The sequence below is a fragment of the Mariniflexile ostreae genome (assembly GCF_042427585.1).
In the GTDB taxonomy this organism is placed as follows: Bacteria; Bacteroidota; Bacteroidia; order Flavobacteriales; family Flavobacteriaceae; genus Pseudalgibacter; species Pseudalgibacter ostreae.
Genome location: NZ_JBHMFC010000020.1, coordinates 1 through 57,671 on the forward strand (window position 1 = coordinate 1; position 57,671 = coordinate 57,671).

52 protein-coding genes and 2 pseudogenes (1 of these 54 running past the window's edge) are annotated in these 57,671 nt (G+C 36.6%); 33 read left to right on the forward strand and 21 right to left on the reverse strand.

Features of this window, described 5'->3' with window-relative positions; all coding sequences use genetic code 11:
- Positions 1-283 precede the first annotated feature (283 nt).
- The 5 genes from ACFFU9_RS06310 to ACFFU9_RS06330 all read left to right on the forward strand — a co-directional run bounded on the left by ACFFU9_RS06310 (position 284) and on the right by ACFFU9_RS06330 (position 2,300).
- The gene (locus tag ACFFU9_RS06310; protein WP_115813108.1) at positions 284-502 is read left to right on the forward strand and encodes a hypothetical protein; all 219 of its coding nucleotides are present in this window, start codon (positions 284-286) and stop codon (positions 500-502) included.
- The gene (locus ACFFU9_RS06315) at positions 502-807 is read left to right on the forward strand and encodes a type II toxin-antitoxin system RelE/ParE family toxin (RefSeq protein WP_379860552.1); all 306 of its coding nucleotides are present in this window, start codon (positions 502-504) and stop codon (positions 805-807) included. The genes ACFFU9_RS06310 and ACFFU9_RS06315 overlap by 1 nt, the downstream gene beginning before the upstream one ends.
- A 73-nt stretch (positions 808-880) precedes the next feature.
- Entirely contained in the window at positions 881-1,594 is a 714-nt protein-coding gene (locus tag ACFFU9_RS06320) for a reverse transcriptase domain-containing protein (protein ID WP_379860553.1), read from the forward strand.
- 188 nt (positions 1,595-1,782) lie between these two features.
- Positions 1,783-2,019, forward strand: coding sequence for a hypothetical protein (locus ACFFU9_RS06325; RefSeq protein WP_379860554.1), 237 nt, complete (start codon positions 1,783-1,785; stop codon positions 2,017-2,019).
- The gene (locus ACFFU9_RS06330; protein WP_379860555.1) at positions 2,001-2,300 is read left to right on the forward strand and encodes a type II toxin-antitoxin system RelE/ParE family toxin; all 300 of its coding nucleotides are present in this window, start codon (positions 2,001-2,003) and stop codon (positions 2,298-2,300) included. The genes ACFFU9_RS06325 and ACFFU9_RS06330 overlap by 19 nt, the downstream gene beginning before the upstream one ends.
- Before the next feature lie 286 nt (positions 2,301-2,586).
- On the opposite strand, the pseudogene ACFFU9_RS16225 reads toward ACFFU9_RS06330, so the two are convergent.
- The 4 genes and pseudogenes from ACFFU9_RS16225 to ACFFU9_RS06345 form a co-directional block, all read right to left on the reverse strand.
- Positions 2,587-2,754: pseudogene (locus ACFFU9_RS16225) on the reverse strand (IS91 family transposase); the annotation flags it as partial.
- Positions 2,755-3,721: 967 nt separating this feature from the next.
- A complete protein-coding gene (gene purL, locus ACFFU9_RS06335) occupies positions 3,722-7,414 on the reverse strand; it encodes a phosphoribosylformylglycinamidine synthase (RefSeq protein ID WP_379860556.1) in 3,693 nt (1,230 codons plus the stop codon).
- Positions 7,415-7,525: 111 nt separating this feature from the next.
- On the reverse strand, positions 7,526-8,386 hold the full coding sequence (locus tag ACFFU9_RS06340) for a fructosamine kinase family protein (RefSeq protein WP_379860557.1): 861 nt from the start codon (positions 8,384-8,386) through the stop codon (positions 7,526-7,528).
- A 106-nt stretch (positions 8,387-8,492) separates the two neighbouring features.
- Entirely contained in the window at positions 8,493-9,707 is a 1,215-nt protein-coding gene (locus tag ACFFU9_RS06345; RefSeq protein WP_379860558.1) for an RsmB/NOP family class I SAM-dependent RNA methyltransferase, read from the reverse strand.
- Between the two features lie 547 nt (positions 9,708-10,254).
- Here ACFFU9_RS06345 and ACFFU9_RS06350 point away from each other — a divergent pair.
- The 3 genes from ACFFU9_RS06350 (at position 10,255) to ACFFU9_RS06360 (ending at position 12,843) form a co-directional block, all read left to right on the forward strand.
- Positions 10,255-10,839: a YceI family protein gene (locus ACFFU9_RS06350; RefSeq protein WP_379860559.1), complete on the forward strand. Its 585-nt coding sequence runs from the start codon at positions 10,255-10,257 to the stop codon at positions 10,837-10,839.
- Positions 10,840-10,868: 29 nt separating this feature from the next.
- Positions 10,869-12,140, forward strand: coding sequence for a hypothetical protein (locus ACFFU9_RS06355; RefSeq protein WP_379860560.1), 1,272 nt, complete (start codon positions 10,869-10,871; stop codon positions 12,138-12,140).
- 118 nt (positions 12,141-12,258) lie between these two features.
- Positions 12,259-12,843, forward strand: a complete 585-nt coding sequence (locus tag ACFFU9_RS06360; RefSeq protein WP_379860561.1) for a YceI family protein — start codon at positions 12,259-12,261, stop codon at positions 12,841-12,843.
- A 38-nt stretch (positions 12,844-12,881) separates the two neighbouring features.
- On the opposite strand, the gene ACFFU9_RS06365 is transcribed toward ACFFU9_RS06360, so the two are convergent.
- The 4 genes from ACFFU9_RS06365 to ACFFU9_RS06380 form a co-directional block, all read right to left on the reverse strand.
- Entirely contained in the window at positions 12,882-13,718 is an 837-nt protein-coding gene (locus ACFFU9_RS06365) for a GIN domain-containing protein (protein ID WP_379860562.1), read from the reverse strand.
- Between the two features lie 204 nt (positions 13,719-13,922).
- The gene (locus ACFFU9_RS06370; protein ID WP_379860563.1) at positions 13,923-15,683 is read right to left on the reverse strand and encodes a PspC domain-containing protein; all 1,761 of its coding nucleotides are present in this window, start codon (positions 15,681-15,683) and stop codon (positions 13,923-13,925) included.
- Positions 15,676-16,020, reverse strand: a complete 345-nt coding sequence (locus ACFFU9_RS06375; protein WP_379860564.1) for a PadR family transcriptional regulator — start codon at positions 16,018-16,020, stop codon at positions 15,676-15,678. Before ACFFU9_RS06375 ends, ACFFU9_RS06370 begins: the two co-directional genes overlap by 8 nt.
- Positions 16,021-16,084: 64 nt before the next feature.
- Positions 16,085-16,522 (reverse strand): DUF4870 domain-containing protein, encoded by a 438-nt coding sequence (locus ACFFU9_RS06380; protein ID WP_379860565.1) that lies wholly within the window; start codon positions 16,520-16,522, stop codon positions 16,085-16,087.
- A gap of 277 nt (positions 16,523-16,799) precedes the next feature.
- Between ACFFU9_RS06380 and ACFFU9_RS06385 the strand changes: the two genes are divergently transcribed.
- Both ACFFU9_RS06385 and ACFFU9_RS06390 read left to right on the forward strand, forming a co-directional pair.
- Positions 16,800-17,252 (forward strand): DUF4442 domain-containing protein, encoded by a 453-nt coding sequence (locus tag ACFFU9_RS06385; RefSeq protein ID WP_379860566.1) that lies wholly within the window; start codon positions 16,800-16,802, stop codon positions 17,250-17,252.
- A gap of 59 nt (positions 17,253-17,311) precedes the next feature.
- Positions 17,312-18,112, forward strand: coding sequence for a TIGR00266 family protein (locus tag ACFFU9_RS06390; protein WP_379860567.1), 801 nt, complete (start codon positions 17,312-17,314; stop codon positions 18,110-18,112).
- A 135-nt stretch (positions 18,113-18,247) separates the two neighbouring features.
- Here the strand turns inward: ACFFU9_RS06390 and ACFFU9_RS06395 are convergent, their stop codons facing one another.
- Positions 18,248-21,331: a RemA C-terminal-like gliding motility protein gene (locus ACFFU9_RS06395; RefSeq protein WP_379860568.1), complete on the reverse strand. Its 3,084-nt coding sequence runs from the start codon at positions 21,329-21,331 to the stop codon at positions 18,248-18,250.
- A gap of 281 nt (positions 21,332-21,612) precedes the next feature.
- Positions 21,613-22,935 (reverse strand): Kelch repeat-containing protein, encoded by a 1,323-nt coding sequence (locus tag ACFFU9_RS06400; protein WP_379860569.1) that lies wholly within the window; start codon positions 22,933-22,935, stop codon positions 21,613-21,615.
- A 251-nt stretch (positions 22,936-23,186) separates the two neighbouring features.
- Between ACFFU9_RS06400 and ACFFU9_RS06405 the strand changes: the two are divergent.
- Positions 23,187-23,378 (forward strand): annotated as a pseudogene (locus ACFFU9_RS06405) (hypothetical protein); the annotation flags it as partial.
- A 149-nt stretch (positions 23,379-23,527) separates the two neighbouring features.
- Here the strand turns inward: ACFFU9_RS06405 and ACFFU9_RS06410 are convergent.
- Complete coding sequence (locus tag ACFFU9_RS06410; RefSeq protein ID WP_379860570.1) at positions 23,528-24,466, reverse strand: hydrogen peroxide-inducible genes activator; 939 nt, start codon at positions 24,464-24,466, stop codon at positions 23,528-23,530.
- 107 nt (positions 24,467-24,573) lie between these two features.
- Between ACFFU9_RS06410 and ACFFU9_RS06415 the strand changes: the two genes are divergently transcribed.
- The gene (locus ACFFU9_RS06415; protein ID WP_379860571.1) at positions 24,574-25,053 is read left to right on the forward strand and encodes a Dps family protein; all 480 of its coding nucleotides are present in this window, start codon (positions 24,574-24,576) and stop codon (positions 25,051-25,053) included.
- 282 nt (positions 25,054-25,335) lie between these two features.
- On the opposite strand, the gene ACFFU9_RS06420 is transcribed toward ACFFU9_RS06415, so the two are convergent.
- The 5 genes from ACFFU9_RS06420 to ACFFU9_RS06440 all read right to left on the reverse strand — a co-directional run bounded on the left by ACFFU9_RS06420 (position 25,336) and on the right by ACFFU9_RS06440 (position 30,766).
- A complete protein-coding gene (locus ACFFU9_RS06420; RefSeq protein WP_379860572.1) occupies positions 25,336-26,664 on the reverse strand; it encodes a DUF58 domain-containing protein in 1,329 nt (442 codons plus the stop codon).
- A 113-nt stretch (positions 26,665-26,777) separates the two neighbouring features.
- Positions 26,778-27,848, reverse strand: a complete 1,071-nt coding sequence (locus ACFFU9_RS06425) for an AAA family ATPase (protein WP_379860573.1) — start codon at positions 27,846-27,848, stop codon at positions 26,778-26,780.
- Position 27,849: 1 nt separating this feature from the next.
- Complete coding sequence (locus ACFFU9_RS06430) at positions 27,850-29,058, reverse strand: DUF4350 domain-containing protein (protein ID WP_379860574.1); 1,209 nt, start codon at positions 29,056-29,058, stop codon at positions 27,850-27,852.
- A complete protein-coding gene (locus ACFFU9_RS06435; RefSeq protein ID WP_379860575.1) occupies positions 29,058-29,783 on the reverse strand; it encodes a hypothetical protein in 726 nt (241 codons plus the stop codon). The genes ACFFU9_RS06430 and ACFFU9_RS06435 overlap by 1 nt, the downstream gene beginning before the upstream one ends.
- Positions 29,783-30,766 (reverse strand): stage II sporulation protein M, encoded by a 984-nt coding sequence (locus ACFFU9_RS06440; protein WP_379860576.1) that lies wholly within the window; start codon positions 30,764-30,766, stop codon positions 29,783-29,785. The genes ACFFU9_RS06435 and ACFFU9_RS06440 overlap by 1 nt, the downstream gene beginning before the upstream one ends.
- A 103-nt stretch (positions 30,767-30,869) precedes the next feature.
- Between ACFFU9_RS06440 and ACFFU9_RS06445 the strand changes: the two genes are divergently transcribed.
- Together ACFFU9_RS06445 and ACFFU9_RS06450 are read left to right on the forward strand one after the other, a co-directional pair.
- Complete coding sequence (locus ACFFU9_RS06445) at positions 30,870-31,589, forward strand: RDD family protein (RefSeq protein ID WP_379860577.1); 720 nt, start codon at positions 30,870-30,872, stop codon at positions 31,587-31,589.
- A gap of 208 nt (positions 31,590-31,797) precedes the next feature.
- On the forward strand, positions 31,798-32,409 hold the full coding sequence (locus ACFFU9_RS06450; protein ID WP_379860578.1) for a trimeric intracellular cation channel family protein: 612 nt from the start codon (positions 31,798-31,800) through the stop codon (positions 32,407-32,409).
- 44 nt (positions 32,410-32,453) lie between these two features.
- Here ACFFU9_RS06450 and ACFFU9_RS06455 read toward each other — a convergent pair whose 3' ends face one another.
- Positions 32,454-33,185, reverse strand: coding sequence for a peptidylprolyl isomerase (locus tag ACFFU9_RS06455; protein ID WP_379860579.1), 732 nt, complete (start codon positions 33,183-33,185; stop codon positions 32,454-32,456).
- A gap of 3 nt (positions 33,186-33,188) precedes the next feature.
- Here ACFFU9_RS06455 and ACFFU9_RS06460 point away from each other — a divergent pair, with 3 nt between their 5' ends.
- The 6 genes from ACFFU9_RS06460 (at position 33,189) to ACFFU9_RS06485 (ending at position 39,748) form a co-directional block, all read left to right on the forward strand.
- A complete protein-coding gene (locus ACFFU9_RS06460) occupies positions 33,189-33,830 on the forward strand; it encodes an NUDIX hydrolase (RefSeq protein ID WP_379860580.1) in 642 nt (213 codons plus the stop codon).
- Between the two features lie 59 nt (positions 33,831-33,889).
- A complete protein-coding gene (locus ACFFU9_RS06465; RefSeq protein ID WP_379860581.1) occupies positions 33,890-34,687 on the forward strand; it encodes a lysophospholipid acyltransferase family protein in 798 nt (265 codons plus the stop codon).
- A gap of 392 nt (positions 34,688-35,079) precedes the next feature.
- On the forward strand, positions 35,080-35,946 hold the full coding sequence (locus ACFFU9_RS06470) for a beta-keto acid cleavage family enzyme (RefSeq protein ID WP_379860582.1): 867 nt from the start codon (positions 35,080-35,082) through the stop codon (positions 35,944-35,946).
- A 125-nt stretch (positions 35,947-36,071) separates the two neighbouring features.
- Positions 36,072-38,384, forward strand: a complete 2,313-nt coding sequence (locus ACFFU9_RS06475) for a type IA DNA topoisomerase (protein WP_379860583.1) — start codon at positions 36,072-36,074, stop codon at positions 38,382-38,384.
- A gap of 126 nt (positions 38,385-38,510) precedes the next feature.
- A complete protein-coding gene (locus tag ACFFU9_RS06480) occupies positions 38,511-39,155 on the forward strand; it encodes a hypothetical protein (RefSeq protein ID WP_379860584.1) in 645 nt (214 codons plus the stop codon).
- Positions 39,152-39,748 carry a pseudouridine synthase gene (locus ACFFU9_RS06485; RefSeq protein WP_379860585.1) on the forward strand — a complete coding sequence of 199 codons (597 nt, stop codon included), beginning with the start codon at positions 39,152-39,154 and terminating at the stop codon, positions 39,746-39,748. Before ACFFU9_RS06480 ends, ACFFU9_RS06485 begins: the two co-directional genes overlap by 4 nt.
- Before the next feature lie 5 nt (positions 39,749-39,753).
- Here the strand turns inward: ACFFU9_RS06485 and ACFFU9_RS06490 are convergent, their stop codons facing one another.
- The 4 genes from ACFFU9_RS06490 to ACFFU9_RS06505 all read right to left on the reverse strand — a co-directional run bounded on the left by ACFFU9_RS06490 (position 39,754) and on the right by ACFFU9_RS06505 (position 43,809).
- Entirely contained in the window at positions 39,754-40,560 is an 807-nt protein-coding gene (locus ACFFU9_RS06490; RefSeq protein ID WP_379860586.1) for a 3-keto-disaccharide hydrolase, read from the reverse strand.
- 159 nt (positions 40,561-40,719) lie between these two features.
- Positions 40,720-41,469: a ThuA domain-containing protein gene (locus tag ACFFU9_RS06495; RefSeq protein ID WP_379860587.1), complete on the reverse strand. Its 750-nt coding sequence runs from the start codon at positions 41,467-41,469 to the stop codon at positions 40,720-40,722.
- Positions 41,457-42,086, reverse strand: coding sequence for a gluconate 2-dehydrogenase subunit 3 family protein (locus ACFFU9_RS06500; RefSeq protein ID WP_379860588.1), 630 nt, complete (start codon positions 42,084-42,086; stop codon positions 41,457-41,459). The genes ACFFU9_RS06495 and ACFFU9_RS06500 overlap by 13 nt, the downstream gene beginning before the upstream one ends.
- Positions 42,087-42,090: 4 nt before the next feature.
- Entirely contained in the window at positions 42,091-43,809 is a 1,719-nt protein-coding gene (locus tag ACFFU9_RS06505; protein WP_379860589.1) for a GMC oxidoreductase, read from the reverse strand.
- An 89-nt stretch (positions 43,810-43,898) separates the two neighbouring features.
- Between ACFFU9_RS06505 and ACFFU9_RS06510 the strand changes: the two genes are divergently transcribed.
- The 13 genes from ACFFU9_RS06510 to ACFFU9_RS06570 form a co-directional block, all read left to right on the forward strand.
- Positions 43,899-45,023, forward strand: coding sequence for an AraC family transcriptional regulator (locus tag ACFFU9_RS06510; protein WP_379860590.1), 1,125 nt, complete (start codon positions 43,899-43,901; stop codon positions 45,021-45,023).
- Between the two features lie 107 nt (positions 45,024-45,130).
- Positions 45,131-46,087, forward strand: coding sequence for a sugar phosphate isomerase/epimerase family protein (locus ACFFU9_RS06515; protein WP_379860591.1), 957 nt, complete (start codon positions 45,131-45,133; stop codon positions 46,085-46,087).
- 28 nt (positions 46,088-46,115) lie between these two features.
- The gene (locus tag ACFFU9_RS06520) at positions 46,116-47,294 is read left to right on the forward strand and encodes an MFS transporter (RefSeq protein ID WP_379860592.1); all 1,179 of its coding nucleotides are present in this window, start codon (positions 46,116-46,118) and stop codon (positions 47,292-47,294) included.
- An 8-nt stretch (positions 47,295-47,302) separates the two neighbouring features.
- Positions 47,303-48,448 carry a Gfo/Idh/MocA family protein gene (locus ACFFU9_RS06525; protein WP_379860593.1) on the forward strand — a complete coding sequence of 382 codons (1,146 nt, stop codon included), beginning with the start codon at positions 47,303-47,305 and terminating at the stop codon, positions 48,446-48,448.
- A gap of 12 nt (positions 48,449-48,460) precedes the next feature.
- Positions 48,461-49,513 carry a sugar phosphate isomerase/epimerase family protein gene (locus tag ACFFU9_RS06530; protein WP_379860594.1) on the forward strand — a complete coding sequence of 351 codons (1,053 nt, stop codon included), beginning with the start codon at positions 48,461-48,463 and terminating at the stop codon, positions 49,511-49,513.
- A gap of 12 nt (positions 49,514-49,525) precedes the next feature.
- Positions 49,526-50,275 carry a 3-keto-disaccharide hydrolase gene (locus ACFFU9_RS06535; protein WP_379860595.1) on the forward strand — a complete coding sequence of 250 codons (750 nt, stop codon included), beginning with the start codon at positions 49,526-49,528 and terminating at the stop codon, positions 50,273-50,275.
- Between the two features lie 419 nt (positions 50,276-50,694).
- Complete coding sequence (locus tag ACFFU9_RS06540) at positions 50,695-51,261, forward strand: hypothetical protein (protein ID WP_379860596.1); 567 nt, start codon at positions 50,695-50,697, stop codon at positions 51,259-51,261.
- A 28-nt stretch (positions 51,262-51,289) separates the two neighbouring features.
- Positions 51,290-52,465, forward strand: coding sequence for an argininosuccinate synthase (locus ACFFU9_RS06545; protein WP_379860597.1), 1,176 nt, complete (start codon positions 51,290-51,292; stop codon positions 52,463-52,465).
- A gap of 70 nt (positions 52,466-52,535) precedes the next feature.
- Entirely contained in the window at positions 52,536-53,519 is a 984-nt protein-coding gene (argC, locus tag ACFFU9_RS06550) for an N-acetyl-gamma-glutamyl-phosphate reductase (RefSeq protein ID WP_379860598.1), read from the forward strand.
- A gap of 66 nt (positions 53,520-53,585) precedes the next feature.
- The gene (locus tag ACFFU9_RS06555) at positions 53,586-54,725 is read left to right on the forward strand and encodes an aspartate aminotransferase family protein (RefSeq protein ID WP_379860599.1); all 1,140 of its coding nucleotides are present in this window, start codon (positions 53,586-53,588) and stop codon (positions 54,723-54,725) included.
- Positions 54,726-54,797: 72 nt separating this feature from the next.
- The gene (locus ACFFU9_RS06560) at positions 54,798-55,994 is read left to right on the forward strand and encodes a glutamate-5-semialdehyde dehydrogenase (RefSeq protein ID WP_379860600.1); all 1,197 of its coding nucleotides are present in this window, start codon (positions 54,798-54,800) and stop codon (positions 55,992-55,994) included.
- Positions 55,994-56,761: a glutamate 5-kinase gene (gene proB, locus ACFFU9_RS06565; protein ID WP_379860601.1), complete on the forward strand. Its 768-nt coding sequence runs from the start codon at positions 55,994-55,996 to the stop codon at positions 56,759-56,761. The genes ACFFU9_RS06560 and proB overlap by 1 nt, the downstream gene beginning before the upstream one ends.
- A gap of 9 nt (positions 56,762-56,770) precedes the next feature.
- Positions 56,771-57,671 carry the 5' portion of an N-acetylornithine carbamoyltransferase gene (locus ACFFU9_RS06570; RefSeq protein ID WP_379860602.1) on the forward strand. Its footprint extends 47 nt past the window's final position, so 901 of the gene's 948 nt are visible here — the first part of the coding sequence; its start codon is at positions 56,771-56,773; its stop codon lies off the right edge, out of view.

Genomic DNA, 57,671 nt, shown 5'->3' on the forward strand with positions numbered 1-57,671 from the left:
TCGAAGTCTAGGCTTCACCGTATATATTAACCTTAATTCTCTCTTTTATTCTTTCTGATTATATATCAAATTTAATAAAAGACAAACTTAAGCCGTATATAATTTATTGCTGGCTTTTTGCTTACTTACGAAAGTCCTCGCGGACTTTATTTGTCCGTAATTATTTACTAAATTAGTTGCTTGAAACACGCAACAAACCATACACATAAACATTGGGCTTCATACTGACAAAAAATCGAACTGAATCATATTTTTTGTACATTTGATTAAAAGAAACTTTAAAATGGACATCCGAACAACAAAACTTGAACTACTAAAAACGATTTTGGAGACTGAAAACACTGATTTTATCCAAAGAGTAGCTGACTTTGTCAAAAAAGAAAAAGTCGATTTTTGGGATGAATTGACTTTATTTGAACAAACTGAAATAAAACAGGGTATTGAGGAATTGGATAAAGGTAAAAGGGTTTCTTACGAGTCATTCCTCAAGAAAATTTCTTAATGAAAGTCTTTTTATCCGAACTTGCCGAATCAAAACTTCTAAAACTATCTGAATATTTAATCGAAGAGTGGAATTTAAAAACTCGTGACAAGTTTATCTCAAAGCTGAACGATAAAATCAAACAAATATCAAGTCAACTTGATAGTTGTCCGAAATCCTCGGAATTTAAAAATCTTTATAAATGTGTTGTAACAAAGCAAACGACATTTTTCTACAGAATAATAGCTGAGCAAAAAGAAATAGAAATAATTACAATTTTTGACACACGACAAAATCCTGATAAATTACAAAAGGACATCGATTAAAAAGTACGAAAGCCCAACACCTTATGTAATTTATTGTTACTTCTAGCTGGGCGGCAGGCGTCATTTAGGAGGCATGACCATTATTTGGGCTTATTTACGGAACTCGGGAACCCGTGCCAGGATGCAAAGTGAAATGCACAAATTAGCCAATCTGCTTTTGCATTACACCTTGGATGTTTGGCTTGGAAGATTGGACCCTTCTATTGAATTTGTATGTTATGCAGATGATATTATCATTCATTGTTCGACACAAGGTCAGGCAGAGCAAAACCTACAGAAGATTAAAGAAAGGGTGGGGTATTGTGGATTGACATTACATCCAGACAAAACGAAGATCGTATATTGTAAGGATTTTAGAAGGCAACAAAAGTATAAAAAGGTAAAATTTGACTTTTTAGGGTATACTTTTCAGCCACGCACCTCAAAATCAAAGAAAACAGGGAAACTGTTTTTGGGATTTGATTGTGCAATCAGTATTCAATCAAAATCACGAATACTTGAACAGATCAGGAAAATGGAAACCCCAAGAATGCGATGTAACAGTATTACTGGCATTGCAGATCACTTGAACCCAAAACTTCGAGGGTGGATACGTTACTTTGGAAAATACCGAGGGTACAGTCTGTCAAAAGTGTTTTATATATTGCGTATAAAGCTGGTAAGATGGGCAAGGTATCACTATAAACGGTATAGGAATAATCTAACGAAAGCCTATAAATGGTTAGATAGAGTTCGGGAACAATACCCAAGTTTATTTTATCATTGGTACATTGGTTACTCGAATTAAAGGTGTTAATTGAATAAGAAGAGCCGTATGATGGGAGACTATCTCGTACGGTTCTGTGAGAGGCTCGGGGCGAAACTCCCCTTGTCTACTCGACACAAGACCGTTGGCAAACATAAAAACTCATACACGATAATTAGAGGTTTCAAGAAAAATCACTATTTTTGATAAATGGCAAAAATTGGATTAAAATGGATATAGCAGCTCAAATAAAAAATAACTTGATTTCGAGAATTAAGGATTCTAAAGATTTAAATTTTTTGAAAGCTCTTCAAACAATATTTGATTCATCCGAACAGGAATTATACCAATTATCTTCTGAACAGAAAGATGCTATTTCAATTGGTAGAAAACAAATAAAAAAAGGTCAGTTTTCAAGTAACGAATCTGTAATTTCTGAAATGAAAGAATGGCTAACAAAAAAATAATTTGGTCAGATATAGCCAAATCGGAGTTTCGGGGCATTCTTGAATTGTATATTGAAAGAAATAAAACCGCTACATATAGTTTAAAACTTCTTGATGAAACAGAAGATTTATTAAAAACTTTCTCAAAAAACGAATTTATTGGACGATTAACATCAAATAAAAAAACACGGGTAATACCAATGAAAGTCTATTTAATTTTTTATGAAATAAAAGAAGATACCATTGAAATAGTTTCATTCTGGGATAATAGACAAGACAATAAAAAAATTAACATCAAATAAATTAAGTTTGCCAAAATAACTAAGTATTCGGCTCGCCGATAGGCTAGAGCTGAATATGGTGTTGACGCATCCGGTTGATTTGCCACTCTATGGGTAAAACGATGGCTGGGGAGAAGGGTAATAGGAGGTTCTATTGTTTTTTACCTGCTAAACAGGTATCGAACTTACTCCATTTTAAATTTTATTTTGGTTTTTAGGTGTTTCTTTTTCTAAAAGTGTTGGTTTTTAGCGTTTCATTTTGAGGTTTAGGCATAGCAGGGCCTGTCCGCAGGTGCAGATTGTTTTTTTAGCTGCTTAAATTCAATTTTCTATCTTTTAATAAAATGCGCCAATTCTCGGGAGATCCACGATCATTGAACAGCAGAATCGTATGCAATCTTCCTTTTTTACAGATAGGACATCGGCGGTGCAAAAGGGGCTCTTTTGTTAGGGCAACCTCTATTTTTACCGTAGCTTAGCCCCTTAATAGTTCCGAACTAAATAACAAACATCGAAAAACCAAGCAGAACTTAAAAAGCACTATACACAACAACAACAACATATTGGGTATTATGAAAATAATAAAAAAGTAATTGGAATTAACTTTGTTAAAATTAATAAAGATTGTTTTAATAAATCTGAATGGGTACTTAATTAATGGTTTATACAGACTTCCGATTATGAAGGTCAATGAAAAACTTATTTATTTGACAGAATAGTTATTGATAAATAACGGTTTAGAACAATATATAAAAATAATAGCGGTTTAATCGCTAAACAGAAAGCAAGTAAATATAAAAAAGGTCTGTATTAAACCGAAAAATTAGTGCATAAATCCGCTACTTTCCATACGTGTGCCGAGAGTAACGACCGGCTGAAAGTCGTTACGTAACTGTTTATGAGATGGTGGAACCGACCCACCGATGTTGTCCTACAGGGGAGCGCATCAAACCCCCCATAAGGTGCTTTGGTAAAGAGCCCAGGTATTGAGCGTGGTCAGGTATAAATAATGGAGATGAATGCAAATGAACCTCTGATGAAGTGTCGAGAAAGTGCAACCTTCTGTCAAAAGTGTTTGAAGTATGACAAACATTATAAGTCCAGCCGTCACCTGTTTATTGGCTGGGCGGCAACCGTAGTATACGAGGCATGACATCTATCTAGGCTTATAGATGGAACACAGGAAGCCTTACATTAATGCCAAAGGGAAAAATCAAGTAGAATAATTGCAAAATGATTAGCAATGTAGTGTAAGGTGGCGGGCTACCCCGCAGTAGTATTCAATGCACCAATACAATAAGCCATAGCTGAACATTGTGCGCTCTATTTCGCCAAATCTAGAATTACAAAATAATATTAAGCGACCAATTAGTTTAAGAAAACTAACAGACTTAAACAACAAAGTTAATCTCACATATTTTAAAAACTGGATAGAAAAACAATTAATGCTTTTCTATCCAATTTTTTGCATTTACAAACGCTTCTAACCAAGGCGACACCTCATCTTGTCTGCCCTCTGGGTAATGTGCCCAGTTCCATTGGAAGATAGATCGTTCAATATGTGGCATAGTTACTAAATGCCGTCCTGTTTTATCACACATCATGGCTGTATTAAAATCAGATCCATTTGGATTTGCAGGATAGCCTTCGTAACCATATTTGGCTACAATATGATATCGGTCTTCAGTATATGGTAATGTAAATTTGCCTTCACCATGGGAAATCCAAACCCCTAAGGTGCTTCCGGCCAAGCTCGATAACATGATGGAGTTGTTTTCCTGTATTTTTACAGATGTAAAACCACTTTCGTGCTTTTTCGAATCGTTATAACTTAGTTTTCCATGACTCTCATGTTCAGGATTTACTAAATCCAATTCCATCCATAGTTGTGCTCCGTTACAGATACCTACAGAAAGCGTGTCTTCTCTTTTAAAGAAATCTTGAATCACTTTATTGGCTTTTTCATTGTATTTAATAGCGCCAGCCCAGCCTTTTGCAGAGCCCAGCACATCGGAGTTGCTAAAGCCTCCCACAGCGCCTAAAAACTGGATGTCTTCTAAGGTTTCACGTCCCGATATTAAATCGGTCATGTGTACATCTTTTACATCAAATCCCGCTAAATACATGGCGTTTGCCATTTCACGTTCAGAATTACTGCCTTTTTCTCTAAGAATAGCTGCTTTGGGCCTTGTTTTTCCTGCCGTTGGTAATTTTCCTGTAAAATGTTCAGGGAATGTATAGGCTAAAGCTTGGTTCTTATAATTATCAAACCGGTCCTTAGCTAAACCATTGGCGGTTTGCTTTTGGTCTAAAAGAAAAGAGGTTTTATACCAAACATCTCTAGTTTCGGCAACATTAAAGCTGAAGGCATCATCATGGTTCTTAATGGTTACGGTTCCCGAAGGATTTACTGAGCCTATGTTGAAAAAAGGAATGTTGTTTTCAGATAAAATAGGCTCTATAGACGCATCTGCTTGAAAAACAATTCCTGAATTCTCAGAAAATAAAAGCTTTATAGAATCGTCTTCTTTCAATCCTGATAGATCAAAATCTGCACCTAAATTAATATCTGCAAAACAGAGCTCTAAAAGCGTTGTAATTAATCCACCAGACGCTACATCGTGTCCTGCTTTAACTTTATCGGTTTTAATTAGATTTTGGATGGTATTAAAAACCGTTTTTACAAACGCTGGATCTTTTACATTAGGGGTATCACTTCCAATGGCATTTAAAACTTGATTGAAAGAACTTCCACCCAATTTAAAATTATCTTGCGAGATGTTAATGTAGTAAATGGCACCAGAATTTTGTTTTAAAACGGGTTCTACAACTTTTGTAATATCATTACAGTTGGCCCCCGCTGAAATAATTACGGTTCCAGGAGAGATGACATCGCCATCGGGGTATTTTTGTTTCATGGAAAGCGAATCTTTCCCTGTAGGCACATTAATGCCTAAATCTATAGCAAATTCTGAAACTGCTTGAACAGCCTCGTACAACCGCGCATCTTCACCTTCATTTTTACAGGGCCACATCCAGTTTGCCGATAAAGAAACAGATTGTAAGCCATCTTTTAAAGGGGCCCAGACCATGTTTGTTAAAGATTCTGTAATAGCATTTCTACTACCAGCTGCAGGGTTGATTAATCCCGAAATAGGGGCATGGCCGATAGAGGTGGCAACACCTTCTTTACCTTTATAGTCTAGCGCCATAACACCTACATTATTTAGAGGTAACTGTAGAGCGCCAACACATTGTTGCTTTGCTACTTTACCACCAACACAGCGGTCTACTTTATTTGTTAACCAATCTTTACAACCTACAGCTTCTAACTGTAAAACTTGATTTAAGTAGATGTATAAGTTTTTGGTTTTATAGCGTGGGTTTTTATAGTTTCTAACAACTGTTTTGTCTGTTAAAATTGTTTTTGGAGAACTTCCAAACATATCTTCTAAAGCAAGGTCCATAGGTTTGTCTCCGTGGGTCTTAGATTCGAAAGTAAAGCGATTGTCGCCAGTAACATCACCAACGGTGTACATGGGCGAACGCTCGCGATCTGCAATTTTATGTAGGGTGTCTATATGTTTTTCACTAATCACCAATCCCATACGTTCTTGAGATTCGTTGCCAATTATTTCTTTGGAAGAAAGAGTTGGGTCGCCAACAGGCAATTTATCTAAATTGATATGTCCACCTGTATCTTCAACCAATTCCGATAAACAATTTAAATGTCCGCCAGCACCATGATCATGAATAGAAACAATAAAATTTTCATCGCTTTCTACCATGCCACGAATGGCATTGGCAGCACGTTTTTGCATTTCTGGATTAGAACGTTGCACGGCATTTAACTCAATTCCTGAAGCAAATTCTCCAGTATCTGCAGAGGAAACTGCTGCACCGCCCATTCCAATTCTATAGTTTTCGCCACCCAGAATTACAATTTTATCCCCTTCTTTAGGCGTGTCTTTTAAAGCTTGTTCCGCTTTGCCGTAGCCTATGCCTCCTGCTTGCATGATTACCTTATCGAATCCTAGTTTCCTAGCTTTTGAAGTGCTAGAAGAGTCATTCTCCTCATGCTCGAAAGTTAAAACAGAGCCCGTAATTAAAGGTTGTCCAAATTTATTTCCAAAATCTGAAGCACCATTGGACGCTTTTATTAAAATATCCATGGGGGTTTGGTAAAGCCATTTTCTAGCTTCAAACTTTTGCTCCCAAGGCCTGCCTTTAGAGGAGTTGGTTGGGGCTTCTAAACGAGAATAAGAGGTCATGTAAACCGCTGTTCCTGCTAAAGGTAAGGACCCTTTTCCGCCAGCAAGCCTATCTCTAATTTCTCCCCCAGCACCCGTTGCAGCACCATTAAAAGGCTCTACGGTTGTTGGAAAGTTATGAGTTTCTGCCTTAAGCGAAATAACCGATTCAAAATCTTTAGTAGTGTAGTACTCTGGAATATCAGCACGTTTAGGTGCAAATTGTTCCACTTTTGGCCCTTTTATAAAGGCTACATTATCTTTATAGGCCGAAACAATATCGTTAGGATGTTGCTTCGAAGTTTCTTTAATTAACTTGAAAAGTGACACGGGTTTTTCCTCACCATCGATTACAAACGTGCCGTTAAAAATTTTATGGCGACAGTGTTCGCTGTTCACTTGTGAAAATCCAAAAACCTCGGAATCTGTAAGGGGGCGGCCAATTTTTTTGGAAACCTCTTCCAGATAGACAATCTCTTCTTCATTCAACGATAGGCCTTCTTGCTCATTATAAGCTGAGATATCTTGAATGTTAAGAATGGTTTCTGGTTGGATATCGACGGTAAAGGTGTTTTGGCCTAAACTGTTAAATTTTTCAGAAATCATAGGGTCGAACGCTATGAAATCTTTAGAAACCGCTTTAAATTCTTCAATTCTTAGAATATCGTAAATCCCCATATTTTGAGTAATCTCAACGGCATTCGTACTCCATGGTGTTATCATGGCAGCACGTGGCCCTATAAAAAAAGCATCTAAAGTAGTTTGCTCAATTTTAGGTTGATTACCAAATAACCATACTAATTTGGAGATGGTTTCGGTCGATAATTCTTTTGTTGTTTGAACAGCAAATACTTTACTGGTTACGTTTCCAAAGAAATGAATCATTGTGTCTTGATTTGTGAGTTTAAATAATTTGCAAATTTACAATTTTTTACTGATTATATTTTTGCTTTTTTATGAAAGGCCTAGCTTTTATATCGTTTTTTAAAAGGCTTATTAAAAATATTTTTTTAAAATAGACATAACATTGCTATAATACAGTTTTCCAAAGAGATTTAAATGGACTAAAAGATAATAGAGTTGATAGATTTCTAGCCTAATTGTAGTGTTTTCATCATTTGGAATCATGCTGCTGTAAGCCGTATAGAAATTGTTGCTAAAACCACCAAATAATTTGGTCATGGCTATATCCACTTCGTGGTGTCCAAAATAGACTGCTGGGTCGATAAGGTAAGGGGTGCCACATTTAGAAATAAGATAATTGCCTTGCCATAGATCGCCATGCACTAAAGTGGGACGTATGTTTTTAAACAAAGGCTCTACTACACTTGTGATGTTCTGTTCTGTTGGACATTCATGATTGGAAAGTAAGTGTTTTTGCTTTGCCAACTCCAGCTGTGGCCCTAAACGCTCTTGGGCAAAAAAGGCGCTCCAATTAGTGTGCAGAGTGTTGCTTTGCGGTAAACTCCCAATAAAATTATCGTGGTTTAATCCAAAATCTTTAGAACTGGATTGATGTAATTGGGCTAATTGCCGCCCTAGGGTCTCAAAATCTTTTGAGGAAGCAGGTTTGGACTCTATAAATTCCATTACTAGAAAAGCAGAACCTTTAACTTTTCCACATGCCACAACTTTGGGAGTTTTTATTGTGTTGCTATTGTCAATGCACTGCAATCCAAAGGCTTCTGTTTGAAACATTTTTAGAGCATCTCCAGTTGGGTTCAATTTTAAAAAGTAAGAGCTGTTGGGAGTATCCATGCGATAAGCTTTTGAAATATCGCCACCAAGAACAGGAGACACCTTTATAATGCTTTCGCTTAGTAAATCTGATAGATGGTATTTTAAACCTTGATCCATGACTTTTTAATCATTTTCATCAAAAGATTTTAGAATTTTAGCATCTCATAAAACAAACATCCATTATATGGTTTTGAGATACCATTCAAAGTGGCAAGCACATTCCTTAGGCTTTTCTTTCCAACAGCGCCATGTAAAAACCATCGAAACCAGATTTATGCGCCAATACTTTTTTGTCTTTTATCAAAGAAAAATTACCACCAGCTTCTGACTTTAAAAAGCTAGCCACTTGATTTTGGTTTTCCGAGGGCAATACAGAACAGGTCGCGTACACCATTTGCCCGCCCACTTTAACCATTCTGGAATATTGTTGAAGGATGTCTTGTTGGGTTACTTTTATCTTTTCAATAAACTCTGGCTGTAATTTCCATTTGGCATCGGGGTTTCTACGCAGTACACCTATGCCAGAGCAGGGGGCGTCAATCAATACCCGGTCTGCTTTATCGTAAAGTTTTTTAATTACTTTAGTAGATTCGATGGCTCGTGTTTCGATATTATGTGCACCATTACGTTTGGCCCTACGCTTGAGTTCGTTTAATTTATTGCCATAAATATCCAAGGCAATTATTTGTCCTTTATTTTCCATTAAAGACGCGATATGCAATGTTTTTCCACCAGCGCCTGCGCAGGCATCTACCACGCGCATGCCCGGTTGAACATTTAAATACTCAGCGACCAATTGAGAGGAGGCGTCTTGCACTTCAAAATGGCCATTTTGAAAGGCTTCTGTAGTAAATACATTGGCACGTTCTTTTAATTTTAGAGCGTTAGGATACTCTTTTAATATTTCGGTTTCAATATCTAAGTCAAATAAAGTTTCTTGTAACTTTTCTTTAGTGGTATTAAGGGTGTTAACTCTTAAAATAACATCGGCTTGTTCATTTAAAGCGGTTATTTCTTTAGTCCAAACCGCTTCTCCTAACTCTTTCTCTCCCATTATGTCCATCCAATCGGGAATGGATTCCTTGAACTTCCGAATTTTAGAAAGTTCATCAAAGCGTCCTTTTATTTTACGGGTTGGCGTTTGTTCAAAATAAGACCAATCGGGTAATTTTATACCTTTTAAAGTTGCCCAAACAGCAAACATGCGCCATAAGTTTTCACGATCAAAAGGTTCTTTAACTTCAGCAATTTCTGCATACAAACGTTTCCAACGTACAATATCATAAGTGGTTTCTGCAACAAAAGCCCTGTCGCGTGCCCCCCAACGTTTATCACGTTTTAAAAGTTGTTGTATAACCTTATCGGCATAGTTTCCTTCGTTAAAAATCAAAGTTAACCCGTCAATAACGGCAAAGCATAAATTTCTATGTAATCGCATGGTGTGTAAATAAGGTTGCAAAGTTACGTTTAAAATATGTACTTGTTTAATCGTTTATGAGTTTATTGAAAAACACTTTTGTTTTTTTTAATATTAAAATGTTTCAAAAGGCATAGCTGTAATGCCGCTGATAAGAATTTTACATGACGAGATATAAAAGTGAACCCTTTTTAAGGGTTTCCCATAACTAGTGTGGCTTTTATAAACTTTAATGTGACATGTTAGACCATTGTGTGAAATGGCAACATTCATAATTGAAATTTGTTAAAAAAAACATGATTTTAAAAAGATATATATTGAAATTAGCTTAAGAAAGCTTTGAAAGTCGATTAAATAAGGGTTTTTTTGCACTTTTATTTATAAAAATTAAAATCCACACGATTTATGCCTAATCTGTTTGGTTTGTGCTTTTTAGGGTGTATATTTAAAGTGGATATTTAAGTCCTATTTAAGGATTGTTATTTATAATGATTCTTAATATGACAAAAATCATAAAATAGAACTGAGGCTTTATAGAGCTTTGTACCATAATATAAAAAAGATTGTTATGCTTAAATTAAAAAAAATGAATAGAATTATGTTGAAAGTTTTTGCTTTGTTCCTCTTGACCTCAAGTATTGGCCAAGCCCAGGAATTCAATTTAAATAACCAAGAATCTTCATTGAAGGTATTGGGGACATCAAATGTGCATGATTGGGAATTGGAAGCCGAAAACTTAAGAGGAAAAATAAGTTTTAAAAATTTAAATGAATGTATTATTGAGGCATGTAACATTGAAGTTACGGTAGAGGGATTAAAAAGTGGTAAATCCTCTATGGATAAAAACACGTTTAAAGCTTTAAAATCAGAAAAACATAAAACAATATCTTTTAAACTGGTAGAAGTAAAGACAGTGGAAAATAAAGATGCTGGTAAATTTTCTGTACAATCTGTAGGTGATTTAACTATAGCAGGCGTTAAAAAGCGTGTAGATTTAAATTTCATTTTAAACCATACTGAAGGAAAAGTAAATTTAACAGGAGAAAAGAAAATTAAAATGACCGATTTTAATGTAGACCCTCCCAAGGCTATGTTTGGTGCTATTACTACAGGAGACGAAGTACTCATTAAATTCTCAACGCAATTAAAGTAAAATTAAAGCAAATTTTAAATTAAGAAACTATGAAAGCAATATTAAAAAAAGCAATATTATCAACAGTCATATTAACGGGGTTTACTTTTTATGCCCAAAACAGAACGCTTGATAATTATAGACAACCAGATAAAAACGGTATAAATGTATTTGAAAGTGAAAAAAGTACTAGCTCATCTTTTGATGGGGTAAAAGTTAGAATTGGTGGATCGTCTACATTGCAATTTCAATCTATTGAAAACGAAAATTCTGGTGCGATTCCTTTAGCAGAAATAGGAAGTAATTTTAACTTGGCTACTGCTAATTTAGATTTAGACGTGGCTTTGTACGATGGGGTTAGAATGCACTTGCGTACCTATCTATCTTCTCGTCACCACAACGAACCGTATGTGAAAGGTGGGTATTTTCAGATAGATAAGTTGGATTTTGTTAGTGAAGGTTTTTTGGAAAACTTTATGAAGCATGCGACTATTAAAGTTGGACACATGGAAAATAACTATGGTGATGCACACTTTAGAAGAAGTGACAATGCACAAACCATTTTTAATCCATTTGTGGGTAACTTGATTATGGATTCGTTTACTACAGAGGTAGGTGCGGAGCTGTACTATAAAGCAGATAACGGATTTTTAGGAATGGTTGGTTTTTCTAATGGTAAATTAAACCAAAATGTTAAAAAATCTTCAGAAGGTACTACAGGTGGCGCAGCATTTTTGGCAAAACTAGGATATGATAAACAAATTACGGATGATATTCGGTTTAGATTAACAGGGTCTTTATATAATACAGGATACGCACAAAATGTGTATTTGTATAGTGCAGATAGAGCAGGTTCTAGATATTATAGCATTATGCAAGATGCAACGGCTACAAGTGATAACTTTAGATCAGGTCGATTTGATCCTGGTTTTAAAAACAAAATTACTGCTGTTATGATAAATCCATTTATAAAATATGGTGGGTTAGAATTTTTTGGAACGGTGGAGTTAACTTCAGGAAAAAGCTCAAGTGAAGTAGATAGAAGAAATACGGAACAATATGCAGCAGAAGCACTTTACCGATTTGGTCAAGAAGAAAAATTCTATTTAGGTACACGTTATAATACGGTTAGTTCTGAACTGATAACAGGTGATGATATAACTATGGATAGATTCCAGTTAGGTGCAGGTTGGTTTATGACTAAAAATATCTTAATGAAGGCAGAATATGTTGTTCAAAACTATAACGACTATCCTGTTGGAAATCTTCTTGAAGACGGTAAGTTTAACGGATTTACTCTAGAAGCGGCCATAAGTTTCTAAGTAAAAAAGAATATAAGTTATTTAACAAGCCTCAAAGAATACTATTTAATTATTTGTAAAATATTAAATGGGTATGTACCTTGAGGCTTGTTTGTTTAAAAATATGAGATAAAATATTATGAAAACGCTAACACTCTTTATTTTTAGTTTAATCTCGTTTGCATTTGCAAAAGGCGATACAGCAGCTGCAGAAGCTTTGGTCCTGGTTACACCAAGCAGTAGTTTGTCTGTTAAAGGCACTACTAATGTTAATGATTTTGAATGTGCTTATAATATGGATGAATTAAAACATCCAATTTCAGTTTTTTTTAAAAAACAAGGGGATAAGCTTGTTTTTAGAAGAACAGCTCTAGTTTTAGATAATAGTTGCTTTGATTGTGGAAGTAAAGGAATTAATAGTGACTTTCAAAAAATTTTAAAAACAGAGAAGCAACCAAAAATTTACTTGTATTTAAAAGAATTAAAAGCAAAAAACGCGAGTCCTAAAATAAATTTAGCTTCTGTAGATATAAAAATTGCTGGCATTACAAATGCTTATGAAATACCTGTAACCATTATAGATAAGGATAACATGTCTGTAAACGGGCGTGTAAGTATTCGTTTAAGTGATTTTAATATGGAGGGGCCTAAAAAGCTTTTTGGTCTTATAGAGGTTGATGATACGGTGAAAATAGATTTTCAATTGGAACTTAAGGAACTGTAATGTTAAAACATATCTCGACATCCATTCAATAACGTCTGTTATTTTAGCTTCTTTTGAAGTTTAGCAGTATCTGTTAAGCTGTTTATGGTGATTTTTGGGTTGTTATATAGATAAACACTGCTACTGCCAGAGGCTTCAATAGAAATGTTGTTTGTGGCATCAATTGTAGCTTCGCTAGTGTTTTCGCAATTAACATCACCAGTTTCTATGCTATAGTTTTTGCCCATAAACTGTGCAGAATTATTGGTGCGTAGCCATAAACTATGCCCTGTGCCATTAATCTCGGCATAGGCACGTTGATAGAGCATCGCTTTTAATGCTGTTGATGTTATTAAGCCATTCAATCTACTCGAATCATTTAAGATAAATTCAGAATGATGGCTTCTTAAATCCAATTTGGTTTTAGAACGATCATGTCCTTCAAATTTGAAGGAATCGGTTTTTATGGTTAAATCCATCTTTGATGAACCGCTTGCTTTTACATTGGCACAAGGTAATTCTAGTGTGTTTAAAGATTTTATCTCGGCTTTGTCACGTGTTCTAATCGTGTTAAGGTTTGTGTCGTAGGTTACTTTAATCTTTAATCTTTTTTTAGAAGTGATTTTATGTGTTTTGGTAAAAGAGAGCAGGCTGTCCCGAACATCAAATTGAATAACGGCATGGAGATTTTCGTCGGTTTCGATTTCCACAGAGGCTTGAGCACCATACTTAAGTTCAATCTCGAGATCTTGATTCACATCCAGGGTGTGAAATGAGTTTATAAGGGTTTCTTGAATAACGATAGTTCTATTCCCTTTTATTTTCTCGAGTTTTTGGGCATGAAGTGATAAACATAAAAATGAAATAAAAAATAAAACCCCTACGCTTTTGCCCATATTGTAACCTGTTATAATAATCTGGCAAAGATAAACAAAAACCTACTCTAAGTTTGGTAAATTGGCGATTAATGCTGGTTTGTTGCGGGGTGATCTGGGAACAGAGTCAGTGCTCGAATACAGTATTGCTCCATTTTTTTTTCGTCATTTTAAAATAAGTACAACATCCTTAGAAACTTCCAGAGCTGGTGTGTTTTAGTGTTTTTACGATTTTACCTTTATGCCTTTTTTGCTAATATTTATGTTAACGTCATCAGATTTTGCATCAAGGCCTTCTTGATTAATTTTTATATGGCTGGTATTGGATTTTAGTTCAATGCCATTTTTGTCAATTTTCACTTTTGGCATGTCCATTTCAATACTAAAATCATTATCATTTTTATTTGTGGAACAGTCTAAGCATTGGACATGTGGTTCAAAAACCTGTACAAAATGGTTAACATGTTCCTGGGTAATAACGCTATGGTTATTAGAACCACTATAATAAAAGCTTTCGGTACTTTTGTTGGAGTATATCACGCTGCCCTCAGGTAAATAGAGGGTAATCTTTACTTCTTGATCATTGTACCTATGTTTAGGGTCGGTGGTCCAGTAAGCATCCAATAGTAATTCATTATTTTTAAATTGATATTTGTACTGGATGTTTTTGGCTCGGTTTATTGCTTTATCATAATGACTTCCATCGGCGCTTTTAGCGATAACCATAGTGGCCAAACTATCTCTTGTAGGTTTTACAGCAATACGGATATCCGAGGCATAAATAAGCGGGCGCTGGTTTGCGTCTCTAATCATTTTAAAAGTATTTTCACGTCTTTTAAAATTGCCATTAAAAAGCTCATGTTCGCTCATGCTAATTTTTACAGTGTCTTGCGCTGTAATGGGCAGTTCGTATCTTTCCATATAGCGTTCTTCAAAAGCGTGTTCGCTGGCCTGTCTAATACCAATAACGATCAATCCAATTATCGAGATAAGCCATAAGCCTAACCATGTGAACTTGGCAATGCTACCAATAGATTTTAAGTTGTTCACCAAAATCTTCAACCCTAAATAGAATATAAAAAAGAAAGGGATGCCTATGGCAAAAAAACTGAAAATATATATAAGCCACAATGGTACGTTTGTAGCATTTAATAATGCCATTACGCCTAAGCCTCTAATTTGCACAATATCGATAACGCTTAACGAAAACAACGCAACAATTAAGGCTATAAGAACCGATGCAGCAAAAGCAATTAAAAAAACTCCGAAAATTTTAGCAAATATTTGGAGCGTAAACATCACCGCTTCGCTTAAACCATCGAAAAAAGATTTGGAAGTAGATTTTATACGTTGTCCTTGCTTTGGTAAGTCTACATTTTTAACGGTTTCAGAAACCGTTTTCGACACCGTGTCAAAACCGTCTTTAATTTTTTTTTCAATATTTGTGATGTTCACAGGCTCGCCATGCATCATTATTTTCTCGGCGGTAGTTTTCGCTTCCGGAACTAATATCCAAAAAAGGATGTAAATTAGAATAAAGGTACCTCCCGATCCAAAAACCAGAAGCAGCCAAATAAGGCGCATCCAAACGGCATTAATACCTAAATAATGGCCTAAACCTGATGCTACACCTCCTATGTACGAATTATCGGTGTCTCTAAATAGCTTTTTAGGCGTTTTTGTTTTTAAATGTGTTTTTGATTCGTCGTCAAAAATTTCATCATCTACTAAATAATCTTCCGGTTGGCCCATAATGGCAATAATAGCTTCCACTTCGTTAATACCGATTACTTGTTTGTCGTGTTTTACGCGCTCCATAAAAAGCTCAGCAATACGCGCTTCAATATCTGCGAGAATTTCAGAACGTCCATTAGAATCGGTAAACGAACGTTTTATGGCATCTAAATACCGTTGTAGTTTCAGGTAAGCGTCTTCATCTATATGAAAGAAGATACCAGCTAAATTTATATTGACCGTTTTATTCATCGTGTTTTGTTTTTTGGCTTGTTACTAGGTTTACGGCATTTTGTAAAGCATTCCATGTGCTATTCAGTTCATTTAAAAATAAGGTTCCTTTGTCGGTAAGACCATAATATTTTCTAGGAGGACCTGAGGTAGATTCTTCCCATCTATAATGAAGCAGTCCTGCATTTTTTAAACGCGTAAGCAAAGGGTATATCGTGCCTTCTACAACAAGTAGCTTGGCATCTTTTAAAGTACTCAGGATTTCTGCTACATAAGCGTCTTCGTCTTTTAAAACAGACAATATGCAGTACTCCAAAATGCCTTTGCGCATTTGCGCTTTTGTGTTTTCTATCTTCATAATCTAATGCCTTTTAAAAAATCGGTTTTTTATAATTTTAATAGCTTTTAATACGTGTAAGGTTTTACTTTATAAAGTGTATCGTTAACGGATATTGGTATAATACTCCATTTTTTGCTTTTAAGCTGGCCTTTATAATAAATGCTATTTCTAATAGGAAACCGATTATTATCAAAACACCTAAACTACCCAGAACGATAAGTAATGGGGTTAGTTGGTCTAGTGTTATATTATAATCATTAAAATGGATTGTATTAAAGCCTTTAAAAATATTGAAAAAAGTTAATGGTATAGCGAGCATTCCCAGTATGATAGTGTAAATAAAAATGCTAATCTGAAAATTTATAGCATATTTGCCATGGGCATCGATAAATGTCGATTTTTCTTTATTGCACCACCATAAAATCAATGGGCCTATAAAACTTCCAAACGGTATGATAAACCTGCTCAAGGTGGATAGGTGAATAAAAGTAGCAATGTTTTTATGATGTTTGCTTAGCATGATATTGGGTGTGTTAGTTGCTTTTTTTTTAATTTCATTTTGAATCCATTATTTCTTTTTGGAATAGGGCTCTTTTTTAAACCATTTTAAGTCATAACAAAATTTAAAAGGATTGAAAAAGCTCGCTCTCTAAATGTTTTTTTAAAACAATCTTGGAGTCTTATTCAAATATATATCTAAAGGAAGGTACTTTGTTAGGCATAGTACTGTAAATTAACAAAAAATTAACACATAAGAAGTCGTTTTTTTCAATACTTTAGAGAAAAATTCATTTTTTATGATGACGCCTTTAAAAATAAATGCCTTTAATATGCTTAAATTACCCTCGGCGTATTTTTGTGGGGTAAGGGTAACCTCTATAAATCAAAAGATGTGCGTTGTGCAAGTGAAGCACCGATGGATTAATCAAAACCCGTTTAAATCCATGTTTTGGGCTGTACAAGGCATGGCAGCAGAATTAGCCACAGGGGCGTTGGTAATGTCTAAAATTCAAGAGAGTGGCGCCAGAATTTCCATGTTGGTAACCAGCAATAAATCTACATTCACAAAAAAAGCTACAGGAAAAATCACTTTTATTTGCGATGAAGGCATGCAGATTGATGCCGCTCTTAAAACGGCTATAGCAACTGGAGAGGGGGAGCGCTTTTGGTTAAAATCTGTAGGGACTAACGAGGATGGTGTTGAGGTGTCTACTTTTTATTTTGAGTGGAGCTTAAAAGTTAAGTCGTAAATAGTAAACCTTAGTGAGCATTTTTTAAATATAAACCGTTAAAATTAAAATAGAACATTATGATAGCACACGAAATAGATTATAAGATTTATGGTGAAGAAATGCAATATGTAGAAATAGAATTAGACCCTCAAGAAGGTGTTGTTGCCGAAGCTGGTAGTTTTATGATGATGGATGATGGCATTAAAATGGAAACTATTTTTGGAGATGGTTCGCAAAACGATTCTGGATTTCTAGGAAAGATTTTGGGAGCAGGGAAGCGGATACTTACCGGTGAAAGTTTGTTTATGACAGCCTTTTACAACAACCTTACCGGTAAACGCCATGTGAGTTTCGCGTCTCCTTACCCAGGAAAAATAATCCCTATAGACTTAACCGCATTTCAGGGAAAATTTATTTGTCAGAAAGATGCTTTTTTATGTGCTGCAAAAGGAGTGAGTATTGGTATTGAATTTTCTAAAAAGTTAGGCCGTGGCCTTTTTGGTGGTGAAGGTTTTATCATGCAGAAGTTAGAAGGTAACGGTATGGCATTTGTTCACGCTGGAGGTACCATGGCGAAAAAGGTTTTGCAAGCGGGAGAAACGTTAAAGGTGGATACGGGGTGTATTGTTGGTTTTACACAAGACGTCGATTATGATATAGAATTTGTTGGGGGTATAAAAAACACTGTTTTTGGTGGTGAAGGTTTGTTTTTTGCTAAACTTCAGGGCCCTGGAATCGTGTATATACAGTCCCTGCCTTTTAGTAGACTTGCGGGCCGTGTGTTGGCTTCTGCTCCAAAAGGCGGAGGGAAGAACAAAGGCGAAGGCAGTATTCTTGGGGGGATTGGCGACTTATTGGATGGGGATAATAGGTTTTAGAGTTTTTAGTCCTGTCATTTCCAATGAGGCCTGACTGAGGAATCTTACATTGAGGAAGGACCTTAACTAATGAGATTTCTTGTCGTTCACGTTTTTACCTGTTGGACGTACAAAGGGATTCCAAAAACATTCCCATCAATATTTTACAAACTTAATGCCGTTTGGGTTTTTAACGTTTTTGGAATTCAATTTTAATATGTAAACACCATTAGACAGTTGAGAGACGTCAACATTATTTAGGTTAGGCGATTTAATATAAATGACCTCTTGCCCTAAGCTATTGTATATAGCCAAAACATCTATTGCTGTTGTTGTTTCTTTTGAGCTAGAGTGTATCTGTAAAATATTTGATTTAGGATTGTAAGTGGTGAATAGGGTTTTTTCTTCAAAAATATCGGTGCCTAAAACGCCTTCTTCCTTAAATACGATGGAAAACTGTTTTTGTTGCAGGCCTGTATTTAGATATAAATTGGCTTCGCCATCCCTTAAATTATAATACATATTTTTAGTGTTGTCCTTTAAATAGATGGGTAAATCCGCAGGGATGTTTTCCATTTTGCCGATCTCGAATTTATAGACTCCAGCGTGTGTGGCTTTTATTTCTAAGGGCAAATTATCTTCAAGGTTTATACTTGGTAAGGCTTGAATAGACAGTTTTTTACTGTTTTCTGGTAATAACCAGTAAATATCGTCCTGTAAATAATCGTAAGATTCGGCATCATAAGCATTATCATAGCCATAAGTGGTGTTCAGATCATAACCTAAACCAATGGTTTTTATATAGTCTTTGGTAGTAAAGGAAAACCAAAGTTTTGGTCGGCTATCCCCATTCGTTGTTTGCTTGTTTTTAGTAGCATTCGTTCTGTAAAAAACGGATGCACCATTATCTACTTTTGCAAATACGCGTTGTGAGTTATTAAAAATAATGTCGTCTACTGGTGCGCTATTTACGGTTACAAAAAAACCTTGTCCTACAGGGATAAAACCTGTGGGTGCACCTTTTGAGGGAGCACCGTTCGTACTTGTTGAGCCTGCATTCCCAGCTACTGCTGCTGCTGTAAAAGGGATAGGTGATGGCACGCTCATAGTCAAATTATAACTGGCATAACCGCCTTTATAATCTGCCAGATAATGACTGTTATTGTCTGGAAAGTGTTCCCAAAAGTATAAAGTACCATCAATAACGTCTATGTTGTCTGTAATAAATTGATACGCATCAAGTGCAGAGGGGTATGGGTTTCCTACTAAAATATTGAAACCAGCGGTTACAGGAATGGTGTAATCTCCATCATTAGGTGTGCCTTCAAAAATATATTCTTGTAAATTGCCTCCACCTAGGCCGGAGCCTTTCATAGTATAACCTAAACCAGGTGCTAATAAATCGCTAGTGGATAGACGAACCCAATTGTTGTAATGGTTAGTACCGTCAAACTTATGCAGCCATCTGGTGCTTAAAGTGGGGGGTGTACCTGGGGTGCCGGTATGTGCCGCGCTAAACTTTACTGGGTGGCCTTCGGGGTCTTCCAAAAACCCAATCTGCCAGTTTCCTTCTCTATTAACAGGCGAGCTCCAATAGTTATGATTAAAGGCATTACCACTACCTTTTTGCCTGATTTTTAAAGTGCCGATTCCAGTATTGGAAGTTTCACCTTCATGGTTTTGTATCAATTGTGCTTCATTTTTTAAATCAATGGTGCCGTTGTCTCCAATTTCAACTCCTTTTTCAACACTTAAAAGCGTGCCGTTAACAATGAGCTCGCTGCCCGAGTTTATGTTAACTTCTCTAACCAGCGCATCTTCTGTTAAAGTTGCTGTTCCTGCTAAAACGGTTAGTTTTAAACACGAATCGTTCTCGTTGTGCGGGGCAGAATTAATGCCTGAACCATTAAAGTAATTAGCACCATCCCAGACGATCTGGTCTACATAACGTAATTTGAAATATTGGTTGTCTTTAAAAGTTACACCTGTTGCTTTAATACTATGGGGGGGTGTTTCTGTGATGCTTAAATCGTGAACGGTTAAATCAGAGAAATCAGGGGAATCAGAGATTATTAGTTGTAGAGGCGAGCAATTTAAGGTTTCAAGAGACAAAACCGAATTGTTTATCATATGACTTATATCAAAATAAACATCCACCTTTCCAAGTTCATTTCTATTACTAACACGCCATTGGGTGTCTAAATATTCGATATAATCGGTGTTGTTTGTATAAAAATTATAATTTAAATCTCTTTTGTCTTGACCCCAAAACAAAAATTGATCATTTTTTAAAGTGGATGCAAGTTCTATCCTTACAATACCGGAACCTTGAGAATTGATTTGTTGCGACCCATCGTCTGCTTTGCCTATGCCCGCTACATGATAATCATATTCCCCATTTGACATATTATCTTGTTGGTAATAATCAATATCTGTATGTATGGGTATGTTATATTTAGCAGCTAAATAATTGTTTACAATGATACGCTGGGCTTTGTTTATAGCGTAATTGAAATGTATTATTTCAGATATCTCTCCAGCATAGTAGGAGTTGTTGTTGCTTGGTAACATACCAATAGTCAACGGGGTGCTATTATTTGTTATTTTATTAGAAACTTGTGGTTTTGTTGCTATAAGATTTCCTCTATCGTATATTTTAGTACGTTGATTAGAACCTAAACTACCATCAAAATCCATTTGGAGAATGTAAGGTGTGGAGTTCGTGAATGCTGGGTTTCCCGTATTAACCCGATATTTTGTGGTGTTGATATCAACATACAGAAAGTCCTTTGTATAAAAAAACAATGAATATGCATAATTATCACTGTTGCCTGAAGAATATCTTTTAGATAGAATCCCTCTGGGGGTTTTTTCGTCCAGACTTTCCGGCTTTATAACGGAAAACAAAGATATGCTTGAGCTGCCATCCAATATATCCTTGTCGTCTACTGTCATTAAAGTGCTTTTTCCATCTAAATTAATTGCTGGCATTGTATTTAAAGCACTGGATTTATTGAATTCTGGTTGTTCGTTAGGGTTAGTGGAGAGGGCGTCGTTGTTGTTTCCTGAAGCATCAGGCCAAAACGTAACGGGTTCCTTATTCTCAAGAATAATATCATCGGCTTTAAGCCATAATCCGTTAGATGTATGATCGCCAACGCCACCTGGCCCTGTTTGTGAATAATTGAAATTAAAGAAGAATAATAAACTAAGTACTGAAATCGTTTTAATTGCATTCATTATTTTAATAGTAACTTGCTTTTAAACACCCCTAACAAATACTAGCTTTAATAACCATTAAGGGTAAAACAATTAATTTGGCGTACCAAATTTAGACATTTTAATGATGTCGTTACATGATATTTATCAAGAATGTTTTTTTGTGGTTGTAGCGTGTTGATACTGTTTTAGTTATGCTCTAATTCAGCTTTCGTTGTCTTTATATCTTACTTAATTAAAAGTGACATATAAGCTTGCTGTTTCTTTAGTTTATTTAATAATTTCTTGTACGTTTTATGGTCTTATTTTACTGTTAATGCAATCGTTTTTTTAATATCGCCATTATATACAATTTCGAGCAGCGCTTTATCATAAGGCCCCTCACCAATATGCTCGATTAGAATTTCGGTATTCCCTTCTGCATGAATTAAGAAATGGGCCGATTTCGATTTAATCCTATAAGCATCTTTGGCTTTGCCTACTAAGCTTATAGAAGTAATAAAACTGCCCGTATTGCTATTTGTGTTTTTAATTTTAATTTTTTTAGTGCTTCCCAAGGGAATGTTTACATGTTCTGGAATAATTAATTCGGAGGCGACTAGTTTTTCGCCTTCTGGCTGGTCTTTATGGTAAACTTCCATATGGTGTTGCCTTCCGCCGCCTCTTTTGGGCGACCCTGCCGTTACATAAATGCCTTCACCCGACAGAATAGCCTGTGTGCCATGCCTGGGGTAATGCATGGGGGCTTTTACGCTCCATGTTTGGGTTTTAGGATTGTAGGCTTCCACAATGGTATAGGCAGGCCCAGGTTTTTCGCTCTCGCCACCCATTACAAATAATTCATCTTTAAAAGCAATGGTGCTTGGAGCGGCTCTGGGCGTGGGTAAATCGTTTTTTAATGTAGACCATGTCTGGGTTTTAAAATCATAGGTATCAACAGTGGCGATAAGGGGCGCAAATACTCCGCCTTCTCCACCAGATTGCCTTCCTCCAACAGCGTATAGGGTGTTGTTGATAACTGCAGCATGAAAATGATCTCTTTTTTGGGATGCATTTTCTAGAACACTCCACGTGTTCTCTTTAGGGTTATAGGCGTCGAACCAGTTAACATAGCCTCCGTCATGCCCAATGGTATTGCCTCCAATAATATAAAACACATCTTCGTATACAACCAGGCCAGCACCGCCGCGTCTGCGATTTTCAGGAATTTGCGGGCCCTCTATCCAGCGATCGCTAGGCGGATGATATAACCAAACCGCTTCTTCAGGAATTTCTTTGGGAAAATTATTGGTTTTAAATGCGCCTATAACCCAAACAAATCCTTGATAATAAGTTGCCTGAAAATGATTGAATTCTTTCGGGGCTTTGTTAGGTGCTTCTTGCCATGAATTGGTTTTAAAATCATAAACATCTAAGGTTTGTGCAGACTCTCTTCCCCCAAACAAGATAAAAGTATCACCTGCTTGTACAAAAGAACATTCATGGCGTGCCGTATAATGTTCATCTTCATCTTTATCAATCCATAAATCGGTTTTTTTGTTAGTCGTCTGACTGTTAAGAAGGCATGCTGCAGAACAGCACAGAAACACGCTTAAAAAATAGGATGTGGAATAATGGTTTTTCATAACATAAATCTTTAATCTTCGAATTTAGTGAAACACAATAAAATTAGGAAGTATTGCGTTTTATTATTTTATACCAAGATTTTTTTTTAAAGAAGGAGAGGAGGTGTTTTAGGGATAAAGCCATTAAGAAATTGTTAAAGTTAGGCTTTATATATTTTTCTTATTTAATTTTAGGTACTTTTAAACACATGAAATAGTGTTTAATAATAAATATTATTTTAATTTTTTATAAACCAAATCCTACATTAATCATGGCAAGAGCAATGCTTGAGTATACCATTACGATACTCCACAAAGTAAGTTTTGATACAACACTGTTCTGTAAAGAAGTACAAAAAGCTTTAGAGCGATTATTACCTTATGAGGTTGAAGAATTAAAAATATTTATTCGTTCCCTTATTTTACAGAACCCAGAATTAGACCAGTGTTTAGTTTATTTTAAACAACAGCCTTTTGAAGAAGCTATGAGAAAAGAGGCTATGAGAAAAGAAGTGGTGTAAGTATAGCGCATAACATACCTACTCGTTAGTGCATTTTAAATGGTATAATACGTCTTTAAAATGCACTTAATCTTTAAATTTTATATCCTTTTTTATTTGGGTAGTGGGCTGATAATCTTAACATTTTGAAACGCAATAGCACCTCTAATAACTCCAGATATCACATCCTGCAATGCGCCAACGATATGCATTTTTAGTTCGCTTTTATGATAAATGAGACTGACCTCCCTAGCTGGAACTGGTTCATTAAAATGATGAAGGTTTTCTTTTTTGGCTTCATGAACATCTAATGTATGCAGATAGGGGAGTAGTGTCATACCTAAACCTTCGTTTGATAGTTTAATAAGGGTTTCGATACTACCACTTTCTAGTTGGAAATTTTCGTCTGTTTGGCTTTTAAAGGCTTTACATAAGTTAATGACTCCATCACGAAAACAATGTCCATCTTCTAAAAGTAACATGTCGTTTATATCTAAGTCTTTTACATCAATTTTTTTATTAGAGAATAGCCTATGCCCTTTAGGGATATAATTCACAAAAGGTTCGAAATATAACACACGTTCTTTAATGTCTTCGTTTTTAAGAGGTGTAGCTGCAATAGCGGCATCTAAATGGCCGTCTTTAATTCTTGTAATAATATCTTCTGTAGTAAGTTCTTCTATTTTAAGTTTTACTCTAGGGTGTTTTTTTATAAAAGTTTTTAAAAACATAGGAAGTAGAGTAGGCATAATAGTTGGAATAACACCCAACTTAAATTCTCCACCAATAAAGCCTTTTTGTTGATCTACGATATCTTGGATTCGGTAAGATTCATTGACAATACTGCGAGCTTGATTAACAATCTTTTTACCTACTTCGGTAAGTTCAATGGGCTTTTTGCTCCTATCGAAAATGATAACGCCTAATTTGTCCTCTAGTTTTTGGATTTGCATGCTCAATGTTGGTTGGGTAACAAAACATTTTTCGGCAGCTTTAGTAAAATTCTGGTTTTCGGCAACGGCTAAAACGTAATGTAGTTGTGTAATAGTCATAATTATCAATTTAGGTTATAAAAATATAAAAACTATCAATAAAACTTATAATAATAAGTGTTAATTATAGATTAAATTTGATATAAGAGAACTAAAATTTAAATATTATGACGTTAAATAGCTTAGGATTAAACTCCAAAAAGGCCAAAGACTTGGCAAATGATTTAAACCATTTATTGGCTAATTTCCAAATTTATTATCAGAATTTAAGAGGCATCCATTGGAATATTAAAGGGAAGCGTTTTTTTGATTTGCATGTAAAATTTGAAGAACTTTATACTGATGCTAATGTAAAAGTTGATAACATAGCAGAACGTATTTTAACATTAGGGGGTACACCCTTGCATACCTTTGATGACTATTCTAAAGAAGCGCAAGTGCCAGTTGGGAAAAACATTTCTCAAGATGAAAAGGCGGTTCAATTAATTGTAGATTCTTTATCTGAATTATTGAACATTGAAAGACAGATTTTAGACAAATCGGGTGATATTAATGATGAAGGCACCAATGCTATGATGAGTGATTTTATTTCAGAACAGGAAAAAACAGTTTGGATGATGAAGGCTTGGCTGGGCGAAACCGTTTAAGAGATAAAGCAAAGGCCTGAGAGCTTTTTGTTATTTCGAACGAAGCATGAGGGAGAAACCTCTATACTTATTTATACTTATTAGGTGTTTTTATGATTAATTTTTTTAGAGTTGAGATTTCTCGTCGTCATGCTTCCTTTTTCGAAATATCAATGCGTATTTGTCATTCCGAACGAGGTACGAGGAGGAACCTCTATACTTATTAGGTCTTTTTATGATTAAGCGCTTTTCGATAGCTATACAAATCTGTAGAAAAAGTAGCGATGATATAGTTTTGAATTTCTAAAACAAGCCCCGAGCCTTTATTTCCAGATACTTATTAATCGTGTCGATAGTTAAGGCTTGTGGTGTGGTTAAAATAGAGTAAATACCATATTTTTTTAATTCGTTTACGATAAGACGCTTTTCAAAAGCGAACTTCTCGGCAATAACCTTGTCATATACTTGCTGGACGGTTTCTGCCTTTTCATTAATGAGGGTGTTAAGTTCTGTATTCTTAAAAAATATAACCACCAATAAGTGGTTTTTAGCAATGGCTTTTAAATAGGGGAGTTGCCTATGTAATGCATCCAAAGTCTCAAAATTGGTATATAAAAGTAAAAGGCTCCTATGGTTTATGTGCTGTTTGATATTTGCGTAAAGTCTGCCAAAATCACTTTCAAAAAAATCGGTATCTACATTGTATAGGTTCTCTAAAATTAACCGCATTTGCGACGTTCTGCGCTCTGCTACAACACGATTTTCTACTTTCTTAGAAAATGTTAACATGCCCGCTTTATCCTGTTTTTTTAAAACCACATTACTGATAACTAAAGTGGCATTAATAGCATAGTCTAGTAAACTTAATTGTTCAAAGGGCATTTTCATCATGCGGCCTTTATCGATAAGAGCATATACAGGTTGCGATTTTTCATCTTGAAACTGATTAACCATCAAATTATTTTTCTTGGCTGTAGCCTTCCAATTTACGGTACGCAAATCATCACCTAAAACATATTCTTTTATTTGCTCGAATTCCATAGTATGCCCTAAGCGCCTTACTTTTTTAAGACCGTATTGTAAAGCGTTTTTATTGATGTTTAACAATTCAAATTTCCGCAATTGTTTAAAGCTTGGGTATGTGGGTACCATTGCGTTTTTGCAAAAAGTATAACGTTTGGCTACCAAACCGAAAACGGAAGTGGTGTAAATATTTAGAGTTCCAAAATGGTATTCGCCACGCTCAAAAGGCTTTAAATCGTAATGGACGGTTTTAGCTTGCTTTGGAGCTATATGTACCTTTATCTTAAAATCTCTAACTTGAAATTGCTCGGGTATTTCATCAATAATGTCAATATAAATATGGATACCATAAGTGTTTTTAATATGAATGTCTATTTGGTTTGTATCGCCATTTGAAAATTTATCTGGTAAAATACGTTCTGCTTCTAGTTGATTTCCTGTAAAAAGAATGAGAACATCCAATAAAAAGAAGGCTCCTAAAATTAAAATACATAGTTGAGCGACAATGAAAAGCAAGGGCACGAAATAACTTAAACCAAAGAGCAAAACAATGGCAATGCCTGCGTAAAAAAATCGGGGCTGTATGTAAAAAGGACTTAGAAACTTCAAGTTTTTTGGTGTTAGTTGAAAATAAGTGGCTAAAAAAGTGTGTAATGTATATTAAAAAAGCGAGTTCGTATTGGCTTTAGAACTGGTAATCGTGCCCCTTTTTAACCTGCACACTAACGGGGTACTTCAACAGTTTCAATAATTTGTTGTATAACGTCTTTGCTAGTCATTCCTTCCATTTCTCGTTCAGGTGTTACAATAACACGGTGGTGCAATACAGGTGTTGCGGCACGTTTTATGTCTTCGGGGGTTACAAAGTCCCGCCCTTCCATAGCTGCAAAAGCTTTGCTGGCCTTTAAAATGGCAATGGAAGCTCTGGGCGAAGCTCCCAAATATAAATAGGGATTGTTACGTGTTGCCAAAATAAGTTGTGCAATGTACTTTAGCAAATGCTGTTCTACCAGCACTTGGGTGACCAAACTTTGATAGGTTTCAATTTGTGCGCCTGTTAAAAAAGAGTGTATCGCTTCCGTTTTAATACCGTCTTTTAAAGCATGTTCTTTAGTTAGAATGCCTATTTCTTCCTCTAAATTGGGATAATCTACATCTATCTTGAATAAAAAACGGTCTAATTGTGCTTCTGGTAATCTGTATGTGCCTTCTTGCTCTATAGGGTTTTGTGTGGCTAATACCATAAAAGGCGACTCTAATTTATATTGGGTGCCGTCTATAGTGATTTGCTGTTCTTCCATCACCTCAAAAAGTGCAGCTTGTGTTTTTGCAGGAGCTCTGTTAATTTCGTCAATAAGGATCATATTGGAGAAAACAGGGCCTTTTTTAAATTCGAAATCAGAAGATTTTAAATTAAAAATAGACGTTCCTAAAATATCACTGGGCATCAAATCTGGTGTAAACTGAATACGGCTAAAGCCTACGCTTAACGACTTAGCCAATAGTTTGGCCGTAATGGTTTTGGCAACGCCAGGTACGCCCTCAATAAGAGCGTGCCCTTTAGCGAGAAGTGCTGCAATAAGCATGTCTACCATATCTTTCTGTCCAACAATTACCTTACCAACTTCTTGTTTGATACGCTGTACGTTTTGTTGCAATTCCGATACATCCAAACGGTTCTGAAACTGTAAACTGGTTGGGCTTTCTGGTGTAGCACTTAGGTGTTCTGGAGCGTTACTATCAGGTTTTGGTTGATAGTCTAATGGGTTTTCTGGGTTTGTGTGGTTTTCCATATTATTTAGAGTAGAAGGCTTCTATGTGTTTGTTAAGGGTGATAAGGTTGGTTTCAGTAAAGTCATTTTTGCTTTTTAACCAACTTATATATTGAATCAATTGTGCAATCTGTTCTTTTTTCTTACCTGATTTTTCTGTTAATTTTATGATAAACTCGTCGTTTAATTTGGATGTGTCCAGTTTTAAATCGTTTCGAATATGTTCTAAAAAATACGCCATTTTTTTTTCTATCAGGTTTTTGTGGTCCTGGGTTTCAAAGTATAAATTAGAAATGGTTTTAACAAAAAACACGCTGGTGTTTTGAAGCGGATGAATCACTTTAACAACACGTTGGCGGCGTTTTGCATTAAAAACCATAAAAAGCAAGGTTAAAAGTAAAGCCATGTACCATGCCCATTTAAAGGATGTTTGCTCTAAAAACCAACCTAAATCTGATTTGGGTTCTACATCGCTACCATAGGAGGTATATATCTTCGTATACGAATCATAATAAATATCTGTTTGAGGTAGGTAAGAAAGTAAGCCGTTTACATAGTTGTACCGGTTGTCTTTTAGTAGATTGTAATTTGTAAATACTTTAGGCTGAAGATGTAAATAAATATAGCCCTCGCCAAAAGGAATACCCAAAAAGTTTACCCTTTTTTCATCGATTCTCGAATGGCCTAAAATGCTGTGGTGATGTGTGTCGAATTCTGAAAAATAATAATCGCCCTTATTCCTATCAATATCTATGTTTTTAGATTCTAAACGCTTGTCTGTAAAGCTAAGTGCAGAGGTGCTGTCTTTCTCATTAAAAATATATTGCACGTTTAACTTTAGCGTATCCATCATTACTTGGGGTAGATGATAATCTGAAATAAATACCGTGTTTCCAGCTTCTGCAAAAGAGAGCAAAGCATTAACAGATTCATAATGTATATAATTTGAATGGCCAATGATGATATAATTGCCTTTTGCAACATGTTCGCCATGGCCCATTTCAGAATTAGCATATAAATAACTGGAAGGCGTATGATAAACGGTACGTAGCTTTTGGTCTTTAAAAATGGTTTTTAACTCTTTGTGAAAAATGCTTGTTCCATAAGGTTTGTTGCTCTTTTCATCAAAAGATTCTTCCCAGTCTATCACTTTGGTAAACCGAATATCTAGTAGGAAAGCCAGAGCGATAACCGCTGCAGTAATAATGAAAATAGATGCAGGTTTTTTCATTATGAAATGGCATTTAAAAGATTGGTAAAATTGGTTTTGGCTGTGTTGTACTGGTGGTTATCGACATCAAACTCGCCGTACCAAGTATAATTGTATAAATATAAGGTGTAGCTGAATTTTTCAACAAAAGGCTGATGGCTTAACTCATTTAAATAATCGGCATTGGTTTTGTCATCCTCAAATTTTATAAGCTTTTTTAAGCTTAAGGTTTTTAAGACCAGTAGATAGTGGTAGCGAATGGCCAGTCGGTAATCTTTATCATTTTCTGCAATGTTTATAAGAGACTGGATGTTTGTGTTTTCGATGTTTTCTGCAGTAATCTCTCCACTTTTATTAAGTTTTTGATGTTGGCGTCTCGAAAATAAGCCGCTACCACCTTCATTTAATAGTAAGAAAGCGAGATAGCCCACGGCGCCAATAAGGGCTATAATGAAAAGCCAATCGAGGGCTCCTAAATTCATGGACAGGACATCTTCGTTGTTCTTTACTTTAGTCTTGTTTTTTTGATTCTTATAATCGGCTATTTCTCCGCTTCCAGAGGCTGTGTGGCCAATAATGTCCTGGCCATTATAATCATACTTAGATCCAGAATAACGGGTTTTAAAATCGGTGTCGAATTGATTGTTATATTGTGGATGTTGCGTATGGGATACAGCAAAACCTATATGATTCTGAAAAAAGAAGCATAATATCCAACAGATATAGACAAGGCGTTTGTTCAACATCAAAAAGCAGGATTTAAGATGCTAAGTTGTGCTTTTCTATATACTTTAAAGGGGTAGACAAGATAGTAAAAGCTGATAAGACCTAGTGTAAATAAAATAATAGATACAGAGAGCCAATTGGGCATACTGTTGGAGTATCGGGTTACGAAACCTTCTAAAAAACCCGCGGAAAATGTAAAAGGAAAGGTGCTTATTAATATCTTAACTCCTGTTTTAGCCCCTTGTTTAAAGGAGGTCATTCTCGAGTGGGTATTGGGGAATAAGATGCTGGCACCTAGAATGAGGCCTGCTGCAGCTTCTATTACGATGGCAAAAATCTCCATAGAGCCATGGATCCAAATACCACGAACACTTTCCCAAAACACATCTTTTTCGTAGAAGAAATATTGAAAAGAACCTAACATGATACAATTTTTAAAAAGGATATAAACCGTGCCAATACCGCCAAAAACCCCTAATATAAAGGCGATAATGCCTACTTTTAAATTGTTGACTGTGATGCCGATGAAACCGCCCCAATTACTGCCGCTTTTATAGACCGCCACCGGGTCGCCATTTTCTATATTCTCTAAAGTCATATTAACATATTGGTCGCCTAAAATAGAACGCACAAATTCAGCATCATTAGCAGCAGAAATGACCCCAATAAAGGTAAACAGTATAAAAATGGCAAAAGCAATGTAGATATATTTTCTATATTGGTGCACAAGCAAGGGCACTTCTGTTTTCCAGAAACTTAAAATGCGATGGGTGTCTTCGCGTTTGGTTTTATAAATTTTCTGAAATCCTTTGGCAGCAAGTTGGTTTAAATAAACAATCACTTTGCTTTTGGGATAAAAGGTTTGGGCGTATGCTAAATCATTAATAACTTGAATGTACTGAGAAGCCAGCTCATCCGGGTTGTTGAAATTGTTGTTGAAAATAGCGGTTTCAAAGCCTAACCATTTGTCTTTATTTTGCTTGATAAATGCAACTTCTCTCATATATGTGATAAAGTTCGTTCGAACTTTTTCTATGTCCTAAAAATATCTGAAATTTGCCCGAATTTGTTTAGAAAGCTTAAGCGAATTCAAATTAAAAAATAAAATGTCAGAGTTACAAATTAACACCACCCAAAATGTAAAAATAAAATTCACGGCTGCTGGAGCAGGAGAACGTTTGGTGGCTTTTGTAATTGATAATGCGATAAAGATAGGGTATTTGATTGTTTTAAATAGCATGTTTGGCCTTTTTGAGGATATGGATAGGTGGTCGCAAATAGGGCTAAATACCATCCTTAGTTTTCCTGTGGTGTTTTATACGTTGGCATTGGAGTCGTTTTTAGAAGGGCAAACCTTAGGAAAAAAAATGATGAAAATAAGAGTGGTTAAGATTGATGGCTTTCAAGCTTCTTTTTCAGATTATGTGGTGCGGTGGTTTTTCAGGATTGTAGATATTTATATTTTTGGACTCGGTTTTTTTATAATTTCTTCCAGTAAAAAGTCACAGCGTTTAGGTGATATGGCGGCGGGAACAGCAGTCATTCTGTTGAAAGACCAAGTAAATATAAGTCATACTATTTTGGAGCATTTAAAACAAGACTATAGGCCTAGCTATCCTGATGTAGTAAAATTATCGGATAATGATGCGCGCATTATTAAGGAAACGTTTATAAATGCAAGAAAAATTCAGGATTACAATACATTAGTGAAATTGCGTAATAAGATAATGGAGGTTACCAGCATTAAAGAAAGAAAACAAAAAACGGATATCGAGTTTATAGATGTAATATTAAAGGATTATAATTTTTATACCCAAAACATGTAAGCAGAGAACCACTTTTTCTTTTTTAGAAAAAGTGTGTGAATCGCTTACCCTGAGCAAGGTTGAAGAGGGTAAAGAGAGGTTTTGTATTTTGAATATTGTAATATACACGATAGGAATTGCGGATAGCACAAAAGGTGCTGAGGTCCATTTAAAATAAACATATTGTCACGGGTAAATCCTAAAGGCTATTGAATTAAATAAAAAAACTATGTTTTATACAGTAGAGATTTTAGGAACCATCGCTTTCACCATTTCTGGCGTGTTGGTAGCCATGAAAATGAGAATGGACTTGTTTGGCATATTAATTATTGCTTTTGTTACTTCTGTTGGCGGAGGTACGCTTCGGGACTTGCTTATTGGTAATAGTCCTGTTTTTTGGATGGTTGATATGATGTATACCTATGTTATTTTAGTTTCTGCATTATTTGCGATAATATTTAGAAACAAACTTAATTACTTGCGAACCTCTTTGTTTTTGTTTGATACCATTGGTATTGGCCTTTTTACGGTTATTGGTATAGAAAAGGGGCTAAGTATAGAACTGCACCCCTTTATTTGTATTGCCTTAGGAACCATGACCGCTAGTTTTGGAGGGGTTATTCGAGATATTTTATGTAATGAAATACCCATCATCTTTAGAAAAGAAATTTACGCTACGGCATGTATTCTAGGCGGTGTTGTTTATTTCATATTAAGGGAGTTTCCTATAGATGATAATTGGGTGTTTATCATTTCGGGCTTGGTTGTTATTTTAGCAAGGCTGTTGGCGGTTAAATTTAAAATTGCATTGCCCACCGTTTATTCTAACACCTTAGATTGAGTTGTTCTTTAGAAGAATAAGGGTGCTATAGGTGTTTTTAGGGTTTATTTAATGATTTCAACCTTGCGGATGTAAATGTTTTTCATGGGCCAATCGCCATCATCCGTTTTAACCTTTGCAATTTTATCTACGACATCCATGCCATCTATCACTTTTCCAAAAATGGTATAATCACCATTTAAAAAATGAGAGCCCCCATGCTGTTGTACAATAAAAAATTCATAAGGTGAGGCGAGCTTGTGCGGGTTTTCAATTTCTCCACTAGGCATGGAGATAACGCCCCTATCATGTTTAAAGCCCCGTTTTGTATCAGTTGGTAGCAAATACCTTCCAATTTTCGTGCGTTTTCTCGCAGTTTTCTTGTCATCGCTATTGCCTGCCTGTACCATAAAATTATCAATAACACGGTAAAACTGTGTGCCGTTAAAATAATTGCGTTTTGTTAAATAAATAAAATTGGCACGATGGAATTTTGTTTCTTCAAAAAGCAAAATATCAATGTGCCCCAAATCTGTGGTAATGCGCACTTTATTTTCCTTGTTTTTCTTTTCGTATTCTAAAAAGAACTCCATAGCTGTATTGGAGTCTGTTAGTACAGGGAATTCTGGTGCTATTTTATCCTCAGAAATGCTTTTTTTGGCAGTTATATCTGTTGCTATAGAGTCTGTAACAACCTCTTGTGGTGTCTCAGTTTTAATTGCATTTTTATTTTTAGATTGTTTATCTTCACAATTCAGAAAACATATAGAAATACAAATGAGCTTTATTAGTCGCATATTATGAATTTTGACGAGTTTTTAAAACGAATTTCAAAAATAAAGAATATACCGCTTCCAGCCGAATCCTCTCAGTTTAAAATGGCGCCTTCTTTTAGACAGGGGGTATTAGAAAACCAACAAGAGGTGACCAAAAACGCTAAAAGTGCTGGTGTATTGGCTTTTTTTTATCCGGATCAAGATAGGGAGACCCATTTTATTTTAATTTTAAGGAACACTTATAAAGGGGTGCACTCTGCACAAGTGGGGTTTCCTGGCGGAAAGAGGGAGGCGCAAGATACATCTTTACAAGATACCGCAGTTAGGGAGACTTTTGAAGAGATTGGGGTGCCTATCGCCGATATGGAAATCGTTTGCCCATTATCACAAATTTATATTCCTCCCAGTAATTTTTATGTTCATCCTTTTATGGCGATTTCCAAAACAACGCCCCACTTTATTAGGCAAGAAGATGAGGTGGAAAGCATTTTAGAAATTCCGTTACAGCAATTTTTTGATGATAATTTTACAATAAGGGAAATAGTTTCTACTTCGTACCATGTTGATGCAGAGGTGCCTGCCTATAAGTTGAACAATCATATCGTTTGGGGGGCAACGGCCATGATGCTAAGTGAAATTAAAGACCTTCTAAAAGAACTCATGTAATTTGTAGATTTATTACATTTGTGGAATTAATATCACTAACCTAATTGGAAGCTTGATTTATGGGATTGTTTAAACGAAATCCATTCGGACATATATTATTTGTAAAGAAATGGCTCATCAGAATTTTTGGTGTGCTTACTCACAGACGTTTTAGGGGCTTTAATGAATTACAGATTGTGGGTTCAGAAGTTATTAAAAACTTGCCCGATACCAACGTGTTGTTCATTTCAAACCATCAAACCTATTTTGCAGATGTCGTGTCTATGTTTCATGTATTCAATGCTAGTTTAAGTGGCCGTTTAGATTCTATAAAAAATGTGGGCTATATCTGGGATCCCAAATTGAATATTTATTATGTAGCGGCAAAAGAAACCATGAAGGCAGGTTTGTTACCAAAAATTTTGGCTTATATGGGGTCTATCAGTATCGAACGCACGTGGCGTTCTGAAGGTAAAGAAGTGAACAGACAGGTAAAAATGAGTGATATTTCTAGTATTGCAAAGGCTTTGGATGACGGTTGGGTAATTACCTTCCCACAAGGAACCACCACCCCATTTAAGCCCATTCGAAAAGGAACTGCACATGTTATAAAGCGCTATAAACCTGTGGTTGTACCTATTGTTATTGATGGGTTTAGACGTTCTTTTGATAAAAAAGGCTTGCGCATTAAAAAGAAAAATATTTTACAATCGATAGAGATTAAAGCACCTCTAGAGATTGATTATGACAATGATACTACCGATGACATCGTTACCAAAATAGAGTATGCTATTGAGCAACATCCATCCTTCTTAAAAGTCATTCCACAAAAAGAAATAGAAGCATTAGAAGCCCTTAACAAGCTTAGAGAGTGGTAGCTTCTGGCGCAACACCTGTATGTTCTCGTTTGCAGAGGTTTTGGTTTTAGAAAACATTTCTACAGTTTAAAAAGAGTTGTGTAGGTATTTCGTTTGCTATGAAATCGATGTGGCGTACATTTTTAGCTCCATTTAATTTAAGAATAGATAGTTTTTTGGGATAATAAATATAAAACAAACTGTTGTTTTGGGCTTCCTTTGCCTTGTCTATCATTGGTTTAAATTTAGAGTTGTGTAAAACAGATGGTGTTAATATAAGTTGAGAGATCGATGCTTGTTGTTTTCTTTTTTATGTCCATTAATCCGCTCAAATAGTAAGTTAATCTAATTTTCTTTTTTTTTAAGAGGATTAGAAATACATTCAGTCTTAGATTTTTGGAAATAAGACGGTTATGGTAAACGATTTAATTATAAATTTTACGCCTACAGGTATGATTCCTACAAAAGCGATGACGCCTCATGTTCCAGTGGGGGTTTCGGAGATAGTGGAAGATGTGCTTTTAGCTTCAGAAATAGGTATTACCATGGTGCATTTGCATGCTAGAGATGCCGTTACCGGAATGCCAACCTATAAAAAAGAAGTTTATGGGGATATTATTGAGGGTATTCGAAGATATGCTCCCGAACTGGTCATTTGTGTCTCTTTAAGTGGAAGGGATTTTGGAGAATTGGATAAACGAAGCGACCCTTTATTGTTAGAGGGCAATTTAAAGCCAGACATGGGAAGTTTAACCCTTAGTTCGCTTAATTTTAATAAAACGGCGAGTATCAATGCACCAGAGATGGTGTGTAGCCTAGCGGCGCTAATGCAAGAAAAAGGGATTGTGCCAGAATTGGAGGTTTTTGATATAGGGATGATTAATTATGCGAAATATTTAGAAAAAAAAGAACTAATAGAAGCGCCATATTATTTCAATCTGCTATTTGGAAATATAGCGTGTTCTCAGGCCAATTTATTACATTCAGGGATTATGGTTAACGATCTTCCAGAACAGGCATGCTGGAGTCTAGCAGGAATAGGAAACGAGCAATTAAAAATGAACTCGCTTTCCGTAGCTATTGGAGGAGGAGTTAGGGTGGGGCTTGAAGATAATATTTGGTATGATATGGCAAGAACAAAACTCGCAACAAATGCGGCCTTATTAAAACGCATCCATTTAATTGCGAATGCGAATGAGCGTGACGTTATGTCGCCAAAAGATTTTCGTTTAAAAATGAACCTGGCACCTGGAAATGGCGTTTATGGACGGTGTAAATAAAAATAGATGCGAAAGGTTTGTAATGGGAAGTCAAGTTTTTTTTTAGTAGTTAATAACTCCTAACAAGTCCCCTTTAATATCCCTTCTAAAAGTTCTATTTTGCACTTCCTTTTTTAACATGAATTATGAAAGTTTGTATAGCCGAAAAACCAAGTGTTGCCCGCGAAATCGCTGCTGTTTTAGGAGCAAATACTAAACGCGATGGTTACTTTGAAGGTAATGGTTATGCCGTAACTTATACCTTTGGGCATTTATGTACTTTAAAAGAACCTAATGATTATAAGCCTTATTGGAAAAGTTGGGATTTAAACAACTTACCCATGCTTCCCGAGAAATTTGAAACGAAAGTAGTGGCAAATTCGGGAATACAAAAGCAGTTCAAAATTGTAAAAAGCTTATTTGACAAAGCAGAGCTGGTTATTAATTGCGGGGATGCTGGCCAAGAAGGAGAACTTATCCAACGTTGGGTAATGAATGAAGCAGGTTATAAGGGGGAAGTGAAACGCCTTTGGATTTCTTCTTTAACTACAGAAGCGATTAAAGAAGGCTTTGAAAACTTAAAGCCTTCTGAAAATTATGATAATTTATATTATGCTGGGTTTTCTCGAGCTATAGGCGATTGGTTGTTGGGTATGAACGCGACCCGATTATATACAGTAAAACATGGCGGTTATAAACAAGTGTTATCGGTTGGGCGTGTGCAAACACCTACCTTGGCCATGGTGGTCAATCGGTTTAAAGAAATAGAAAACTTTAAGCCACAACCTTATTGGGAGTTACAAACGCTTTATAGAAATACGCTTTTTAGTTATGAAGATGGCCGTTTTTTTAAAAAGGAAGATGGTGAGGTTTTAGCCAATAAAGTGAAAGAAAGTGAATTTGAAATTGAATCTATTACTAAAAAGAAAGGTACGGAATATGCCCCCAAGCTTTTTGATCTAACGGGATTGCAGGTGTATTGCAATACCAAGTTTGGGTTTTCGGCAGATGAGACTTTAAAGATTGTTCAAGCCTTATACGAACGAAAAGTGGTAACGTACCCGAGAGTTGATACTACTTTTTTACCAAATGATGTGTATCCTAAAGTTCATGGTATTCTTCAAAAACTTACCCAGTATTCGGTTTTAACCGAGCCGCTTTTAGGGAAAAAGATAAAGAAATCGTCCAAAGTCTTTAACGATAAAAAAGTAACCGATCACCATGCTATCATTCCAACGGGTATGCAAACGAATTTGCAGTACAACCAGCAGCAGGTCTATGATATTATAACAAAACGGTTTATTGCGGTTTTTTATGAAGATTGTATGGTGTCTAATACCACGGTTATAGGTAAAGCAGCAGAAGTGTCTTTTAAGACTACAGGAAAAGAAATCTTAAAAAAAGGTTGGCGGGTAGTTTTTGAAACCTCAGAAACCAAAGAAAAAGATTCAGGGATTCTACCAAGCTTTGTTAAAGGCGAAAAAGGTCCGCATGAACCTTCATTTTTGGAGAAAGAAACGAAGCCCCCCAACCAATTTACAGAGGCGTCCTTACTGCGCGCCATGGAAACGGCAGGGAAACAAGTGGATGATGATGAGTTGCGGGACTTGATGAAGGAAAACGGTATCGGACGACCTTCCACCCGTGCCAATATTATAGAAACCTTGTTCAAAAGAAAATATATAAAGCGGAACAAAAAACAAGTATTACCAACAGATACAGGGATTCAATTGATTGATACCATCCAAAATGATTTGTTGAAATCGGCAGAACTCACAGGGTCGTGGGAAAAGCAATTAAAAGATATCGAAAAAGGGGAATTTAGTGCCACCGCTTTTATAAACAACATGAAGCGCATGGTAGATGCTTTAGTGTTCGAAGTACGCAGCGAAACCAAGCGGGCCAATATTTCCCATGCTGTTACCGTGAAAAAAAGAGCAGTTAAGGCGGCGCAAAAGGAAACGAAAGGGATTCTTGCAGAGTTATGCCCTAAATGTAAACAAGGAGCGCTTTTAAAAGGGAAATCTGCTTACGGATGCAGTGCTTTTAAATCGGGCTGTGATTTTGTTTTGCCTTTTATTTTTAAGGATAAAAAAATATCAGAGAAACAATTTTTAAGACTCCTTCAAAAAGGAAGTACCGTAAATTTAAAAGGTTTTAAAACAGCTGCTGGAACAGAGGAAGGCTTAGTTCGTTTTGATGAGCATTTTAAATTGAAACTAGAACCTAAAAAAAAGACTGCGGCTAACAAACCTCTGGACCATAATGTAAAACCATCAGAACTGCTATGTCCCAAATGTAAAAAAGGCACTGTTATTAAAGGGAATACTGCTTATGGTTGTAGCGCATATAAGTCGGGTTGTGATTTTAAAGTGACCTTCGACGTCGTTAAATCTAAAATTAACGGACAGAAACCCACTAGAGAGCTAGTTTATAGTATTTTAAGCGATAATTTTTGATAAACGCCCGTTCATGATGTATATTTATCATATGGATTTCAAAATAAAACGATAGGGGCTGGTATAATTTAGCAAAGGGACGTTTTGCTTAAGATAAACGGAAACTAGGGTTTTTTTAGTGGTATTATGGACAAAGAAAAACATAAAAGCATATCTAAATTACAAAGATATAAGGGGGTTATTAAAAATGGCTTATTTCTTTTTGGCATAAGGAATAGGTTGGCTAAAGCAGGCCTTGATATTGAGCCTTATTACTGGGTTCAAGAAGAAGTGGTGCCTTGTAAATTACCAGAGGTTAAGGGAGGGGCTTCGGGCTTTGTCGTTAAGGAAATAGGGCTTAAAGAGATAGAGGTGTTAAGAAGTTTTCAATCTGATAGAGAGTTTTATGAGCTCATAAAAGGGATTGAAAATGGTCAATTATGTTTTGGTTTGGAACATAATGGAGACTTGGCGGCCTATACTTTTGTAGAGTTAAAGGACTTTGAGTTTAAAGGAAGAAAGTTTAAACTGAAAGCCCATGAAGCCTACCTATTAAATATGTGGACTTTTCATGCGTATAGGGGCAGAAATTTGGCGCCTTATCTACGTTGTCAAACTTATAAGATATTAAAAGAACAGGGTAGGGATGTGAAATATAGTATCACGAACTATTTTAATAAATCTTCAGCTAAATTTAAAAACAAACTCAACTCTAAAAATTTGAGCCTTCATTTAAGTATTGTGTTGTTTGGTAAACATACATGGAATTTTAAAATGAAAACGTATAAATGACAAAGCCTAGCCCTGAACATCGACACTATATTATCTACAAACCGTATGGGTATTTAAGTCAGTTTACAAGTAATGCTTCCAAGCAACAATCTAAAAAATTCTTAGGAACACTTCATAACTTCCCTAAAGGCACCATGGCTATTGGTCGGCTCGATGAAGCTTCTGAGGGGTTATTGTTGCTTACAACCGACGGTAGGATAAGTGACTTTGTTAACAGTAAGAAGGTAGCTAAAGAATACTATGCGCAAGTGGACGGAGAGTTGTCTGAAGAAGCGCTAGGGAAATTACAAAAAGGTGTTGAAATTGGTGTTAACGGCAAAAAATATCAAACTAAATCATGTCATGCTTTTAAGCTTTATGAACTTCCCAAGCTCCCAGAACGCTCACAGAAAATACGCGATAACAGGCATGGGCCTACATCTTGGGTCTCTATCGTTTTAAACGAGGGTAAATTTCGTCAAGTACGAAAAATGACCTCTGCCGTAGGAGCTCCTACTTTGCGCTTAGTTCGTGTTCGGGTAGGGGGTATCACCCTCGGTGCTATGCAGGTAGGAGAGGTGGTTGAGGTTTCCGATTTAATTGCGCTGCTATAAAGCTGTTAAAGCTCTAATATTTCAATGTTTTTAAATTCAGTCGATTGGCTTTCGCTTTGAAGAGATATATAGCCCTTTTTTAGTGGAGAACCCGCCCTGGCCTTCCAGTAATCGTGATTGGCATCAACATCCCCGCCGATTACGGGCTTAGAGTATAACATAACCTCTTCTCCATTAATTTTGTGAGAAATTAAGAAATCATTTAAAACCTCTATCTCTAAGCGTACCCATTGATTGCCGTGAAAGGTTTTGGAATTTGAGGATATGCAGTGTTCGGTAGTTTGTTTGCCGTTAATACTAATATGGGTTCCTGGTGTGCAAACGTTGCCGGTAGATCTATCGTCTATACCTAGGCCTCCTAAGAGTTGTACTTCTATGGATACTGGGAAATTTTGTTCTAGACCCATGTTTTCAGGATTTTCAGAATGTATCATCACACCACTATTGGCAGCTGCCCAACCTGCACCATCGCTTAATGGCTTGCCTGTAAAACGATACTCAAGGCGCAATTTATAATTAGAGAATTCTTGGTTGTAAAATAGATGACCAAAGGTGTTGTTAAACCTATCTTCATATTCATCATAATTAACTTTTATAGAGCCATCTTCTACAATAAAGGTGTTTTTATAGTTTTCTCCAGCAGGATACCCTTTAATTTTCACGATCCAATTCTCTAGATTTTTACCATTAAAGAGTTTAACCCACTGTGTTTTAGCAGGAGTGGAAGTGGTTCTGTGATCTTTGTCTTTACAGCTTAATAATAGTGTTAAACAACTTATAATGGTTAATGTTTTTTTTAGGTGTTGCATCATTTTTATTTTGAATTTAAAAGGCAATATGTTCACTGGTTTTTCAGGCTTAATCAAAGAGAAAATGTTCAGTAAGAAACAGTGCCGTGTTTCCTTTTTTATAAAAACTAAGTTTCACGCGTGTTGAAAAATAAAAAATGCAAAACATTAATTCATATAGTATTATAATGCGTTTGTACCTGTGGCATATGCAATACCGCCTAAAATATGTTTTAGAAACAGCGGGTCGCTATAGCTCGCATCGGCATGGCCAAGAGCGGTGTAAAATATGCGACCACCCTCAAAATTGTGATACCATGCTATGGGGTGGTTTTCGCCATGTTTTCCACCGGTATATGAGGTTTCATCAATGGTTATTAACACTTGAATACTTGTACTTAAAGATTTAAAATTATACCACTCATCAAACGTGTACCATTGGTTTTCTAAAAAAGAGCTTGCAGGGTGGTTGTGGTTTACAATATTTAGGGTAGCGGGTTGTGGTTTCGGGTGGTCGTCAAAATAGGCCCCTATCATTGTGCCATACCATGGCCAATCATATTCAGCTGTTGTTGCAGCATGTATGCCTACAAAGCCTCCACCATTTTGAATATAGGTTTTAAATGCATCTTGCTGTTCGTTTGAAAATATATCGCCAGATGGACTTAAAAAAATAACAGCATCATAGTTTTTAATATTTGAAATTAATGTATCGGAGTTTTCAGTGGTGTCCACATGAAAACCATTATCACGACCTAATTTTTGGATGCTTGTAATGCCTTTTTCTATAGAGCTATGTCGAAAGCCCAAAGTTTTTGAAAAAACGATAACTTGTATTTCTTTTCCTTCTGATTTTGGTATTATGGCGTTTTTACAGCTAAACAGACAACAAAGGCCGAAAACAATAAGAATGTGATTTTTTATAAGGTCCATGTTTTTCCATTTGTAGTCTCATCAAGCGATACGCATCCGTGGTATGCCCCAGGTATGGGGTCGTAAACCAAAACTTCTTTACCTATTTTTTCTGAAGTATAATACCCGAAAAGCGCATAATAGCGTACTGATAATAAAAACTTGTATAAGGTATAGTGCTTTATGTTTTCAGCGGGAATATCTTGAATAGCTAATTTTTGTTGGTGTAACACGAATTGAGAGTCTTCATGGGAGAGATTAAAATACTCTGAAACCAATACGGCGATATCGTTTTTGTTTCCTTTGGAAATAGGGGTGTTAAATTTTGTTTCAAATTTATTTGCAAATAAATTTGCGCCCTGTTTAAATAGCTTTTGGTTGTCTTCTTTTTCAAGATTTTGATACATTAAATCTATAAACTGTGGCACATTTACCGCCAATGCTCCAGGAGTTTCTGTTTCAGGAATAATAATATCTACCAAATGCGTCACCATGACCTTTTCATCTTCAGATAAAAAAACAGGAGTCCAGCTTTTGGTTTCAGCAGTACAAGAAGCTAGTATGTTCATAATGGTTGGAGCCGCAACGGCATACCCCAATCCCATGGTCAAATTTTTTAAAGCGGTTCTTCTGTTCATGATCTTAATTTGTTTTATTTTTTTTAAAGATATCAGCAGCATGATTTGCTGCTCGTGCTGTTAATGCCATATAGGTTAATGACGGGTTTTGGCAGGCAGAAGAGGTCATACAGGCGCCATCGGTTACATAAACATTTGGTACAGCATGAATTTGATTGTGTTTATTTAATACCGAAGTTTTAGGGTCGTGACCCATTCTAGCCGTTCCCATTTCGTGTATACAATCTCCAGGAATAGGTGTTCCAATGCGACCTTTTACGTTTTTATAGCCTGCAGCTTTAAATATGGCAACCGCCTGATTCATCATGTCTTGTTGCATTTTTAGTTCGTTTTCTTTAAACTCAGCATCTAAGTCCAGGGTAGGCAACCCCCATTTGTCTAAAATATCATAATTTAAAGACATTTTATTTTCATGGTAAGGTAGGCATTCTCCAAAACCTGTCATGCCTATCCTCCAATGGCCTGGCTTTAAGAGCTCTTCTTTTAATGTTTTTCCAAAACTTAGTTCTGCAACGGCACGCTCCCATCCCGTTCTGCTGGCGCCACCTTGGTAGCCAAACCCGCGAACATAATCTTTGGCCGCGGTTTTCTCGTTTCCTAAGTTTTGAAATCGAGGAATATAGAAACCATTCGGGCGTCTTCCTTTGTAATATTTGTCATCATATCCTTCAACATCGGCAGAAGCTCCAACACCATAATGGTGATCCATGAGGTTGTGTCCCAATTCACCACTATCATTGCCCATACCATTAGGAAATCGCTTTGATTTAGACTGTAGTAGGATGCTGGTTGATGCTATCGTTGAGGCGCAGTTAAAAATGATTGAAGCTTTAAAAAATATTTTTTCATGGGTTTCAGCATCTATTATTTTTACACCAGAGGCTAAACCAGTTGTGTCATCATATACAATTTCGTATGCAATGGAATTAGCCCGTAAATGCATGTTTCCTGTACGCTCTGCTGCTGGCAGGGTAGAGGAGTTGCTGCTAAAGTATCCTCCAAAGGGGCATCCGCGTATGCACCTGTTTCTGTACTGGCAATTGGAGCGCCCTTCATGTACGGCATCTCCTGTTTTATTGGCTACTCTGCCAATCATTAAAAGTCGGTCGTCGTCAAAATTCTCTTCTATGTTTTTTTGTAAATCCTTTTCAACACAATTCAATTCCATGGGGGCCGATAGCTTTCCGTCTGGTAAATGGGCTAAACCTCTGTTCTCTCCAGAAACCCCAATAAATGCTTCAACTTTATCGTACCAAGGGGAAATGTCGTTATAGCGTATAGGCCAATCTACACCATGGCCATCAACTTTATTAGCTTCAAAATCCATGTCGCTCCACCTGTAGGATTGTCTGCCCCACATAATAGAGCGTCCTCCCACGTGGTAGCCTCTTATCCAATCGAAGCGCTTGGGTTCATTATAGGGATGGTCTTCGTAATTAACAAACCAGTGTCCTGATTCAGCATTTACAAATCCACTTCTTTTGTGTATACTGTGTCCCTTTATTTTTTCTGGATCGACTTTTCCTCTGTATTTTAAATCCCAAGATTCACTATGCATGGTTGGGTAATCGTCAATATGCCTAACGTTTGGGCCTCTTTCTAGAACTAAGGTTTTTAAACCGTTTTCACATAGCTCTTTGGCTGCCCATCCGCCAGAGATGCCTGTACCAATTACTATAGCATCATAAGCTTCTGGGTATTCTGATATGTTTTCTGAAGTCATTGTTTTATGTTGTCTAAATTGAGTGTTTTTTAAATCAATTTGAGAATTAATTTATGAATTTATTACTAATTGCTCAAAGATTAAAGTAAATGCTGATTAAATTCATAATGGTTGGGAAATTAGCTATTTTGCGCATCAGTAATGTTCAAATTATTTCAGTGAAAATAAATATACAAAAAATACAGCCTTATGAAGCAGATGGTATTGTGTACCATGCCGATACGTGTTTGCCGTTAATTGATGCTTTTAAAAGAAAGAAAATAAAATTTAAAGCCTTAGCACGGCATACTTATCCTGGTGATAGGTTGGATGAGAATACCATTGGGCTTAATAGCATAGGGTATTGGGATGCGAGTGAGCCTCAAGACTGGGGTTTAGACTGGCATAGGAATGAAGGGCTTGAATTTCACTTTTTAGAATCAGGCACCATGCCGTATTCACAAGAGCATAGGGAGGTTGTTTTGGAGCCTAATGATCTTACGGTAACCCGCCCTTGGGAAGCGCATAAAGTGGGTGGCCCACATGTGGGCATGGGGAAGTTTTATTGGGTTATTATCGATTTGGGGGTGCGTAGGCCACATCAAGAATGGACTTGGCCAGAATGGATCACGCTAACGCCTTCAGACCTTACTAGGTTAACCACTATTTTAAGGCAAAACGAGAAATCCATTTGGAAAACGAATCCGCGGGTTCGGGAATGTTTTCTCCGAATTAACAAGGCGGTTAATACCGATAAAAATGGAAGTAATGCTTCGAGAATTCGATTGTTAATTAATTATTTGTTGATTCTTATTTTGGATTTAATGGACACGGACGATGTGGTTTTAAATGAAACCTTAACAGATAGTTCTAGAAGTGTGAAATTGTTTTTAGACGAGCTTAATAATAATGTAACCGATTCGTGGACCATAGAACGTATGGCGCACTCTGCTGGTGTTGGATTAACACGGTTTACTTACCATTGTAAACAGTTAACCAACTTAACTCCTATGCGATATTTAACCATTAAGCGGCTAGAATTATCAAAGAAAACGCTTTTGGAACATCCAGCTTTAACTATTACGGAGGTGGCGTATATGTGCGGTTTTGCTACAAGTCAATATTTTTCAACTGTTTTTAAAAAGCACGAAAAGTGTTCTCCAAATGAATATCGACTTAATCATGGCGCAACTAAGCAGGGTTTGGCTTTGGAGTCGGTTTGTGATGAAAAGTAATTGTTCAATTTCTTTCACTGAATAAAAATACACATCAAAAAGAATTCAATTTCATAATTTTCACAAGCATTCTTTTAAACAGCATTGCTTTTAAAATATTTTATGATATGAAACGCAGGTTTTTTTTAAACAGAACAGTTCAAGCAAGTGCAGCACTTTCCCTAATGGGGTTATATGCCTGTAAAAATCCTGAAAAAGGAAAAAAGGTTTTACAGACGCTGGATAAAGCGCCATCGTTGTTCTTTAAAATTTCTTTAGCCCAATGGTCTTTGCACCGAGCGTTATTTGATAAGAAAATGGACCATTTGGAGTTTGCCTCTAAATCTAGAAGTTTTGGTTGCGAAGGCCTAGAATATGTCAATGCTTTTTTTAAAGATAAAGCAAAAGACATGGCTTATTTGAAAGAAATGAATACTCGAGCCAATTCTGAAGGGCAACAGAATGTGTTGATTATGATAGATGGTGAAGGCCATTTGGCAGATGCTGATAAAGTAAAAAGAACTCAAGCCATAGAAAACCATTACAAATGGGTGGAAGCTGCACATGTATTAGGTTGTCAGGCTATTCGGGTAAATCTGGCTGGTGGTGTTGAAGAAAACGATGCTGTAAAGGCTGCGGTTGATTCTTTATCAAAGCTCTCAGATTTTGCAAAAGGCTCTAATATTAATGTATTGGTAGAAAATCATGGAGGGTTTTCATCCCATGGTGAATGGATGTCACGGGTATTCTCGAAAATTGAAAATGAAAATTGTGGTACGTTGCCCGATTTTGGAAATTTTTGTATAGAAAAAGATGAAAACGGACAGTGTGTTGATGCGTATGACCGTTATAAAGGAATGTTAGAGTTGTTGCCGTATGCAAAAGCTATAAGTGCGAAATCCTATGCTTTTGATGCGCAAGGCAATGAGACTACTATTGACTATCTGAGAGTCATGGGTATGGTTAAAGATGCAGGGTATGCTGGTTTTGTGGGTATCGAATATGAGGGCAGTGGGGTTTCTGAAGATCAAGGTATTGAATTAACGCGCGATTTATTGATTAAAGTGGGCAAGCAACTTTCGTAATATAAAAAAACTAAACTAAATTTTGAATATGGAACACATTAATAAAAACAGACTGTTTCTAGCAAGTTGCCTAGCATTGATTACTACAGCCATGACTTTTGCTATTAGAGCCCGACTGGAAACCGTTTTTGGTCCAGAAGGCGTAGGCTTAACCTTAGAGCAATTGGGATATGCTTTTGCTCCAGCGTTTTTTGGCTTTACAATTGCCATGATTATTGGAGGGCCTTTAGTCGATTTGTTGGGCATAAAAAAAATCACTTGGATGGCATTTGTAACACATGCCGTAGGGATTGTGTTAACGTTGATGGCAGACTCCATGACGTCTCTTTTTGTGGCTACATTATGTATCGGGATAGGGAATGGTATGGTAGAGGCCGCATTAAATCCTATGGTGGCTTCTCTTTATAGTACTGAGAAAACAAAAATGTTAAACAGGTTTCACGTTTGGTTCCCTGGAGGGATTGTCATTGGGGCTGTTTTAGGTTGGCTTATCATGGATGTTATGGGCTTAAGCTGGCAAGTTATGGTGGCCACCTTATTTGTACCCTTAATCATTTATGGCGTTTTATTTTTTGGTCAAAACATGCCTATTACAGAGCGGGTTCAATTAGGAATTAGTAATAAGAAAATGTTCCTGAGCGTGTTTAAACCCTTGTTTTTATTTATGGTGTTTTGCATGCTTTTAACGGCAGCATCAGAATTAGGAACCACACAACGAATCGAATCGCTTTTAAAAGAATCGGTTGCTGCACCGTTATTGGTATTGGCGTTTATAAATGGTATTATGGCGTTAGGAAGATTGTTTGCAGGGAAAGTAGTTCATAGATTAAAGCCCTCCGGAATGTTGTTGTACTCGGCTATACTTACATTTATTGGCTTGTGGTTGCTTACTCTTGCTAGTGGCGGGATGGTATTTGCAGCCGCAGCTGTATTTGCCGTGGGAGTGACATTCTTTTGGCCTACCATGTTGGGTTTTGTCGCAGAGTATTTGCCAGAAACTGGAGCTTTAGGGCTTTCCATAATGGGGGGTGCAGGTATGTTTTCGGTATCTATCGTATTGCCTATTATGGGTAATCTTATGGATACGGGTAGTGCTGGCGAGGCGTTGCGTACCATGTCTATTTTACCGGCCATACTTATAGCGGCATTTGTAGGTTTAAATATCTACATGAAAAAATATAAAACAGTTACAACACAACACGTATAAATATTACAATGACAAGAAAATTAAGAATGGGAATGGTTGGTGGAGGCACCGGCTCATTCATTGGCGATGTTCATAGAAAAGCAGCTTCCATTGATGGAAGGATAGAATTGGTGTGTGGTGCCTTTAGTAGCACGGCCGAAAAATCAATTGCTTCTGGGAAGGCTTTGAATTTAGACCACAATAGGTGCTATGGTTCATTTGAAGAGATGATTTTGAAAGAAAAGGCATTGCCTGAGGAGGTTCGGATGGACTTTGTTGCGATTGTTACACCTAATCATATGCATTTTCCGCCCACAAAAATGGCTCTAGAAAATGGGTTCCATGTGGTGTGCGATAAACCAGTAACCTTAACGCTGGAAGAGGCGATTGCGCTTCAAGAGCTTATAAAAAGTAGTGGGAAACTATTTGCCTTAACCCATAACTATACCGGGAACTCTATGGTAAAACAAGCGAGAGCAATGGTTGCAAATGGCGAGTTGGGAACCATAAGAAAAGTACAGGTTCAATACTTACAAGGCTGGTTGTCTACCACGGTGGAAACGACCGATAATAAACAAGCGGCCTGGAGAACCGACCCTAAAAAATCTGGGATTGGTGGCGCTTTAGGTGATATAGGAACGCATGCCGAAAACTTAATGGCTTACATTACAGGACTAGAAATCCATGAAATTGCTGCCGATCTTGGAACGTTTGGAGCGGGGCGTGTTTTGGATGATGATGGTAATATGCTGATTAGAATGACAAATGGTGCAAAAGGCAGTATTTCCATTTCGCAAATAGCCTTAGGTGAAGAAAATAATTTGGCCATTAAAGTTTATGGTACCAAAGGGAGTTTGGAGTGGCATCAAGAGAATCCCAATGAGTTGATTACGCGTTGGTTAGACGAGCCTAAAAAGGTGTATACCCCAAACGGAAATGGTCTGCATCCAGAAGCCCTGAATGTTTCTAGAATTCCGGCAGGACATCCAGAAGGATATTTAGAGGCATTTGCGACCATTTATAAAAATTTCGCGGAGCATCTTACAGCTATTAATAACGGAAATATTATTGAAAAACCAGATTATCCAAGCATTGAAGAGGGCGTTAGGGGTATGAAATTTATCTATGCCGCTGTGAAAAGTGACGCTAATAATGGAACTTGGACCACATTATAAAACATTTATGTTATGAAAACGATTAAAGGACCTGCTGTTTTTTTAGCACAGTTCGCTGGAAGCGACGCACCATTTAATACTTTAGATGGTATGTGTAAATGGGCATCAGATTTAGGTTATAAAGGCATCCAAATTCCTACTTGGGAACCTGGATTAATAGATATTGATAAAGCTGCTACAAGTCAGACGTATTGTGATGAGCTGAAAGGGAAGGTCAACGCCTATGGGTTGGAAATAACCGAGCTTTCTACCCATTTGCAAGGGCAACTGGTAGCGGTAAATCCAGCTTACGATACCATGTTCGATGGTTTTGCACCTGATAAAGTGAGACGCAACCCTAAAGCGAGAACCGAATGGGCTATAGATATTGTAAAAAAAGCAGGAACGGCAAGTGGTCGTTTAGGTTTAAAATCGCATGCTACATTTTCGGGAGGGTTGTTGTGGCATACCGTCTACCCGTGGCCGCAACGCCCCAACGGGTTGGTGGATATGGGTTTTGAAGAATTGGCGAAGCGTTGGCTTCCTATTTTAAATCATTTTGATGCACAAGGGGTAGACGTCTGTTATGAACTGCATCCTGGAGAAGATTTGCATGATGGTATTTCTTTTGAGCGCTTTTTGAAAGCCACTGGAAATCATAATCGGGCCAATATTTTGTACGATCCGAGTCATTTCATATTACAACAATTGGATTATTTAACGTTTATAGATTACTATCATGAGCGTATTAAGGCCTTCCACGTTAAGGACGCCGAATTTAATGCTACGGGCAAACAGGGGGTTTACGGCGGGTATTCCGACTGGAAGGATCGGGCAGGCCGTTTCCGTTCGTTAGGGGATGGGCAGGTAGATTTCTCAGGAATCTTTTCAAAATTAACCACCCATGGCTGCGACGTCTGGGCTGTTATGGAATGGGAATGTTGTATAAAGTCGTCTGAACAAGGTGCGAGAGAAGGTGCGCCTTTTATACAAAAACATATTATTGAAGCGGCAGAGCGTAGTTTTGATGATTTTGCAGGCGGAGATACAGATGAGAATTTATTAAAAAGCATCTTAGGGATTTAAAATAAAAGTCGTATGTGGAAAATGGTTTGGTGTTTTGTGATGTCTTGTTCATGTGTTGTTTTTGCTCAAGACAGAAACAAAACGATGAAGCCAGAGGATACAGAGCTTTGGGAGCCTAAAGTATCTGTTGTGAAACCGGGAGTAGGGCATGCGCCGCCCAGTGATGCCATTGTCTTATTTGATGGCTCAAATTTAGAGCAATGGGAAAGTGTGGGGGGATCTGGAGCGGCAGACTGGTATATCAATAAAGATGGCAGTATGACCGTTAAAAACAACGCGGGTGATATTCAAACCAAATCATGTTTTGGGAGTGTGCAGCTTCATATAGAATGGAAATCGCCTGTAAAGGTTCAAGGTGAAGGCCAAGCACGTGGAAATAGTGGCGTGTTTTTGCAATCTCGATATGAAGTCCAGGTACTGGATAACAATAATAATGACACATATGTAAATGGCCAAGCAGGGTCTATTTACAAACAATCGGCACCATTGGTCCATGCAGCCGTTAAAACTGGTGAATGGAATACTTACGATATCATTTATCACGCCCCAGAATTTGATGCTAATGGTCATGTAAACAAACGTGCTACCATGACTGTGTTGCTTAATGGGGTGTTAATTCAAGATCATGTTTCGCTTTTAGGCCCCACGGTTTTTGTTGGGCACCCAAAGTATGTAAAACATGGTAAAGCGCCATTACAATTACAAGATCACCAGGACAATAGCCGAGTAAGCTTCCGAAACATTTGGCTTAGAGAACTTTAATGTAGAAATTAAGCAACATGATATATAAAGATATGGATTTTTTATATATCATGTTGTATACTAAATAATAAAGTGTAGTTTTGTACTTTATATTAACGAAAGGGGCTTGCGCCGACGATTTAGAGTTAATAGTTTAGGTAGTTATTCAGTGAAAACAGGAAGCCACATATCTCTTATCTCTCATGTTTTAGTAGCAAATACTAAAACAGCTGTTGTGCGTATTCCTCAGAATCGTCCCTAGGGGACGATATCTTTTAAGAAAGTAGTTTGCTTTCCATTTCCGTTAATATTTTTTAAATATAATTATTCGTTATTAAAGTAAAAAAGATACTTTAGTAAGAACTATTTTGATTTAAGGGTCAGGGTTCTGATTTTTTAGATTTTAATAGACATGTGTTTTTTAAAAACCATAAATTAAAATGAATACTGCATTGGATATTGATATCAAGACTGTTATAGAAGAAGCTGAGGCCTATTGTGAAAAATCAGAAATAGAAATAAAGCTGGTTTATAAACTTTCTAATAAAACCTTAGAAATTATTTCAGAGCGATCGAAAGAGCTTCCTACCTTATATTATGTAAGTGTAGAAATGTTAAAGAAACGTGTTCAGAACGGATGCTTTATATTGAAAAAAGAAGACCGAATTTATGGCCATATCTTTGTTCATGAGCATCTTGTTAAAGGCCATTCTGTATACGAGCGGTCTTGTTTATGGGTGGATCGTGAGTGTCGAAATTACAACCTTGGCTTATTGTTGATGGCTAAAATGACCGAGTTCTTTTCCGACACCTTTCTGATCTCGATAGCACAAACCCCGAAAGTACATCATTACAACGAATTGTTAGGGATGACGCATGTGACATTATCTAAAATGTCGGTGGTATTGGTTGAAGAACTTGAAAAACTAGGAAAATTGCGTGATGAACTTAATTATAGATATTATGTAAATGCCTGTTTTGAGTCTGAAATTAGACAATTAAAATAAAAAAAATAAGTTATAAAATAGTATAAAAATGAAAAAACTAGTAATAGCCTATAGTGGCGGATTAGATACGTCGTACTGTGCCGTAAGTCTTTCCAAAGAATATGATGTTCATGCTGTAAGTGTGAATACGGGAGGTTTTACAAAAAAAGAAATTGAACATATAGAAAGCAATGCCTATAAAATGGGTGTTTCAACATATAAGAACATTAATGCAGTGCCTACTTTTTACCAAAAAGTGGTTAAATACTTGATTTTTGGAAATGTTTTAAAAAACAATACCTACCCATTGTCGGTAAGTGCAGAGCGTATCATTCAGGCTATTGAAATTGTAGAATATGCCAAAAGTATTGATGCAGAATATATCGCCCATGGGAGTACAGGGGCTGGTAACGATCAGGTGCGTTTTGATATGATCTTCCAAACCTTGGCACCACATATTAAAATCATTACACCCATAAGAGATGAGAAATTAACCCGGCAAGAGGAAATAGATTATTTAAAGGCCAATGGTATCGATATGTCTTGGGAAAAGGCAAAATACTCGATTAATAAAGGACTTTGGGGCACAAGTGTAGGAGGATCGGAAACCTTAACTTCAGAAAAACCTCTGCCAAGTGAAGCTTACCCATCGCAATTAAAACACGCCGAAGAGGAAAAAGTATCTTTAAGTTTTTTAAAAGGGGAATTGGTAGCCGTAAATGGGATAGAGAATGCACCTGAAATTAATATAGAAGTACTTAATGATTTAGCAGCTCCTTATGCTATTGGAAGAGATATCCATGTAGGGGATACCATTGTGGGTATTAAAGGGCGTGTTGGTTTTGAAGCTGCCGCGGCATTAATTATTATTAAAGCGCATCATTTATTGGAAAAGCATACGCTAACCAAATGGCAATTGCAACACAAAGAGTATCTCGCAAGTTTTTATGGGATGCATTTACATGAAGGGCAGTATTTAGACCCTGTAATGCGTGATATGGAAGCTTTTTTAACAAGTAGCCAAGATAAAGTGAGCGGCGAAGTTACCGTAACTTTAAAGCCCTATCATTTTAGTTTAGACGGCATAAAGTCTGATCACGATTTGATGAATGCGAAATTTGGAAGCTATGGAGAGGTTAATACAGGCTGGACGGCCGATGAAGCTAAAGGATTTATAAAAATTCTTGGGAATGCGAATAAAATATATCAACAAGTAAATTCTTAATCATAACATGAAACTTGGATCTGTTAGAATTTAAAAATTTTTACAGGTGTAATAGAAAGGGATTTTTAAAATGAAAAAAATTAAAGTAGGGATTATAGGGGGTGCAGGTTATACAGCTGGCGAGTTAATAAGATTGTTGATTTCGCATCCAAATGCTGAAATGGATTTTGTGTACAGCACGAGTAATGCAGGAAATAAAATCAGTGACGTGCATCAAGATTTGGTTGGTAATTTGGAGCAGAAATTTACAGGTACCATAAATCCAAATGTCGATGTATTGTTTTTGTGCTTGGGACATGGAAATTCCATTAAATTTTTAGAAGCGAATACCTTTTCTGAGCAGACCAAAATCATCGATTTAGGAAATGATTTCAGATTGGAAAACGATAAGGTTTTTAAAGGTAAAACATTTGTGTACGGTTTGCCCGAGTTACAAAAATCAGCTATTGAAAAAGCGGATTACATTGCTAACCCAGGTTGTTTTGCAACCGCCATCCAATTGGCATTATTGCCTTTGGCAGAAAAGAATCTTTTAAAACACGATGTGCACGTTAATGCGGTAACGGGAGCTACAGGAGCTGGTACTTCATTGTCGGAAACTACTCATTTTACTTGGAGAGACAATAATTACTCCTATTATAAGCCCTTTACACATCAGCATTTGGGGGAAATAAATCAATCTGTAAAACAGTTGCAGGGTAATTTTTCTTCAGAAATATTGTTTATGCCCAATCGTGGTAATTTTTCAAGAGGCATCTTTGCTACCGTATATACCGATTATGAAGGCACTCTGGAAGAGGCGGTGACTATCTTTAAAGCCTATTATAAAGATGCTGCGTTTACATTCGTTTCAGACAAGGAGCTGCACTTAAAACAGATTGTGAACACCAATAAGTGTCTGATCCACTTGCATAAGCACAACAATAAATTACTGATTACAAGTATGATCGATAATTTGTTGAAAGGTGCTTCAGGACAAGCGGTTCAAAATATGAACTTAATGTTTGGTTTCCCAGAAAAACAAGGCATTGAACTAAAAGCCACTTACTTTTAACTTTTAAAAGAAAAAGCTAGGCTAATTTATCAATAGAAAGTATTAATCACATTAAAATTAATTATAATGCCATTATTTGACGTTTATCCCTTATATGAGGTCACTCCAGTTTCTGGGAAAGATATTTTTGTTTATGATGATAAAGGAACAGCATATTTAGATTTATATGGCGGACATGCTGTAATATCCATAGGTCATGCACATCCTCATTATGTAGAGGCCATAACCAAACAAGTAGCAGCCTTAGGGTTTTATTCCAATGCGATACAGAATCCCTTACAAGTAGCATTAGCAAATAAATTAGAAGCGCTTTCTGGGTGTAAGGATTATGCTTTGTTTTTGTGTAATTCTGGGGCAGAAGCTAATGAAAATGCCTTAAAATTGGCATCTTTTAAAACAGGGAAGTCTAGGGTTATTGCCTTTAAAAATGGATTTCATGGCCGTACCTCGGCCGCAGTTGCTGTAACCGACAATACGAATATTGTAGCACCTATAAACGCCCAACAAGACGTCACATTTTTAGAACTTAATGATGTTGAAGGTGTTAAAAGAGAATTAGAAAAAGGCGATGTTTGTGCGGTAATTGTAGAATTTATACAAGGTGTTGGCGGATTAGATCAAGGATCTAAAGCATTTTTTGAGCAGGTTGATGCCCTGTGTAAAACAAATAACACCTTTTTTATAGCCGATGAGGTACAGTCTGGATATGGGCGTTCTGGAAAATTCTTTGCTTTTCAGCATTATAACGTAAATCCAGAGGTTATTTCTATAGCCAAAGGCATGGGAAATGGGTTTCCTATTGGGGGCATCTTAATACATCCAAGCATTGAGGCAAAACATGGTATGCTGGGCACTACTTTTGGTGGAAATCATTTGGCTTGTGCTGCTGGTTTAGCGGTGTTAAACACTATTGAAGAAGAGCGTTTGATAGCGAATGTTAATGCTATTTCAAATTATTTTATCTCGAAAGCGAAAAGTATTCCACAGATAAAAAATATTAAAGGCCGTGGTTTAATGATTGGGTTGGAGTTCGATTTTGAAATTGGCAATCTTAGAAAAAAACTAATTTATGAACACCACATCTTTACGGGTGGCGCATCGAATAAAAAACTGATTCGTATTTTGCCTCCATTAACTATTAAGAAAGAGCATGTGGATCAGTTTTTCGAAGCTTTAGAAAAGGCTTTAGATCATACGGATAGCTAATATAGGCGGCTTTCAATGGCTCGAAATTTATAAAATAAAAGTCTTGGAACTTTAAATCTTAAAATAAAAAAAATGAATACGTTATTATCCTTGGAAACAAGAAATGCAGTTTTGCTTAAAATGGCAGCACTTTTGGAACAAGAACGCGCTGAAATTATTAAAATCAATAAAGCGGATCTTGAAGCTTATGATGGTAATGATATTTCCATGCACGACCGTTTAAAGGTAGATGATAGCAAAGTGGATGAAATGATTGCATCTGTAACCCATTTAGCATCTCAAGAGGATCCTGTGGGTGTAGAGCGCTTTCAGTTTAAACACGATAATGGCATGCAGGTTTATAACAAAACAGCATCTTTTGGAACCGTTTTGATTATTTATGAATCTAGACCCGATGTAACGGTGGAAGCCGCAGGAATCGCATTTAAATCGGGTAACAAAATATTATTAAAAGGGGGCAAGGAGTCTTTAAATTCTAACTTAAAAATTGTTGAGTTATGGCACCAAGCTTTAAAAGCGAATCAGGCTTCTAGTGATTGGGTTGAATATTTACAATTCAACAGAACAGAAACGCAAGCATTTTTAGAAAAGCCCACCCAAAAAGTCGATTTAATTGTACCAAGAGGTGGCGAGAAATTAATTGCTTTTGTAAAGCAGCATGCCTCGTGCCCTGTTATTATAAGTGGTCGTGGCAATAATTTCGTGTATGTACATAAAGATGCTAACTGGGATATCGCATTAAAACTTATCCTTAATGGCAAAACCGCTAAAATATCGGCGTGTAATGCCATTGATAAGGTTATAATCGATAAAAATCTTCCTAAAAAAGATGAGTTTATCAAGACGTTAATTTCAAAACTTAAAGAATTTGATGTGCAGATTCTTGGGGATGAAGCGCTTTTAAAACAAGATGGAGTGGAGCCAATTCCTGCAGATAGCACATGGTATGAAGAGTTTTTGGATTATAAAATTGCTATAGGTGAAATTGATTCCAATGCCGATGCCATTGCTATGATAAATAAGTATTCGGGTGGCCATTCTTCAGTTATCGTAACCACCGATAATAAGGAGGCTAAAACATTTATGGAAAATGTGGACACAGCAGCTGTGTATCATAATGCGTCTTCTCGTTTTACAGACGGCAGTCAATTAGGGTTGGGTGGCGAACTGGCTATTAGTACCGATAAATTACATCAAAGGGGGCCTATAGGATTACAACATTTAGTAACCAATAAATGGTACGTGCATGGTACTGGACAAATAAGATAATGGCACAAAAGAAAAAACGAATTCTATTAAAAATAGGATCCAACACACTTACCAAAGAGACAGATAATATTTCTAGAGGTAAAATTGAGGATCTTGCCATACAAATAGCACAGCTGCAGGATACGCATGAGTTTGTGATTGTAACTTCTGGCGCCATTGCTGTGGCAAAACAATTTGTAAAACTGGAAACCAATCGAAAGCCTATATTTGTAAAACAGGCTTTGGCAGCTATTGGGCAACCGCATTTAATACGGATTTACCAAGAGATTTTTAGAGAACATCGTTTGCTTACCGCACAATGTTTATTGTCATATTCCGATTTCGAAAGGAAAGAGAGTCGAGAGAATATTGTAAATACCATTAATGTATTGGTGAGCAATAATTACATTCCTATCATTAATGAAAATGATACCGTGGCCACCGACGAAATTAAATTTGGCGATAACGATAAGTTAGGGGCCTTAACCGCATCGCTTTTGGGAGCCGATTTATTTATTATCGCTACCAATACCTATGGAATTTACACCAAGGAATCGATAGCAAACAAAGCTCCCGAAACTATTGAAGAGGTAACCGATATAGATACGCTTATCAATCAAGTGGTCGATTCTAAATCCTCTCACGGCAGTGGTGGTATGCAGTCTAAAATAGAAGCCGCATCGGTAAGTAAAAAAGCGAATATAGAAACATGGATAGTAAACGGGCTTGAAGATTTTTTTATAGTGAATGCTATGGAAAACAAAGTACCATTTACTAAAATAAAATAAAAGTAACAAATGAAAAATTACACATCCGTACACGATATAGATAATATCAACTCATGGATTAAGGAAGCAAGAACCCTTAAAGAAAGCCCTTTGTCACATATGGGCTTAGGGACTAATAAGACTATAGGTCTATTGTTTTTCAATAGCAGCTTAAGAACCCGTTTAAGCACCCAGAAAGCAGCTCTTAACCTGGGCATGAACCCTATTGTTATGAATGTTTCAGGGGATGCTTGGGGCATAGAGTTTGAAGATGGCTCTGTAATGAATGGCGGTACGGCAGAGCACATAAAAGAAGCCGCAGCTGTAGTGTCGCAATATTGTGATATTATTGCGGTACGTGCTTTTCCTTCGTTAACAGATAAAGCTAAAGATGAAAGTGAATATGTGTTGAATGCTTTTATAAAACACGCTTCGGTTCCTATTGTTAATATGGAAAGTGCAACCGGCCATCCTTTACAGGCTTTAACCGATGCGATTACCATTTCAGAATATTCTAAAGTCGCCAAACCTAAAGTGGTCCTTACATGGGCACCTCACGTTAAGGCGCTACCGCATGCGGTGGCAAATAGTTTTACGCAGGCCATGCAAAAAATGGATGTAGAATTTGTAATAACGCATCCCGAAGGCTACGAATTGAATCCTGATATTACAGGAAACACCCCGATTGTCTATGATCAAAAGGAGGCGTTTGCAAATGCCGACTTTATTTACACCAAAAACTGGAGCTCATATAAGGATTATGGTAAAATCTTGAATAACGATTTGGATTGGATGGTGACTGCCGAAAAAATGGCACTAACCAATTCGGCAAAATTTATGCATTGCTTGCCTGTAAGACGGAATGTGGTAGTAGCAGATGCCGTTTTAGACAGCGAAAATGCTATCGTTATTCCACAGGCAAATAATAGAA

Coding starts and splice junctions, on each gene's coding strand:
- ACFFU9_RS06310 (WP_115813108.1), top strand. CDS start 284: ATGGACATCCGAACAACAAAACTTGAACTACTAAAAACGATTTTGGAG.
- ACFFU9_RS06315 (WP_379860552.1), top strand. CDS start 502: ATGAAAGTCTTTTTATCCGAACTTGCCGAATCAAAACTTCTAAAACTA.
- ACFFU9_RS06320 (WP_379860553.1), top strand. CDS start 881: ATGACCATTATTTGGGCTTATTTACGGAACTCGGGAACCCGTGCCAGG.
- ACFFU9_RS06325 (WP_379860554.1), top strand. CDS start 1,783: ATGGATATAGCAGCTCAAATAAAAAATAACTTGATTTCGAGAATTAAG.
- ACFFU9_RS06330 (WP_379860555.1), top strand. CDS start 2,001: ATGGCTAACAAAAAAATAATTTGGTCAGATATAGCCAAATCGGAGTTT.
- purL (WP_379860556.1), bottom strand. CDS start 7,414: ATGATTCATTTCTTTGGAAACGTAACCAGTAAAGTATTTGCTGTTCAA.
- ACFFU9_RS06340 (WP_379860557.1), bottom strand. CDS start 8,386: ATGGATCAAGGTTTAAAATACCATCTATCAGATTTACTAAGCGAAAGC.
- ACFFU9_RS06345 (WP_379860558.1), bottom strand. CDS start 9,707: ATGCGATTACATAGAAATTTATGCTTTGCCGTTATTGACGGGTTAACT.
- ACFFU9_RS06350 (WP_379860559.1), top strand. CDS start 10,255: ATGCTTAAATTAAAAAAAATGAATAGAATTATGTTGAAAGTTTTTGCT.
- ACFFU9_RS06355 (WP_379860560.1), top strand. CDS start 10,869: ATGAAAGCAATATTAAAAAAAGCAATATTATCAACAGTCATATTAACG.
- ACFFU9_RS06360 (WP_379860561.1), top strand. CDS start 12,259: ATGAAAACGCTAACACTCTTTATTTTTAGTTTAATCTCGTTTGCATTT.
- ACFFU9_RS06365 (WP_379860562.1), bottom strand. CDS start 13,718: ATGGGCAAAAGCGTAGGGGTTTTATTTTTTATTTCATTTTTATGTTTA.
- ACFFU9_RS06370 (WP_379860563.1), bottom strand. CDS start 15,683: ATGAATAAAACGGTCAATATAAATTTAGCTGGTATCTTCTTTCATATA.
- ACFFU9_RS06375 (WP_379860564.1), bottom strand. CDS start 16,020: ATGAAGATAGAAAACACAAAAGCGCAAATGCGCAAAGGCATTTTGGAG.
- ACFFU9_RS06380 (WP_379860565.1), bottom strand. CDS start 16,522: ATGCTAAGCAAACATCATAAAAACATTGCTACTTTTATTCACCTATCC.
- ACFFU9_RS06385 (WP_379860566.1), top strand. CDS start 16,800: ATGATGACGCCTTTAAAAATAAATGCCTTTAATATGCTTAAATTACCC.
- ACFFU9_RS06390 (WP_379860567.1), top strand. CDS start 17,312: ATGATAGCACACGAAATAGATTATAAGATTTATGGTGAAGAAATGCAA.
- ACFFU9_RS06395 (WP_379860568.1), bottom strand. CDS start 21,331: ATGAATGCAATTAAAACGATTTCAGTACTTAGTTTATTATTCTTCTTT.
- ACFFU9_RS06400 (WP_379860569.1), bottom strand. CDS start 22,935: ATGAAAAACCATTATTCCACATCCTATTTTTTAAGCGTGTTTCTGTGC.
- ACFFU9_RS06410 (WP_379860570.1), bottom strand. CDS start 24,466: ATGACTATTACACAACTACATTACGTTTTAGCCGTTGCCGAAAACCAG.
- ACFFU9_RS06415 (WP_379860571.1), top strand. CDS start 24,574: ATGACGTTAAATAGCTTAGGATTAAACTCCAAAAAGGCCAAAGACTTG.
- ACFFU9_RS06425 (WP_379860573.1), bottom strand. CDS start 27,848: ATGGAAAACCACACAAACCCAGAAAACCCATTAGACTATCAACCAAAA.
- ACFFU9_RS06430 (WP_379860574.1), bottom strand. CDS start 29,058: ATGAAAAAACCTGCATCTATTTTCATTATTACTGCAGCGGTTATCGCT.
- ACFFU9_RS06435 (WP_379860575.1), bottom strand. CDS start 29,783: ATGTTGAACAAACGCCTTGTCTATATCTGTTGGATATTATGCTTCTTT.
- ACFFU9_RS06440 (WP_379860576.1), bottom strand. CDS start 30,766: ATGAGAGAAGTTGCATTTATCAAGCAAAATAAAGACAAATGGTTAGGC.
- ACFFU9_RS06445 (WP_379860577.1), top strand. CDS start 30,870: ATGTCAGAGTTACAAATTAACACCACCCAAAATGTAAAAATAAAATTC.
- ACFFU9_RS06450 (WP_379860578.1), top strand. CDS start 31,798: ATGTTTTATACAGTAGAGATTTTAGGAACCATCGCTTTCACCATTTCT.
- ACFFU9_RS06455 (WP_379860579.1), bottom strand. CDS start 33,185: ATGCGACTAATAAAGCTCATTTGTATTTCTATATGTTTTCTGAATTGT.
- ACFFU9_RS06460 (WP_379860580.1), top strand. CDS start 33,189: ATGAATTTTGACGAGTTTTTAAAACGAATTTCAAAAATAAAGAATATA.
- ACFFU9_RS06465 (WP_379860581.1), top strand. CDS start 33,890: ATGGGATTGTTTAAACGAAATCCATTCGGACATATATTATTTGTAAAG.
- ACFFU9_RS06470 (WP_379860582.1), top strand. CDS start 35,080: ATGGTAAACGATTTAATTATAAATTTTACGCCTACAGGTATGATTCCT.
- ACFFU9_RS06475 (WP_379860583.1), top strand. CDS start 36,072: ATGAAAGTTTGTATAGCCGAAAAACCAAGTGTTGCCCGCGAAATCGCT.
- ACFFU9_RS06480 (WP_379860584.1), top strand. CDS start 38,511: ATGGACAAAGAAAAACATAAAAGCATATCTAAATTACAAAGATATAAG.
- ACFFU9_RS06485 (WP_379860585.1), top strand. CDS start 39,152: ATGACAAAGCCTAGCCCTGAACATCGACACTATATTATCTACAAACCG.
- ACFFU9_RS06490 (WP_379860586.1), bottom strand. CDS start 40,560: ATGATGCAACACCTAAAAAAAACATTAACCATTATAAGTTGTTTAACA.
- ACFFU9_RS06495 (WP_379860587.1), bottom strand. CDS start 41,469: ATGGACCTTATAAAAAATCACATTCTTATTGTTTTCGGCCTTTGTTGT.
- ACFFU9_RS06500 (WP_379860588.1), bottom strand. CDS start 42,086: ATGAACAGAAGAACCGCTTTAAAAAATTTGACCATGGGATTGGGGTAT.
- ACFFU9_RS06505 (WP_379860589.1), bottom strand. CDS start 43,809: ATGACTTCAGAAAACATATCAGAATACCCAGAAGCTTATGATGCTATA.
- ACFFU9_RS06510 (WP_379860590.1), top strand. CDS start 43,899: ATGCTGATTAAATTCATAATGGTTGGGAAATTAGCTATTTTGCGCATC.
- ACFFU9_RS06515 (WP_379860591.1), top strand. CDS start 45,131: ATGAAACGCAGGTTTTTTTTAAACAGAACAGTTCAAGCAAGTGCAGCA.
- ACFFU9_RS06520 (WP_379860592.1), top strand. CDS start 46,116: ATGGAACACATTAATAAAAACAGACTGTTTCTAGCAAGTTGCCTAGCA.
- ACFFU9_RS06525 (WP_379860593.1), top strand. CDS start 47,303: ATGACAAGAAAATTAAGAATGGGAATGGTTGGTGGAGGCACCGGCTCA.
- ACFFU9_RS06530 (WP_379860594.1), top strand. CDS start 48,461: ATGAAAACGATTAAAGGACCTGCTGTTTTTTTAGCACAGTTCGCTGGA.
- ACFFU9_RS06535 (WP_379860595.1), top strand. CDS start 49,526: ATGTGGAAAATGGTTTGGTGTTTTGTGATGTCTTGTTCATGTGTTGTT.
- ACFFU9_RS06540 (WP_379860596.1), top strand. CDS start 50,695: ATGAATACTGCATTGGATATTGATATCAAGACTGTTATAGAAGAAGCT.
- ACFFU9_RS06545 (WP_379860597.1), top strand. CDS start 51,290: ATGAAAAAACTAGTAATAGCCTATAGTGGCGGATTAGATACGTCGTAC.
- argC (WP_379860598.1), top strand. CDS start 52,536: ATGAAAAAAATTAAAGTAGGGATTATAGGGGGTGCAGGTTATACAGCT.
- ACFFU9_RS06555 (WP_379860599.1), top strand. CDS start 53,586: ATGCCATTATTTGACGTTTATCCCTTATATGAGGTCACTCCAGTTTCT.
- ACFFU9_RS06560 (WP_379860600.1), top strand. CDS start 54,798: ATGAATACGTTATTATCCTTGGAAACAAGAAATGCAGTTTTGCTTAAA.
- proB (WP_379860601.1), top strand. CDS start 55,994: ATGGCACAAAAGAAAAAACGAATTCTATTAAAAATAGGATCCAACACA.